This is a genomic window from Stappia sp. MMSF_3263, from assembly GCF_030733745.1.
In the GTDB taxonomy this organism is placed as follows: Bacteria; Pseudomonadota; Alphaproteobacteria; order Rhizobiales; family Stappiaceae; genus Stappia.
Genome location: NZ_JASHIK010000024.1, coordinates 1 through 55667, shown reverse-complemented (window position 1 = coordinate 55667; position 55667 = coordinate 1). Strand labels below are relative to the sequence as shown.

Annotated in this window: 52 protein-coding genes (1 of these 52 running past the window's edge); 21 read left to right on the top strand and 31 right to left on the bottom strand. The window is 67.6% G+C overall.

Features of this window, described 5'->3' with window-relative positions:
• A protein-coding gene (locus tag RBB46_RS20250) for a patatin-like phospholipase family protein (protein WP_306030854.1) crosses the window boundary here: on the top strand, nt 1-45 show its end. It extends 972 nt beyond the left edge of the window; only the last 45 of its 1017 coding nucleotides appear in the window; its start codon lies off the left edge, out of view; its stop codon occupies nt 43-45.
• Nucleotides 46-420: 375 nt separating this feature from the next.
• On the opposite strand, the gene RBB46_RS20245 is transcribed toward RBB46_RS20250, so the two are convergent.
• Entirely contained in the window at nt 421-918 is a 498-nt protein-coding gene (locus RBB46_RS20245) for a L,D-transpeptidase (RefSeq protein WP_336623186.1), read from the bottom strand.
• A 231-nt stretch (nt 919-1149) separates the two neighbouring features.
• Between RBB46_RS20245 and RBB46_RS20240 the strand changes: the two genes are divergently transcribed.
• Nucleotides 1150-2007, top strand: coding sequence for a pentapeptide repeat-containing protein (locus tag RBB46_RS20240; RefSeq protein ID WP_306030853.1), 858 nt, complete (start codon nt 1150-1152; stop codon nt 2005-2007).
• Between the two features lie 65 nt (nt 2008-2072).
• Nucleotides 2073-2948 (top strand): tRNA glutamyl-Q(34) synthetase GluQRS, encoded by an 876-nt coding sequence (gene gluQRS / locus RBB46_RS20235; RefSeq protein ID WP_306030867.1) that lies wholly within the window; start codon nt 2073-2075, stop codon nt 2946-2948.
• A gap of 26 nt (nt 2949-2974) precedes the next feature.
• On the opposite strand, the gene RBB46_RS20230 is transcribed toward gluQRS, so the two are convergent.
• Complete coding sequence (locus tag RBB46_RS20230) at nt 2975-3928, bottom strand: AEC family transporter (protein ID WP_306030852.1); 954 nt, start codon at nt 3926-3928, stop codon at nt 2975-2977.
• Nucleotides 3929-4052: 124 nt separating this feature from the next.
• Here RBB46_RS20230 and RBB46_RS20225 point away from each other — a divergent pair, with 124 nt between their 5' ends.
• Nucleotides 4053-5297 carry a response regulator gene (locus tag RBB46_RS20225; protein ID WP_306030851.1) on the top strand — a complete coding sequence of 415 codons (1245 nt, stop codon included), beginning with the start codon at nt 4053-4055 and terminating at the stop codon, nt 5295-5297.
• 23 nt (nt 5298-5320) lie between these two features.
• Here RBB46_RS20225 and RBB46_RS20220 read toward each other — a convergent pair whose 3' ends face one another.
• The 7 genes from RBB46_RS20220 to ccmA all read right to left on the bottom strand — a co-directional run bounded on the left by RBB46_RS20220 (nt 5321) and on the right by ccmA (nt 10328).
• Nucleotides 5321-6208 carry a cation diffusion facilitator family transporter gene (locus tag RBB46_RS20220; protein ID WP_306030850.1) on the bottom strand — a complete coding sequence of 296 codons (888 nt, stop codon included), beginning with the start codon at nt 6206-6208 and terminating at the stop codon, nt 5321-5323.
• A 142-nt stretch (nt 6209-6350) separates the two neighbouring features.
• Nucleotides 6351-7073: a thioredoxin family protein gene (locus RBB46_RS20215; protein ID WP_306030849.1), complete on the bottom strand. Its 723-nt coding sequence runs from the start codon at nt 7071-7073 to the stop codon at nt 6351-6353.
• A 190-nt stretch (nt 7074-7263) separates the two neighbouring features.
• Entirely contained in the window at nt 7264-7932 is a 669-nt protein-coding gene (locus RBB46_RS20210) for a DsbE family thiol:disulfide interchange protein (RefSeq protein ID WP_306030848.1), read from the bottom strand.
• Nucleotides 7929-8153 (bottom strand): heme exporter protein CcmD, encoded by a 225-nt coding sequence (ccmD, locus tag RBB46_RS20205; RefSeq protein WP_306030847.1) that lies wholly within the window; start codon nt 8151-8153, stop codon nt 7929-7931. The genes RBB46_RS20210 and ccmD overlap by 4 nt, the downstream gene beginning before the upstream one ends.
• Nucleotides 8150-8908, bottom strand: a complete 759-nt coding sequence (locus RBB46_RS20200) for a heme ABC transporter permease (protein WP_306030846.1) — start codon at nt 8906-8908, stop codon at nt 8150-8152. The genes ccmD and RBB46_RS20200 overlap by 4 nt, the downstream gene beginning before the upstream one ends.
• Nucleotides 8909-9009: 101 nt before the next feature.
• Nucleotides 9010-9699, bottom strand: coding sequence for a heme exporter protein CcmB (ccmB, locus tag RBB46_RS20195; RefSeq protein ID WP_306030845.1), 690 nt, complete (start codon nt 9697-9699; stop codon nt 9010-9012).
• On the bottom strand, nt 9696-10328 hold the full coding sequence (gene ccmA / locus RBB46_RS20190) for a heme ABC exporter ATP-binding protein CcmA (protein WP_306030844.1): 633 nt from the start codon (nt 10326-10328) through the stop codon (nt 9696-9698). Before ccmA ends, ccmB begins: the two co-directional genes overlap by 4 nt.
• A gap of 362 nt (nt 10329-10690) precedes the next feature.
• Between ccmA and acnA the strand changes: the two genes are divergently transcribed.
• The 4 genes from acnA (at nt 10691) to acs (ending at nt 16731) form a co-directional block, all read left to right on the top strand.
• The gene (acnA, locus tag RBB46_RS20185; protein WP_306030843.1) at nt 10691-13438 is read left to right on the top strand and encodes an aconitate hydratase AcnA; all 2748 of its coding nucleotides are present in this window, start codon (nt 10691-10693) and stop codon (nt 13436-13438) included.
• A 146-nt stretch (nt 13439-13584) separates the two neighbouring features.
• Nucleotides 13585-14163, top strand: a complete 579-nt coding sequence (locus RBB46_RS20180) for a hypothetical protein (protein WP_306030842.1) — start codon at nt 13585-13587, stop codon at nt 14161-14163.
• Between the two features lie 52 nt (nt 14164-14215).
• Nucleotides 14216-14614 carry a DUF1761 domain-containing protein gene (locus RBB46_RS20175; RefSeq protein ID WP_306030841.1) on the top strand — a complete coding sequence of 133 codons (399 nt, stop codon included), beginning with the start codon at nt 14216-14218 and terminating at the stop codon, nt 14612-14614.
• A 176-nt stretch (nt 14615-14790) separates the two neighbouring features.
• Complete coding sequence (gene acs, locus RBB46_RS20170; RefSeq protein WP_306030840.1) at nt 14791-16731, top strand: acetate--CoA ligase; 1941 nt, start codon at nt 14791-14793, stop codon at nt 16729-16731.
• 984 nt (nt 16732-17715) lie between these two features.
• On the opposite strand, the gene RBB46_RS20165 is transcribed toward acs, so the two are convergent.
• From RBB46_RS20165 to RBB46_RS20115, 11 genes are all read right to left on the bottom strand, one after another.
• A complete protein-coding gene (locus RBB46_RS20165) occupies nt 17716-19116 on the bottom strand; it encodes a TadE/TadG family type IV pilus assembly protein (RefSeq protein WP_306030839.1) in 1401 nt (466 codons plus the stop codon).
• A gap of 184 nt (nt 19117-19300) precedes the next feature.
• The gene (locus tag RBB46_RS20160) at nt 19301-19873 is read right to left on the bottom strand and encodes an HNH endonuclease (protein WP_306030838.1); all 573 of its coding nucleotides are present in this window, start codon (nt 19871-19873) and stop codon (nt 19301-19303) included.
• A gap of 176 nt (nt 19874-20049) precedes the next feature.
• Complete coding sequence (gene leuC, locus RBB46_RS20155; RefSeq protein WP_306030837.1) at nt 20050-21462, bottom strand: 3-isopropylmalate dehydratase large subunit; 1413 nt, start codon at nt 21460-21462, stop codon at nt 20050-20052.
• Between the two features lie 108 nt (nt 21463-21570).
• Nucleotides 21571-21705 carry a hypothetical protein gene (locus RBB46_RS20150; protein WP_306030836.1) on the bottom strand — a complete coding sequence of 45 codons (135 nt, stop codon included), beginning with the start codon at nt 21703-21705 and terminating at the stop codon, nt 21571-21573.
• 204 nt (nt 21706-21909) lie between these two features.
• Nucleotides 21910-23202: a TRAP transporter large permease gene (locus RBB46_RS20145; protein ID WP_306030835.1), complete on the bottom strand. Its 1293-nt coding sequence runs from the start codon at nt 23200-23202 to the stop codon at nt 21910-21912.
• 94 nt (nt 23203-23296) lie between these two features.
• Nucleotides 23297-23809 (bottom strand): TRAP transporter small permease, encoded by a 513-nt coding sequence (locus RBB46_RS20140; RefSeq protein WP_306030834.1) that lies wholly within the window; start codon nt 23807-23809, stop codon nt 23297-23299.
• The gene (locus RBB46_RS20135) at nt 23806-24819 is read right to left on the bottom strand and encodes a TRAP transporter substrate-binding protein (RefSeq protein WP_306030833.1); all 1014 of its coding nucleotides are present in this window, start codon (nt 24817-24819) and stop codon (nt 23806-23808) included. The genes RBB46_RS20140 and RBB46_RS20135 overlap by 4 nt, the downstream gene beginning before the upstream one ends.
• Before the next feature lie 32 nt (nt 24820-24851).
• Nucleotides 24852-26393, bottom strand: coding sequence for an AMP-binding protein (locus RBB46_RS20130; protein ID WP_306030832.1), 1542 nt, complete (start codon nt 26391-26393; stop codon nt 24852-24854).
• Nucleotides 26390-27676, bottom strand: coding sequence for an acyl-CoA dehydrogenase family protein (locus RBB46_RS20125; RefSeq protein ID WP_306030831.1), 1287 nt, complete (start codon nt 27674-27676; stop codon nt 26390-26392). The genes RBB46_RS20130 and RBB46_RS20125 overlap by 4 nt, the downstream gene beginning before the upstream one ends.
• Complete coding sequence (locus RBB46_RS20120; RefSeq protein ID WP_306030830.1) at nt 27673-28479, bottom strand: alpha/beta fold hydrolase; 807 nt, start codon at nt 28477-28479, stop codon at nt 27673-27675. The genes RBB46_RS20125 and RBB46_RS20120 overlap by 4 nt, the downstream gene beginning before the upstream one ends.
• Nucleotides 28476-29522 (bottom strand): peptidase M29, encoded by a 1047-nt coding sequence (locus RBB46_RS20115; RefSeq protein WP_306030829.1) that lies wholly within the window; start codon nt 29520-29522, stop codon nt 28476-28478. The genes RBB46_RS20120 and RBB46_RS20115 overlap by 4 nt, the downstream gene beginning before the upstream one ends.
• 223 nt (nt 29523-29745) lie before the next feature.
• Between RBB46_RS20115 and RBB46_RS20110 the strand changes: the two genes are divergently transcribed.
• The 3 genes from RBB46_RS20110 to RBB46_RS20100 all read left to right on the top strand — a co-directional run bounded on the left by RBB46_RS20110 (nt 29746) and on the right by RBB46_RS20100 (nt 31697).
• A complete protein-coding gene (locus RBB46_RS20110) occupies nt 29746-30237 on the top strand; it encodes a flavin reductase family protein (protein ID WP_306030828.1) in 492 nt (163 codons plus the stop codon).
• Nucleotides 30238-30263: 26 nt separating this feature from the next.
• Entirely contained in the window at nt 30264-30719 is a 456-nt protein-coding gene (locus RBB46_RS20105; protein ID WP_306030827.1) for a MarR family winged helix-turn-helix transcriptional regulator, read from the top strand.
• Between the two features lie 204 nt (nt 30720-30923).
• Nucleotides 30924-31697, top strand: coding sequence for a class I SAM-dependent methyltransferase (locus tag RBB46_RS20100; protein WP_306030826.1), 774 nt, complete (start codon nt 30924-30926; stop codon nt 31695-31697).
• Between the two features lie 11 nt (nt 31698-31708).
• Here the strand turns inward: RBB46_RS20100 and metW are convergent, their stop codons facing one another.
• Both metW and RBB46_RS20090 read right to left on the bottom strand, forming a co-directional pair.
• On the bottom strand, nt 31709-32338 hold the full coding sequence (metW, locus tag RBB46_RS20095; protein ID WP_306030825.1) for a methionine biosynthesis protein MetW: 630 nt from the start codon (nt 32336-32338) through the stop codon (nt 31709-31711).
• Nucleotides 32335-33558: a homoserine O-acetyltransferase gene (locus tag RBB46_RS20090; protein ID WP_306030824.1), complete on the bottom strand. Its 1224-nt coding sequence runs from the start codon at nt 33556-33558 to the stop codon at nt 32335-32337. The genes metW and RBB46_RS20090 overlap by 4 nt, the downstream gene beginning before the upstream one ends.
• Nucleotides 33559-33842: 284 nt before the next feature.
• Between RBB46_RS20090 and hisC the strand changes: the two genes are divergently transcribed.
• The gene (gene hisC, locus RBB46_RS20085) at nt 33843-34949 is read left to right on the top strand and encodes a histidinol-phosphate transaminase (RefSeq protein ID WP_306030823.1); all 1107 of its coding nucleotides are present in this window, start codon (nt 33843-33845) and stop codon (nt 34947-34949) included.
• 58 nt (nt 34950-35007) lie between these two features.
• Nucleotides 35008-35940, top strand: coding sequence for a prephenate/arogenate dehydrogenase family protein (locus RBB46_RS20080; protein WP_306030822.1), 933 nt, complete (start codon nt 35008-35010; stop codon nt 35938-35940).
• A 15-nt stretch (nt 35941-35955) separates the two neighbouring features.
• Here RBB46_RS20080 and folK read toward each other — a convergent pair whose 3' ends face one another.
• The 4 genes from folK to RBB46_RS20060 all read right to left on the bottom strand — a co-directional run bounded on the left by folK (nt 35956) and on the right by RBB46_RS20060 (nt 39282).
• On the bottom strand, nt 35956-36459 hold the full coding sequence (gene folK / locus RBB46_RS20075; RefSeq protein WP_306030821.1) for a 2-amino-4-hydroxy-6-hydroxymethyldihydropteridine diphosphokinase: 504 nt from the start codon (nt 36457-36459) through the stop codon (nt 35956-35958).
• Complete coding sequence (gene folP / locus RBB46_RS20070; protein WP_336623185.1) at nt 36456-37352, bottom strand: dihydropteroate synthase; 897 nt, start codon at nt 37350-37352, stop codon at nt 36456-36458. The genes folK and folP overlap by 4 nt, the downstream gene beginning before the upstream one ends.
• Before the next feature lie 119 nt (nt 37353-37471).
• Nucleotides 37472-38830 (bottom strand): multidrug effflux MFS transporter, encoded by a 1359-nt coding sequence (locus tag RBB46_RS20065; protein ID WP_306030820.1) that lies wholly within the window; start codon nt 38828-38830, stop codon nt 37472-37474.
• Nucleotides 38827-39282, bottom strand: a complete 456-nt coding sequence (locus RBB46_RS20060; protein WP_306030819.1) for a MarR family winged helix-turn-helix transcriptional regulator — start codon at nt 39280-39282, stop codon at nt 38827-38829. The genes RBB46_RS20065 and RBB46_RS20060 overlap by 4 nt, the downstream gene beginning before the upstream one ends.
• 167 nt (nt 39283-39449) lie before the next feature.
• Between RBB46_RS20060 and typA the strand changes: the two genes are divergently transcribed.
• Nucleotides 39450-41273 carry a translational GTPase TypA gene (gene typA / locus RBB46_RS20055; RefSeq protein ID WP_306030818.1) on the top strand — a complete coding sequence of 608 codons (1824 nt, stop codon included), beginning with the start codon at nt 39450-39452 and terminating at the stop codon, nt 41271-41273.
• Nucleotides 41274-41339: 66 nt separating this feature from the next.
• On the opposite strand, the gene RBB46_RS20050 is transcribed toward typA, so the two are convergent.
• Both RBB46_RS20050 and RBB46_RS20045 read right to left on the bottom strand, forming a co-directional pair.
• Complete coding sequence (locus RBB46_RS20050; protein WP_306030817.1) at nt 41340-42761, bottom strand: MFS transporter; 1422 nt, start codon at nt 42759-42761, stop codon at nt 41340-41342.
• Entirely contained in the window at nt 42758-47554 is a 4797-nt protein-coding gene (locus RBB46_RS20045) for an NAD-glutamate dehydrogenase (RefSeq protein ID WP_306030816.1), read from the bottom strand. Before RBB46_RS20045 ends, RBB46_RS20050 begins: the two co-directional genes overlap by 4 nt.
• A gap of 236 nt (nt 47555-47790) precedes the next feature.
• Between RBB46_RS20045 and RBB46_RS20040 the strand changes: the two genes are divergently transcribed.
• The 4 genes from RBB46_RS20040 to RBB46_RS20025 all read left to right on the top strand — a co-directional run bounded on the left by RBB46_RS20040 (nt 47791) and on the right by RBB46_RS20025 (nt 51185).
• Nucleotides 47791-48363, top strand: coding sequence for a peroxidase-related enzyme (locus RBB46_RS20040; RefSeq protein WP_306030815.1), 573 nt, complete (start codon nt 47791-47793; stop codon nt 48361-48363).
• A gap of 110 nt (nt 48364-48473) precedes the next feature.
• On the top strand, nt 48474-49424 hold the full coding sequence (argC, locus tag RBB46_RS20035) for an N-acetyl-gamma-glutamyl-phosphate reductase (protein ID WP_306030814.1): 951 nt from the start codon (nt 48474-48476) through the stop codon (nt 49422-49424).
• A 33-nt stretch (nt 49425-49457) separates the two neighbouring features.
• Nucleotides 49458-50063, top strand: coding sequence for a 3-isopropylmalate dehydratase small subunit (gene leuD / locus RBB46_RS20030; RefSeq protein ID WP_306030813.1), 606 nt, complete (start codon nt 49458-49460; stop codon nt 50061-50063).
• 225 nt (nt 50064-50288) lie between these two features.
• The gene (locus RBB46_RS20025; RefSeq protein ID WP_306030812.1) at nt 50289-51185 is read left to right on the top strand and encodes a sulfite oxidase heme-binding subunit YedZ; all 897 of its coding nucleotides are present in this window, start codon (nt 50289-50291) and stop codon (nt 51183-51185) included.
• Here the strand turns inward: RBB46_RS20025 and RBB46_RS20020 are convergent.
• Entirely contained in the window at nt 51145-51633 is a 489-nt protein-coding gene (locus RBB46_RS20020) for a MarR family winged helix-turn-helix transcriptional regulator (RefSeq protein ID WP_306030811.1), read from the bottom strand. The genes RBB46_RS20025 and RBB46_RS20020 overlap by 41 nt on opposite strands.
• Nucleotides 51634-51822: 189 nt before the next feature.
• Here RBB46_RS20020 and RBB46_RS20015 point away from each other — a divergent pair, with 189 nt between their 5' ends.
• Nucleotides 51823-52245, top strand: a complete 423-nt coding sequence (locus RBB46_RS20015) for an organic hydroperoxide resistance protein (RefSeq protein ID WP_306030810.1) — start codon at nt 51823-51825, stop codon at nt 52243-52245.
• A gap of 272 nt (nt 52246-52517) precedes the next feature.
• On the opposite strand, the gene RBB46_RS20010 is transcribed toward RBB46_RS20015, so the two are convergent.
• Together RBB46_RS20010 and RBB46_RS20005 are read right to left on the bottom strand one after the other, a co-directional pair.
• Nucleotides 52518-53039, bottom strand: coding sequence for a cyclic nucleotide-binding domain-containing protein (locus RBB46_RS20010; protein WP_306030809.1), 522 nt, complete (start codon nt 53037-53039; stop codon nt 52518-52520).
• Between the two features lie 75 nt (nt 53040-53114).
• Complete coding sequence (locus tag RBB46_RS20005) at nt 53115-53798, bottom strand: response regulator transcription factor (RefSeq protein ID WP_306030808.1); 684 nt, start codon at nt 53796-53798, stop codon at nt 53115-53117.
• 158 nt (nt 53799-53956) lie between these two features.
• Between RBB46_RS20005 and RBB46_RS20000 the strand changes: the two genes are divergently transcribed.
• Nucleotides 53957-54532: a L,D-transpeptidase gene (locus RBB46_RS20000; protein WP_306030807.1), complete on the top strand. Its 576-nt coding sequence runs from the start codon at nt 53957-53959 to the stop codon at nt 54530-54532.
• 159 nt (nt 54533-54691) lie between these two features.
• Nucleotides 54692-55609, top strand: coding sequence for a pirin family protein (locus tag RBB46_RS19995; RefSeq protein ID WP_306030806.1), 918 nt, complete (start codon nt 54692-54694; stop codon nt 55607-55609).
• Nucleotides 55610-55667 lie beyond the last annotated feature (58 nt).

Below are 55667 nucleotides of genomic sequence, written 5' to 3'. Positions count from 1 at the left end.
GTCGGCACCCGCTCCAGCGTCGATCTGCGCGAGGAATTCCTGTGATCGGGGTGGTTTTCCGGGTCTTCGTTAACGGTTCTTAACGCCGGTTCGCATCCCGCCTTGCGGAATGCCTCGCAGGAGAGGTTAGCGAACCCCTAATAGCCTCAACATGTTGTGGAAACGAGTAGTCGCGCGCGCAGATCCTGTGGGATCGGCGTGCCAACGATTTGGCAAGGGTTTTGCTCCATCATTGGCACGCTGATAGTAGGTAGTGCGTCGTCAGCGATTGGCGGACGAGGGAAGGCGGCAAATGCGACCCCGCTGTCTTCCTTCGTCCCGCCAGCCTCTCCCCGCTTGCGCGGCGGGAGACCGATCCCCTCACTTTATGCGTCATGCGCCGTTCCGCAAAGGGGCGTTGCGCGCGATCGCCGGTAAAGGTTACCGGGTGATAACGATTCGCGCATTGCGTTTTCCCGACTGGCGTATCATCGAGAACAGCTGCCTTGCATTGCCGGGATGCAGGCGGATGCAGCCATGCGAGGCCGGCTGGCCGAGCCGGCGGATCTGGTCGGTGCCATGGATGGCGTAGCCGCCATGGAAGAAAACCGAGTAGGGCATCGGCGCGCCATTGTATTTCTTCGAGAAATAGCGCTTGTGCATGCGCCCGGGCCGAAAGGTTCCGACAGGCGTGCGGTAGCCGCGCCGGGCGGTGGAAACCGGCCAGGAGTGCGCCCGCCGGCCGTTGACATAGACATTCATGCGCTGGTCGGACAGATCGATGCGCGCGACGATCTCCGCCGCCTGCGCCGGTGTCGGCCCCGCGCCGGCCGCGGCGAGTGCAATGAGGCCCGCGGCGAGCAGGACAACAACTTGCCGCACCGGTTTTCGCACCCGCCGCCGGCGCGTTTCCTTGAGGAATTTCAGAAGTCCCTTCATGGCGACCGCCCCCCGGTTCGCTTGGCAGAATCCACAGGATATTAACAAGTTGCCGAACGGGAGTCCTCAGCTTCTTTCACAGGGTCGCAACTGTACGGGCATTGCGCGGTTAAACCGATTTGCAATGCGCAGGCCCTTAAAATGGCCGTGGTCTTCGCCTACCTGAAAAGACATGTCGAGGGTGACGTGGTCCGGCTTGGGGAGGCCGGGCGCATGGGAGGAATATCCGGGATGGCTTTGGGTTCACGTGTTGGTCGTCTTGGCCGCCTCGCCTCGGCGATGGCGCTTGCCGGGTTCATGGGCACGATGCTTGCCGGCATGGCGGCGGCGGAGACCGATGTCGAGCGCCTGAAGCGCACGGGCGAATGCGTGCGCTGCGACTTGCGCCTGTCGGAGCTGCGCGGCGTCAAGCTGGAGCAGGCGAAGCTATCGCGGGTGATCCTGCGCGAGGCGGACCTGAAGGAGGCCGCGCTTGTCGGCGCCGACCTGAAGGACGCCGACCTGCGCCGCGCCGAGGTCGAGCGGACGGATCTTTCCGGTGCCGACCTGACGGGCGCCTCGATGCGCGGCGTCGACATGGAAAAGGCGGTTCTGATCAAGGCCAGGCTCGATGGCGCCGACCTGCGCAACGCCGACCTGATCGAGGCGAAGCTTGCCGGCGCAAGCCTTGCCGGCGCGGACATGCGGCTGGCGCTGCTGATCCGGACCCAGGCCGCCGGCGCGAGTTTTCGCGAAGCCAAGATGGACGGTGTAAACCTGGAACGCGCCGACCTGATGAATGCCGACCTGACGGGGGCCCGCCTTCCCTATGCCGATTTCGACCGGGTGAAGGCGGTCGGCGCGATCTTTCGCGGAGCGGATCTTTCCGGCGCGCATTTTTCCAGCGCCGACCTTACCGGAGCCGATCTGTCGGATGCCAATCTGGAAGGCGCATTGATGCGGCGGACGCGGCTGGTGGGGGCAAACCTTGCCGGCGCGCGCGGGCTCGACGCGGCGCGCATGGTCGGGGCTTGCGGCGATCCGACGACGAAGCTGCCGAAAGGCGTCTACCTGAAGACCTGCAGCGACATGGACGATGCCGATCGCTGAACCTGGGTTCTTGAGCCCGGGCGGCCATTGACCGGATCCCTCCGGTGCCGGACAACAGGGGCGACATGATACGCCCGGTCTTTCGTTTCGCGCCCTCGCCCAATGGCCGCCTGCATCTTGGCCATGCCTTGTCCGCCCTGCTCAACGCCGACATGGCGCGGCAGGCGGGCGGCCGCCTCCTCATCCGGATCGAAGACATCGACCGCGCACGTTGCACGCCGGAACTCGAGGCGGCGATGCTGGCCGATCTCGCCTGGCTCGGCCTCGTATGGGAGGAGCCCGTGCGCCGGCAGTCGGAGCATTTTTCCGACTACGCGGCGGCGCTTGACCGGCTTGAGGCTATGGGGGTGCTGTATCGCGGCTACCTGACGCGCGGCGAGATCCGCCAGGCGGTTGCCGATTTCGAAACGCGCGAGGGAACCCCCTTTCCCCGCGATCCCGACGGGGCGCCGCTCTATCCAGGTGACGCCGCCGTGCTGGCTGAGCAGGAGATCGGCATGCGTGCGGCGGCGGCCGCCCCTTTCGCGCTCCGGCTCGACATGGGCGCCGCGCTGGCGCGCCTTGCGACCCCGCTCACCTGGCGGGAGCTCGGCGAGGACGGACAGATCGCGCGGGTCGCCGCCGATCCGGCGCGCTGGGGCGATGTGGTGCTGGCGCGCAAGGACACGCCGACGAGCTATCATCTTTCCGTTGTCCTCGACGATGCGCTGCAGGGCATCACCCATGTGGTGCGCGGGCGCGATCTCTTCGAGGCGACCGCCGTCCACCGGGTGCTTCAGATGCTGCTGGGGCTGGACGAACCCGTCTACCGCCATCATCGCCTGGTGCTGGGCGAGGACGGGCGCAAGCTGTCGAAATCCCAGGGAGACACGGCGCTTTCGGTGCTCAGGGCGCAAGGGGCGGAGCCGAAGGACATTCGCGCCCTGGTCGGGCTTGCCTGATCGCGGTGCGCCGCGTTGCGCGGGCGTCAGAGCCCGAGAAAGGCCATCCAGGCGCCCGTGGCGACCACGGCGAGCGCCGTCGTCAGGGTGATCGAGTTGGCCGACATTGCATGGCCGGTGCCGTAGCGATTGGCGAAAAGGAAGGCGTTGATGCCGGTCGGGCAGGCCGCCGTCAGTGTCGCCACCGAGATCCACAGCGGCGGCAGGTGCACCACATGGGCGGCCATCACATAGACGACGGCCGGCATCACCACGATCTTCAGCGCGCCGAGGACGAGACCCGGGGCGAGATTGCCGCGAATGCCGTAGGCGACCATGCTCATGCCGAGCGAGAACAGGGCGATGGGGATCGCCGCGCCGGCGATGCGGCCGAGCACGTCGGCGAAGATGCCCTCGACCGGCAGTCCGGTGACGCGCCAGATGCCGCCGGCGAGGATGCCGATGACGATCGGGTTGGTCGCGAGATTGCGGGCGATGCCGGCGAGCAGCTCGCCCAGCGGCTTTGCCTCCTGGGTGCCGTCGAGAACGGCGGCCCGTTCCATCAATACGGCGCAGACGATGGTCAGCACCGGCAGGTGGATGGAGATCAGCACGAAGAGCGGCACCAGGCCGGCCTCGCCGTGCAGCGCGGTGATCAGCGGGATGCCGACCAGAACGGTGTTGGCGAAACCGGCATTGATGCCGCCGATGACACCGGCGCGTGCCTCGCGCTTGAAGACCTTGCGGATGATCAGCGTGCCGGCGGTCCACACGACGGCGACGCCGGTGAAGTAGGAAATCCAGAAGCCCCAGGGCGAGACGCCGTCGAGCGAACTCGTCGCCAGAGTCCGGAAGATCAGCACGGGGATCGCGATCACATAGACGAACTGGCCGAGCGCGTCGCCGATACGGGCGTCGAGCAGCTTGATTCGTGCGGCGATGTAGCCGATCGCGATCAGCGCGAAGACCGGCAGGACGATGGCAAGGATCTGGTCAACCATGTTGGCTCTTTCGCATGGGTCGGTCCGGGCGACAAGATGTAGGCTTGATTCGGCTGGCGGCTCGGTCACAGTGCGCAGCATACCGTGCGGACGCGAGCGTGCCCGCACCACGGAAGGAGACGGCATGTCCGCAACGACCGGAGGCGAGGACGAACGCCGCGCGGCAGGATCGCACGAGGGGCCTTCAGGATCCCCGGACGGCGTCGCGGACGGGCCGCCCGCCGGTGGCGGAGCGGCGGAGGACACGCGCATCTCGGTTCTGCTGCATGACCTGCGCACGCCGCTTTCGGCCATGCGCACGGCGGTCGAGATCATCGATACCGAGCCGACGACACCGCGCCAGACCTCCGCGATCCGCACGCTGGAGATGGCGATCGATGCCCTCTTGTCGATGACGGCGGAGGGGCTTTCGGGTGCGCAGGCCTCGCGCACGGACGATGCGCGCGACCTGGTCGGGATCATCCGGTCGGTCACCGACCTGTTTGCCGCCGATGCCCGCGCCAGGGGCCTTGCCAGCCGCTGCGAGATCGCCGGCGAGCTCGACGCCTATGGCGTTGCCGATCCGTTGGCGCTCAGGCGCATCCTGTCCGTGCTCTACGACAACGCGCTCAAATACACCGGTGAAGGAGGTATCGCGCTCACCGCCGCGCTCGTGCCGGGCGGCGCCCGGCCGGCCGTGGCGATCCGGCTGGCCGATACCGGGATCGGCATTCCGCCGGAGGAGCAGCCGCTTCTGTTCAGGGCGCGGCAGCGGGGCGATCTGGCGCGCGGCACCGCGTCCGGCACCGGGCTCGGCCTGTGGAGCGCGGCGCGGCTGGCGGCCGCGCAGGGCGGAGGGCTGACGCTTTTTGAAAGTTCTCCGCAGGGCAGCTGCTTCGAACTGTGCCTGCCGCTTCTCGCTCCGGCGGCGAACCTGCCCGGCCCTCGCGATCCGGAGGGCGGGGATGGTCCGGCGACCGGCTGGGCGGCGCGCGGGAATGTCCGTCCCGTCGCCCGGCGGCGGCTGCTCGTCGTCGATGACAACGAGGCCAACCGGCGGATGATGGAGGCGATTCTCGGCGCCTTCGGTTGCGACACGGTGCTGGCCGAGAGCGGCGAGGCGGCGCTTGAACGTCTTGCCGAGGAACCTTTCGACGCGGTGCTGCTCGACATCAACATGCCGGAAATGGACGGGGTCGCGACGCTTGCCGGGATCCGTGCCCGCCCTGCCACCGCCCGGCTTCCGGTGATCGGCATCACCGCGGCCACGCTTGCCGACCGTCCCGGCCTGGAGGCGGCGGGCTTCGACGCGCTTATGGAAAAGCCGGTGCTGCCGGCGATGCTGTTCTCCGCGCTCGACCGGGCGATCCTGGGCCGCGCCGCCGGCTGAGGGGCGGCCCTTGCGCCTGCCGTTCAGATGACGACGATGCCCGTGTGCTTGGCCTTGTGCTCGGGCTCCACATGGATGGTGCTGCGGGCGCCTGGCACGTCGGTGGAGATGGCCTCCTCGATCCGGTCGCAGATCTCGTGGGCGCGTTCGACCGTCATGTCGGCGGGCACCACCAGGTGGAAGTCCACGAAGATCACGTGTCCGGCCGAGCGGGTCCTGAGGTCATGCGCCTCGATGGCGCCGTCGCCGGCCGAGGAGATCACGTCCCGGATACGGTCCTGCAGGGCGGGAGCGACGGCCTCGTCCATCAGTCCGCCGAGCGATTCCTTCATCAATCCCCAGCCCGACCACAGGATGTTGAGGGCGACGAGCCCGGCAAGCAGCGAATCGAGCGCCTGTATCCCGGTCAGGAAGACCAGCAGCACGCCGAGGAGCACGGCGAGCGAAGAGACCACGTCCGTGGTCAGGTGCTTGCCGTCGGCGACAAGCGCCATCGACCGGTGGCTCCGGCCGACGCGGATCAGCACGAAGGCCCAGGCGCCGTTGATCACGCTGGCGAGCGCGTTCATGCCAAGGCCCTCCGGCGTGAAGGAGACCGGCGGCGGGTCCTGATAGGCGAGCCAGGCCTCGCGGGCGATCGACAGGGCGGCGAGCACGATCATCACGCCGACGAGCACGGCGGCCATGTACTCGGCCTTGTGATGGCCATAGGGGTGGTTGCTGTCGGCCGGCTTGGCGGCGAACCAGACCGCCAGGAAGGCGGCGATCGCGGAGGCCACGTTGACCACCGATTCGAGCGCGTCGGAGTAAAGCGCGACCGAGCCCGTCCACCAGTAGGCGAGGAATTTCAGCCCGAGCACGATCAGGCCGACAAGGATGCTGGCAAGCGCGACGCGCAGGCGAAGTGACATGGCGGGCGGCCTTCAGCACGAAACCGGGGACGCCGGCCTGCCGGAAGGCACGGGCGTCGGGAACAGCTCGCCGGCACGCCGGCGGCGGCAAAGGCCTACCCTGTTTTCCCGGGAATGACAAACCCGCGCGCGTCGGCGGAATTCAGTGGATCGCGGCGCCGAGGATCGTGCCCGGACGCCCGCCGTCCTCGATCTGGACGAGCACCGCGCAATGCCCGGCCTTCATCTTGGCCATCTCGCTTTTCGGCAACCGGTAGGTGGCCGACCCGCCTTCCCACATGCCAACGGCGCGAATGCCGCGCACGACATGGTGATAGGTTACCGCGCGGCCGCCATTCTCGCCGCGGCCGATATCGACGGTGACGGGATCGGCGACGAAGACGAAATAGACGGTGGCCATCTTGGCGCGCAGCGGCAGCGTCCCGTCGACCCGCGCTTCCAGCAGGTCCCCGGCCATGCGCAGGTCGACCGTGACCGGCAGCGACGGGCGGCGGGAGAGTTCGCGCTTCAGCGCGGCGCGGTCGCTTCCGATGACATGGGCGGCGCCGTTGACGACGATCTGCGGTGTGTAGACGGAGCGGTCGCCACGGGCCTCGGCATAGGCGCGCTGGCGGGCGCTGTTGTCGGGCGATGCGAGCGTGTCGCGCCAGCCCAGATAGTCCCAGTAGTCGACGGGATAGGAGAGCGCCACGAGGTCGCGGCGCCCGGCCAACTCGCCCATCAGCTTGTCGGCGGGCGGGCAGGAGGAGCAGCCCTGGCTGGTGAACAGCTCCACCACGGCACGCTGGTCGCCGGCATGAGCGGCGCCGGCCGCCATGGCCAGCGGCAGAAACACGAAAGCAAGGAACCGGGAGACTGTCCGCATTGGGCCTGTCGCACTGTTGTCCGGCGCCACGATGCCCGATAGGCCGTGTCGTCCGGTTGACCTTCGGCGCCGGCCCCGTGCCGGTGCGCCGCCCTCGATCCGGACAATAGGTTGCGTTGCCGACGAAGGCCACTCACGAGGACTTGAGATCACGCAAACGGGAAAATTTCGCACGGACCCGTTCGGGATGTCACCCTTGCGGGGTGGCGAGGACCTTTTCCAGCTCTGGCAGGAACGCGTCCTTGTAGGACTGCGGCGAAAGCGGGCCTATGAACTTGAAGCGGATCGTGCCGCGTGCATCGACGATGAAGGTTTCCGGCACGCCGTAGACACCCCAGTCGATGGCGGCGCGGCCGTTCTCGTCGGCGCCGACCAGGTCGTACGGGTTGCCGAGCGTGCCGAGGAAGCGGCGGGCGTTCTCCGCCTTGTCCTTGTAGTTGATGCCGATCATCTGCGCCTTGCCGGAGCGGGCCAGTTCCTCCAGCAGGGGGTGCTCCTGCCGGCAGGGCACGCACCAGGAGGCGAAGATGTTGACGATGCTGACCTTGCCCAGAAGGTCGGCGCGCGACACGCCGGCCACGGCCGCGCCGTCCCTTGTGAGCCCGTCGACGGGCGGCAGCGTGAATTCGGGCGAGGGCTTGTCGATCAACGCGGACGGCACCTGGGACGTGTCCTTGCCGCTGAGCAGCTGCACCAGAAAGAGGGCTGCCAGCAGCGAGAAGACGATCAGCGGCAGCAGCGCCAGCAGCGGGATGCGGCGGCGGGGCGCGGCCTGCCCGTCATCCCGGGCGCCGCCTCGCGCCGAAGAGCCGGTCTGTGCCGTGTCGGTCTCCGTCCTGCCGGTTTCCGTCTCGCTCATCGTCCGGATCCCGTCGCTGTTCTGGGGCCTGCGCCATTGCCGGTCGCGGAGCGCCCCGACCGCCGGCGCACGCCCTGCGCCTCCAGCCGTTCAAGGGCGGTGACAAGCCGGGCCCGGTCCATGCGCAGCCAGAGGAACAGGCCGGCGATCGTCGCCAGCGTGATCGCGTAGCTGGAGAGGATGAAGCCGGCATGGGGGCCGAGATCGAGAAGTGCGGTCATTCGGCTGCCTGCGGGCGGGCTGTGGCGGTGCGGGCGCTGGCCGCGCCCAGCTGCAGGGTGCGCAGCCTGCGGCGCAGCACCTCGTTGCGCATCGCCATCATGTGCAAGGTGAAGAACAGAAGGGTGAAGGCGAGCGCCATGACCAGCAGCGGCCACAGGATCGTCGGATGGATGGCCGGTCCGTCGAGGCGCACGACGCTTGCCGGCTGGTGCAGCGTGTTCCACCAGTCGACGGAGAACTTGATGATCGGCAGGTTGATGGCGCCAACCAGGGTCAGCACGGCGGTCGCCTTGCCGGCGCGGATCGGGTCCTCGACCGTGCGCCACAGCGCGATCAGGCCGAGATACATGATGAACAGCACCAGAACCGAGGTCAGCCGCGCGTCCCATACCCAGTAAGTGCCCCACATCGGCTTGCCCCAGAGCGAGCCGGTGATCAGCGACAGGAACGTGAAGGCTGCTCCGATCGGCGCCGCCGCGCGGGCCGAGACGTCGGCGAGCGGATGCTTCCAGATCAATGTGCCGAGCGCGGAGACCGCCATGACCGAATAGCACATCATGGCAAGCCAGGCGGCCGGCACATGCAGGAACATGATCTTGACCGTGGCGCCTTGCTGGTAGTCGTCGGGAGCGACGAAGAAGGTCATGTAGAGGCCGGCGGCGAAGGCGAGCGCGCAGGCGATGCCCAGCCACGGCAGCAGCCTGCCCGAAAGGGCCATGAAACGGGTCGGATTGGCGAGGTCTGCGATTGCCATGGAACTGTTCTAATGTCGGGGCGGCCTGCTTTCAATGCGGCATGCGGCGCGCATGCGCGCTGATCTCGATCAAACCGGCGCGAGGCCCTGGATAGCGCCGGTCAGTCGGAGGAAAACCGCAACGCCATCGCCGCGGCAAACGGTCCGACGACCGATGCGACCAGCGTCAGCGCGCAGAGGAAGAGGAACGGCGTCAGGAACGGTGTCGGATCGGTGATCGCCGCGTCGGCGGCGCTGACGCCGAAAATCAGCACCGGAATGCTGAACGGAATGACGAGCACCGCGAGCAGCAGCCCGCCGCGGCGCAGGGAAACGGTCAGCGCCGCGCCGATCGCGCCGATCAGCGTCAGTGCGGGGGTGCCGACGGCGAGCGTCAGTGTGACGGCACCGGTGGCCAGCGGCTCCAGGTTGAGGAAGATGGCGAGAACCGGGGCGGCGATCACCAGCGGCAGCCCGGTGCCGGCCCAGTGGGCCAGGCACTTGACCAGCACGACGAGTTCCAGCGGCCGGCCGGCCATCAGCATCAGGTCGAGCGAGCCGTCGTCGCGGTCGGCCTGGAACAGCCTGTCGAGGCCGAGCAGGGTGGCGAGCAGCGCGCCGATCCAAAGCACCGCCGGACCGATGCGCGCCAAAAGGTTGAGGTCCGGGCCGACGCCGAAGGGGATGACCGTGATCACCGCGAGAAAGAACAGCACGCCGATCAGCGCGCCGCCGCCGACGCGGACGGAAAGGCGCAGCTCGCGCGCGAACAGCGCCCCGACCCAGGTGCCGGCAGGTGTCGGGCCGCTCACGTCGCGGCCTCCAGACGGAGCGTCGAGACCGGGTCGAGATCAAGCGGCTGGTGGGTGGCGGCGATAACCATGCCGCCGGCGTTCACATGGGCGCGCATCAGCTCCGTCAGGGCCTCCTCGGAGGCCGCATCGAGGGCGGCGGTCGGTTCGTCGAGCAGCCAGACCGGGCGGGCGGTGACGAGAAGGCGGGCCAGCGCCAGCCGCCGGCGCTGGCCGGCGGACAGATAGGCGGCCGGCAGGTCGGCGACATGGCCGATGCCGACGCGTTCCAGCGCCGCCTCCGGATCGCACGGGGCAAGGCCGAAGCAGGCCGGTTCGTCGGGAGCCGACAGGAAGGCGCGCCAGAAGAGGAGGTTCTCGGCAACGCTCAAGGCCGGCTTCAGCGCGTCGAGATGGCCGGAATAGTGGCAGTGTTCGCCCGGCGTCGCCTCGTCGTCGCCGCCTTCGATGGCGACATGTCCCTCCGCCGGCTGAACGAGGCCGGCCAGCACGCGCAGCAGGCTCGACTTGCCGACGCCGTTGGGGCCGGTGACGACGAGGGCCGCGCCGCTTTCCAGGGACAGCCGGACGCCGGCGAAGACACGGCGGCCGCCCCGGTCGCAGGCAAGGTTTTCGGCGATCAGACGCATGACGTTCCGGTTTCAAGGGCGCTGGGCGATGCGAAAGCTCCGCCCCGCCTGCCTCGAGCCATCGCATGGGGATGCAGGCCGATCAAGGCGCAAAGCGCCGCGGCCGGCCCTGGATTTCCCCACGAGGCGGCCTAACCTTATTGCGAATGCCCGTCGTGGCGCTATCCGCTGGCCCCCGGCGCTGAAATTCGCTATACGGGCGCCGACCCGTGCTCGGATGCCCAAGTCCGCGCGCGCGAGACGGCGAGCCCGGCTTGCGGCGTTTTCCAAGACGACGACCGTAAGGCGGGCGAACGCATTCGTTGGGCGCGACGCGGCCATGGGGTCAGCCGCGCCCGAGACAACTAAGGGGACCGCCAGCCGTGACCAAATCGCTCGACAGTTTCAAGGCCAGGAAGACGCTTCAGGTCGGGGACAAGACCTATACCTATTTCTCCATCCCCGAGGCGGAGAAGAACGGGCTGGAAGGCGTTTCCAGGCTGCCCTACTCGCTCAAGGTCGTGCTGGAGAACCTGCTGCGATTCGAGGACGGGCGGACGGTCACCAAGCAGGACATCCTTGCCTGTGCCGAATGGCTGAAGACCCGCAAGTCCAGCCACGAGATCTCCTACCGCCCGGCGCGCGTGCTGATGCAGGACTTCACCGGCGTCCCGGCCGTGGTCGACCTCGCCGCCATGCGCGATGCCGCCGTCAAGCTTGGCGGCGACCCGAAGAAGGTCAACCCGCTGGTGCCGGTCGACCTGGTCATCGATCACTCGGTGATGGTCGACTATTTCGGCACCGCGGCCGCGTTCAAGCGCAATGTCGAGCTTGAATACGAGCGCAACGGCGAGCGTTACGAGTTCCTGCGCTGGGGCCAGTCCGCCTTCGACAATTTCCGCGCCGTGCCGCCGGGAACCGGCATCTGCCACCAGGTCAACCTGGAATATCTCGCCCAGACCGTGTGGACCAAGGACGAGGACGGCGAGACGGTCGCCTATCCCGACACGCTGGTGGGCACCGACAGCCACACGACCATGGTCAACGGCCTTGCCGTCCTGGGCTGGGGCGTCGGCGGCATCGAGGCGGAGGCCGCGATGCTCGGCCAGCCGATCTCCATGCTCATTCCCGAGGTCGTCGGCTTCAAGCTGACCGGCGAGCTGAACGAGGGCATCACCGCCACCGACCTGGTGCTGCGCGTCGTCGAGATGCTGCGCAAGAAGGGCGTGGTCGGCAAGTTCGTCGAGTTCTTCGGCCCCGGTCTCGACAACCTGAGCCTGGAAGACGCGGCGACGATCGCCAACATGGCGCCGGAATACGGCGCCACCTGTGGCTTCTTCCCGGTCGATGGCGACACGCTCGAATACCTGCGCTCCACCGGCCGCGATCCGGAGCGGGTGGCGCTGGTCGAGGCTTACTCCAAGGCACAGGGCATGTATCGCTCGGGCGGCGAGGAGCCGGTGTTCACCGACACGCTCGAGCTCGACATCTCCACCGTCGTTCCCTCGCTTGCCGGCCCCAAGCGTCCGCAGGACCGCGTCGCGCTGGACGAGGCGGCCGTGAAGTTCGCCGAGGCACTGAAGGAGATCAAGGGCGGCGGCAAGGACCCGGCGGCGACGCCGGAATCGCGCGGCGAATCGCGTTTCGTCGGTGAAGGCGCCACCGGCGTCCTCGACAAGGCGCGCCAGCGCTACGACGTCAATGGCCGCGACCACGGTCTCGCCGACGGCGACGTGGTGATTGCCGCGATCACGTCCTGTACCAACACCTCGAACCCGAGCGTGCTGATCGGCGCGGGGCTCGTCGCCCGCAACGCGCTGAAGAAGGGCCTCAAGGTCAAGCCGTGGGTGAAGACCTCGTTGGCTCCGGGCTCGCAGGTGGTCACCGACTATCTGGAGAAGGCCGGCGTGCAGGGCGACCTCGACGCGCTGGGCTTCAACCTGACCGGCTATGGCTGCACCACCTGTATCGGCAATTCCGGCCCGCTCGATCCGGCGATTTCCCAGACCATCAACGACAACGACCTGGTCGCCTGTTCGGTGCTGTCTGGCAACCGCAATTTCGAGGGCCGCGTCAATCCGGACGTGCGGGCGAACTACCTCGCCTCGCCGCCGCTGGTCGTCGCCTACGCGCTTGCCGGTTCGATGCACATCAACGTCGCCGAGGACCCGCTTGGCGAGGACCAGGACGGCAACCCGGTCTACCTCAAAGACATCTGGCCGACCAACGAGGAGATCACCGACCTGATCCGCTCGTCGATCACCGAGGAGATGTTCCGCACCCGCTATTCCGACGTCTTCAAGGGCGACGAGCACTGGCAGGGGATCAAGGTCGAGGGCGGCATGACCTACGGCTGGCCGGGCGGCTCGACCTATGTGCAGAACCCGCCCTATTTCGAGGGCATGACCATGGAGCCGAAGCCGCTCGAGGATATCGAGGGCGCCGCGGTTCTGGGCCTCTTCCTGGATTCGATCACCACCGACCACATCTCCCCGGCCGGTTCGATCAAGGCGGAGGCGCCGGCGGGCACCTACCTGCAGGAGCACCAGGTCGCGCGGAAGGACTTCAACTCCTACGGCGCAAGGCGCGGCAACCACCAGGTCATGATGCGCGGCACCTTCGCCAATATCCGCATCAAGAACCAGATGGTGCCGGGCGTCGAGGGCGGCGTCACCATGAAGGACGGCGAGCAGAAGTGGATCTATGACGCGGCGATGGAGTACCAGGAGGCGGGCACGCCGCTGGTCATCTTCGCGGGCAAGGAATACGGCACCGGTTCGTCGCGCGACTGGGCGGCGAAGGGCACGCGCCTGCTGGGCGTGCGCGCGGTGATCGCGCAGTCCTTCGAGCGCATCCACCGCTCCAACCTGGTCGGCATGGGCGTGCTGCCCTTCACCTTCAAGGACGGGGAAAGCTGGCAGTCGCACAACATCGCCGGCACCGAGAAGGTGACGATCAAGGGCGTCACCGACCTGAAGCCGCGCCAGATGGTCGATGTCGAGGTGGAATATGCCGACGGCACGAAGAAGACCATCGAGCTGCTCTGCCGCATCGATACCGAGGACGAGCTGGAATATGTCCGCGCCGGCGGCATCCTGCACTACGTGCTGAGGAACCTCGTCAACTCCTGATCCGCCCTGCGGGCAGGATTGCACTGATCGACAGGCCGCCGACGGAGTTCCGCCGGCGGCCTTTTCGTGCCGGACGGGGACGGCCAGGGGCGGCCCTGCGATTTTTTGCACTGGCGAGGGTTCACGATACGTTCTAGATTGTCGGCATGAAACAACCGGCCTCACCGGTGCGGCAGGCTCCCGGCGAAGGCGGGGCGCTACGCGCCGCCGACGCGCTGCATTCCTCCGACCTGCCAGTCCCGGCGGGGATGCCGGCGCCCGCTGACAGTCTGCCCGCCGGCAGTCTGCCTGCCGACGGGGCGCCTGCGGCCGGGCGGAGCAATGCCGCCGAGGCGCCGCGGGCGGCGGAAGATCTCGGGCTTGGCGACCGCTACCGCTATCTGGCCGGCGCCTCGGGCGCCCGTTACCTGTTTTCCCTTGTTGCGGCCGACACGCTGGAGGATTTCCGCAATGCGGTCGTGCTGATCGAGCTGGGCACCCGCCGCCGGGGCAAGGCGGACGGACAGGGGGAAGACGGGCGGGGCGGCGAGGACGCGTCCGGCCCGCCGCGCACCTTGTGGATCGGCGAGGTCGACCGCTACGGGACGCGGCGCGGGCCACCCCTGTCGGGCGCCGAACTGCGCGGGCGCGAGGCGCTGGTGCATCTGCTTGCCGGGCGCCGACAGGTGCTGGAGGACCTTGTCGCCGCGTTCGGGGGCGGCACCACGCGGATCCTCTTCGGCTGAAGGGGCGGGTGAGCTACCGCGTGAACAGGCTTTTCAACGGGAGGTGTCGGGGATGATGTTCGACGGGATCAATCTGGTGGCGGTGCTGGTCGCTGCCGTTGCGTCCTTCGCGGTCGGGGCGTTGTGGTACGGGGTCCTGGGCAAGGCCTGGATGCGCGCGGCCCGGCTCGGCGAAGACGATGTCCGACCGAACCCGCTGCTTTTCGCCGGTGCCTTCGCCTGCCAGCTCGTGATGGCCTTCGTCTTTGCCGGGATCATCTATCACGCCGGTCCGGTGACGCTGGGCAACGGCATCCTGTCGGCGGTGCTCGTCTGGGTCGGCTTTCTGGCCACCAGCCTCATCGTCAACCATCGCTTCCAGGGCCAGTCCTGGGCGCTGACGGTGATCGACGGCGGCCACTGGCTTGCCGTGCTCGTCGTCCAGGGCTGCGTGATCGGCCTGTTCGGCTGAGGTCATCGGCTGCGCGCCCTGCTGCCTTCCGCCGGGGCGCGCGCGGTTTGCCGCGAGCCTACGAAAGAACGATTTCAGCGAAGTGGACGGCCCGGGCCGCGATCCTCATAATGCGCGGCGATCATCAGGGCGCGGATGGCCAGCCAGCGCCCGGAAAACACCTCGGGAGGGTCCGTATGTCCGAAAGTCTCTATCCGGTCCCGGCGGAAGTCGCCGCCGCCGCCTATGCCGACAATGACAAGTACCAGGAGATGTACGCGGCGTCCGTCTCGGATCCGGACGCGTTCTGGGGCGAGCATGGCAAGCGGATCGACTGGATCAAGCCCTATTCCAGGGTCAAGAACACCTCCTACGATCCGCACAATGTCTCGATCAAATGGTTCGAGGACGGCACGCTCAACGTCTCGGCCAACTGTGTCGACCGGCATGTGGCGAACCGCGGCGACAAGCCGGCGATCATCTGGGAGGGCGACGACCCGTCCGAGCACAAGGTCATCACCTATCGCCAGCTCCATGACGAGGTGAACCGCTTCGCCAACGTGCTCAAGGATCTCGGGGTTGCCAAGGGCGACCGGGTGACGCTGTACCTGCCGATGATCCCGGAAGCGGCCTATGCGATGCTCGCCTGCGCCCGGCTCGGGGCGGTCCATTCCATCGTCTTCGGCGGCTTTTCGCCCGACAGCCTGGCGCAGCGCATCACCGGCTGCGACAGCAAGGTGGTGATCACCGCCGACGAGGGCCTGCGCGGCGGCCGCAAGGTGCCGCTGAAGGCCAATGTCGACAAGGCGGTGGAAAAACTCGCCGTCGACAAGGTGCTGGTGGTGCGCCGCACCGGTGGCTCGGTCTCCATGAAGGAAGGCCGGGACGTTTGGTATCACGAGGCGGCGGCCGGGGCCGCGGCCCATTGCGAGCCGGTCGAGGTGAATGCGGAGGACCCGCTCTTCATCCTCTACACCTCCGGTTCCACCGGCCAGCCCAAGGGCGTGCTGCACACGTCGGGGGGCTATCTGGTCTACGCCTCGATGACGCATCAGTATGTCTTCGACTGCAAGGACGAGGACATCTACTGGTGCACCGCCGATGTCGGCTGGGTGACGGGCCATTCCTATATCGTCTACGGACCGCTCGCCAACGGCGCCACGACGCTGATGTTCGAGGGCATCCCGACCTATCCCTCCCCGGCGCGGTTCTGGGAAGTCGTCGACAAGCACAAGGTGACGATCTTCTACACCGCACCGACGGCGATCCGCTCGCTGATGGGGGCCGGCACCGAGCATGTGAAATCGACCGACCGCTCCTCTCTGAGGATCCTCGGATCGGTTGGCGAGCCGATCAATCCGGAAGCCTGGATCTGGTATCACGAGCAGGTCGGCGACAAGCGCTGCCCGATCGTCGACACCTGGTGGCAGACCGAGACCGGCGGCATCCTGATCACGCCGCTGCCCGGCGCGACGGCGCTGAAGCCGGGATCGGCGACGCGGCCCTTCTTCGGCGTGCAGCCGGCGCTGGTCGATGCCGAAGGCACCATCCTTGAAGGGGCGGGCGAGGGCAACCTGGTGATCACCGACAGCTGGCCGGGGCAGATGCGCACGGTCTATGGCGATCACGAGCGGTTCGTGCAGACCTATTTCTCCACCTACAAGGGCATGTATTTCACCGGCGACGGCTGCCGGCGCGACGAGGACGGCTATTACTGGATCACCGGCCGCGTCGACGATGTCCTCAACGTTTCCGGCCACCGCATGGGCACGGCCGAGGTGGAATCGGCGCTGGTCGCCCATCCCAAGGTCTCGGAGGCCGCCGTGGTCGGCTATCCGCACGACCTCAAGGGGCAGGGCATCTATGTCTATGTGACGCTGATGGCGGGCGAGGAGCCGAGCGAGGAACTGGCCAAGGAGTTGCGCACTTGGGTGCGTCAGGAGATCGGTCCGATCGCCTCGCCGGACCTGATCCAGTTCGCGCCGGGCCTGCCGAAGACCCGCTCGGGCAAGATCATGCGCCGCATCCTGCGCAAGATCGCCGAGGACAGCTTCGACAATCTGGGCGACACCTCGACGCTCGCCGATCCGGCCGTCGTCGACGACCTGATCCAGAACCGTCAGAATCGCGGCGCCTGAACCGGCCGACGCGCGCTCCTTCCCTGACTGGGGGAGGGGCGCGCCCAGGCGCAAGGTGAAGGACTGCCGTGCACGGACCATGCTCGCGGGCCGTCACCCGGGGCGGCTGTCGCGCCGGCCTTGCCTCCCCACGGAGGTCATCCCCGCCTCCGAGCGGGGATCCATCGGCAATCCCGATGGATGTTTCGGCGCGGACGGTTGCGGCAGGCAGGTGCCGAGACCTTCTCAAGCAGATGCCCACCCGCCACGCGGCGTCAGCGGAACGGAATGCGTCACTGTCGCCATCGCTCTGGAAGCCAATGGGCCCCCGCTCTGCGCTGCGCTCCGGCGGGGGTGACGCCCTGTGTGTGGGGCAACTGCCGAGTGTTGGTCGGCTGAATTCAGGTTGACGGATTGAGGGTGGAGCGACCACAGAGGGCCGCCTCCCTGCACCGGCAGGAGAGAAGCGCAGGGTGCTCCGCGGACCCCGGCATCATCCCTCCGTGCTGCCGGCCACAACCAGCCTTGCCCCCCTCTCCGGCGTCACCGCCGGCTTGACCGGGGGTCCATTGGCAACCCCGATGGATGTGACAGGTACCGCCGGTCGCGGCAGGCACGGAGCCCTTCGCCATCGGTGGTGAATGCGGCCACCGCCGCTTGCGCGCCGGTCGGTCACGCTGCCACCGCGATCTTATCGCCGCCTCTCTGGCAACCAATGGGCCCCCGCTCTGCGCTTCGCCCCGGCGGGGGTGACGACCCGAGGGTGGGCTGGCGGTTGAGTGCCGGTCTCGCTGTTGGAGAGGACTGCTTGGGGTGGGGGTGGCGGCCGATCGTCGACCCTTGCCCCCTCTCCGGCGTCACCCCCGGCTTGACCGGGGGTCCATTGGCAACCCCGGCGGATGTTTTCGGCGCGGACGGTCGCGGCAGGTAGGTGCCGAGACCTTTTCAAGCAGGTGCCCACCCGCCACGCGGCGTCCGGTGCCAGCGGGTCGTCACACGGCCGCCTCAACGCGACAGGTAGGTGGTCTTGATCTGGTTGGCGATGGCCGAGAAGCGCGCGTTTAGTTCCGCATCGTCCTCTGCGAGATAATAATCCGCGGACGAGGAGGCGCACTGGCTCATCACCTTCTTGGCATTGGCCAGGCTGCCGATCTGGAAGCCGACGGTGATGATCTTGATGCCGGTCTTCTTGATGGCGCTGCACAGGCTGATGGCCCGGTTCGTGGACTCCGTTCCGTTCAACTCGGCAATCCAGTCGTAGGTCGTGCCCCTGACCTTGGTCGGCCCGTCGAAATAGGTGTTGAAGTCGCCATCCGTCATCAGCAGCATGTATTTCAGCACGCGCTCGTCGGTATAGGGCGCCGGCTTCGAGTTCGCCGGCCACAGGCCCGACCAGGCATTCGAGAGCGTGTACCAGCCCCAGGCGACACCGGTCTGGCCGGCGGTGTTGCCGCTCGCCGACAGCCTGGCGATCGTGTAGAGCGGCGTGCCGGCCTTGGAAGAAGATCCCGGATCAAGCGTCAGCGGCACCAGTTCGGCATTCGGACAGACGAAGCCGCTGCTGCTGTAGACGTTGTTGCCGCTCCTGTAATAGCCGCTGTTGTAGCCGGCCTGCTGGGCGCCGGGACCGATGGAAGCCGTGACATAGCTGGCATCTGTATAGGCCTGCGCGCCGTCGCGCTCGGTGACGCAATCCGTGTAGGACGTCCGGCTGGCATTGGCGCCCTTGGTGGCAAGCGTTGCCCGCGCCGTGCCGACATTGACGCCGGAGGCATAGGGCACGACCGCGATCTTGACCTTCTCGTTGGTCGCGACCGCATCCGGGGGAACCAGTGTGTTGACGAAGGTTGCCGCGGCGTTGCGCAGGGCCTGGATCTTGCTGCCGCCCATCGAGCCGGTGACGTCGAGGACGAGCGTTGCCTCGACGCTCTTGGGGTAGACCGCTTGTGCGTCGACGCTGACATTGAGCGCATCCGGACCGAAACCGGCGAGATGGATGAAATAGGTCGGCACCCGTGAGCTTGCCGAGACCTCGATCTTGCGCGTCTCCGTATCGATCTTGGGCTCGTCGATGACGATCGTCGCGCCCTTGATGCCGGAGCCTTCCGAGTTGGCACCGAAATAGGCCTCGTAGTTGCTGTCGAGAAAGGCCTTGATCTCGCTGGACGACATGTTGCGGACGGAAAGCTCGCGCGCCACCGCAAGCATCGCCGCGTCGAGACCGCGCGAGATCGCCTGGCGCTGGTTGACGGCGCGGCCGAAATCGAGACCAGCTCCGGCCGCGACGATGACAACGATGATGACGATCGCGAGAAACGGCAGGATCGCGCCACGGCGATCGTGCCGGAAGGCGTTGAAAAGGCGTGAGGCCCGCTTTGAGGCCGAATGCATGTCGCGCGCGTTCATTTGTCGTCCCACTCCCGCTGCCGGCTTCCGGCGACGTCCTGACGGGGATGAAAATGGCAGCAAGAAACAACCGGTTGGTTAAACCGATTGCGGAAATCCGGGCCTTTCGGCGACTGGGTTGAGAAAGCGTAAACGGGATCCGGGAAAGTGACGCGGAGGGGCGGTGCAGCCGGGGAGCTTGTCCCTAGGGCTCCAGCTCGGTGTCCCAGTAGAGAAAGTCGAGCCAGCTGTCGTGCAGGTAGTTTGGCGGGAACATGCGGCCGTTGTTGTGCAGGTCCTGGACCGACGGCTGGAAGGGCATGTGCATCGGCCACATTCCGATGTCGGAGCACGCCTTGTTGGCCTTGCGCAGGTTGCAGGGCGAGCAGGCGGTGATGACGTTGTCCCAGGTGGTCTGCCCGCCGCGGGAGCGGGGGACGAGATGGTCGAAGGTGAGTTCCTCGCGGGAGCCGCAATACTGGCACTGGAACCGGTCGCGAAGGAAGACGTTGAAACGGGTGAAGGCGGGATGGCGGCTCGGCTTGATGTAGCTTTTCAGCGAAACGACGCTGGGAAGACGGAACTCGCTGCTCGGACTTCGGACCGTAACGTCGTATTCGGAGACGATGTTGACCCGGTCGAGGAAAACGGCCTTCACGGCGTCCTGCCACGCCCATAGCGACAGGGGGTAGTAGGCCAGCGGTCGATAGTCAGCGTTAAGCACCAGGGCCGGGTGAGCACCTGGAGAGATGGCGACATTCACACCTTCGCTCCTCATGCCTGTTCGCCGGAATCACCTGGATCAGGCAATCCGGACGCGGCGATAGTGTAGAGCGACAGTGACAGTCTTGTGAAGCCCGGCAAACGGCGTGAAACGGCCGTGCCATGCGGAAAGGGCGCAGCTCGCGCCGCGCCCTTCGCTCAAAGCATGCCGGAGGCCGCGGGCGGCGCGGCTCAGGCCTTCGGCCACTCGCGGATGTCGACGAAGTGGCCGGCGATCGCGGCAGCCGCGGCCATGGCCGGGGAGACGAGATGGGTGCGGCCCTTGAAGCCCTGGCGTCCCTCGAAATTGCGGTTCGAGGTGGAAGCACAGCGCTCGCCCGGCGACAGCTTGTCGGCATTCATGGCAAGGCACATCGAACAGCCGGGCTCGCGCCAGTCGAAGCCGGCTGCCTTGAACACCTTGTCGAGACCTTCGGCTTCCGCCTGCGCCTTGACCAGGCCCGAGCCGGGCACGACCATGGCGCTGACGCTGCCGGCGACCTGGCGCCCGCCGATAACGGCGGCGGCGGCGCGGAGGTCCTCGATGCGCCCGTTGGTGCAGGAGCCGATGAAGACGCGGTCGACGGCGATCTCGGTGATCGGCGTCCCGGCGGTCAGGCCCATATACTGCAGCGCGCGGCGCTTGGAGGCGCGGCGGTTCTCGTCGGCGATCTCTTCCGGATCGGGCACGCGGCCGGTGACGGCGATGACGTCTTCCGGGCTCGAGCCCCAGGTGACGATCGGGGGCAGGTTGGCCGCGTCGAGGCGGATTTCCTTGTCGAAATGCGCGCCCTCGTCGGTGAACAGCGTCTTCCAGTAGGCGACGGCCTGGTCCCAGGCGGCGCCTTTGGGGGCCTTCGGGGTGTCCTTGATATAGGCGAAGGTCTTCTCGTCCGGCGCGATCAGGCCGGCGCGCGCGCCACCCTCGATCGACATGTTGCAGACGGTCATGCGGCCTTCCATCGACAGGGCGCGGATCGCCTCGCCGGCATATTCGATGACATGTCCGGTGCCGCCGGCAGTGCCGATCTCGCCGATGATGGCAAGGATGATGTCCTTGGCCGTGACGCCCTCGGGCAGGACGCCGTCGACCGTCACCCGCATGTTCTTCGCCTTCTTCTGGATCAGCGTCTGGGTGGCGAGCACGTGCTCGACCTCCGAGGTGCCGATGCCGTGGGCGAGCGCGCCGAAGGCGCCATGGGTGGAGGTGTGGCTGTCGCCGCAGACGATGGTCATGCCCGGCAGGGTGAAGCCCTGTTCGGGGCCGACGATGTGGACGATGCCCTGGCGGGCGTCGGTCTCGCTGTAATACTCGACGCCGAACTCGGCCGCGTTGTTGGCCAGAGTGTTCACCTGCAGGGCCGATTCCGGGTCGTCGATGCCGTGGCTGCGGTCCGTGGTCGGCACGTTGTGGTCGACGACGGCGAGCGTCTTGCCGGGCTGGCGCACCTGGCGACCGGTCATGCGCAGGCCCTCGAAGGCCTGCGGGCTCGTCACCTCATGGACGAGGTGGCGGTCGATATAGAGCAGCGAGGTGCCGTCCTCCTGCGTCTCGACCACATGGTCGTCCCAGATCTTGTCGTAAAGGCTGCGCGGGCTGCTCATCTGTCTCTCCTGAAGGACGTGTCGGGGGGCTTGCTGGAGCCTTGGCCCCGGATGCCGCCGTGGCGCTGAAGCGGTCGGGCGGCGAAACGGTCGGATGCGGGCGTGCGGCTAGGCGCGCGCGAGGCCGTAGACGGCGGCGAAGCGGGCATGGAAGCGCGCGGGAAGCCGGTGGCGGTCGCAGATCTCGACGCGCCGCCAGCGGCGCGCGCGGCGGCGGGTCGCCGTCGCGGTGCGAACAGTCATCGGGGATGTTGCCGTGGCGACCTGCATGGGCTCCAGCTTCCGGCCGTTCTGCCCCGTCCGACACTGGCGGGCGGGCCGGCCCTTTCTCCGAAACGGACACAAGCATCGTGCCCGCGCCCGGAAAGGGTGCGGAGAGTGCCCGTTTCCTTTCATTTGCGCGCAATGACGGCCCGGGTCAAGACCGGAATCGCCGCGCGGGCCGCTTCAGCGCATCAGGTTCGGCAGGGCGAGGACCAGCGCCGGGAAGGCGACGATCACCGCCAGGCGGACGATGTCGGCGAGGATGAAGGGCACGATGCCGCGGAAGATCCGGCCGAGCGGAACGTCCGGCATCACCGTCTTCAGCACGAAGACGTTGAGGCCGACGGGCGGGGTGATCAGGCTGATTTCGGTCACCACCACGACGACGATGCCGAACCAGACGAGGTCGTAGCCGAGGGCTGCCATCATCGGGGCGAAGATCGGCACGGTGAGGAGCACCATGGACAGGCTTTCCAGCACCATGCCGAGGCAGAGATAGACGCCGAGCACGGCGAGCAGGATGGCCCAGGCCGGCAGGTCGGAGGCATTGGCCATGCCGGACAGGGCGGCGGGCAGGCCGGCGATGTTGACGAAATTGGAGAAGATCAGCGCGCCGATCAGCACCATGAACATCATCGTCGTCGTGGCGGCCGTGTCGGAAAGCGTCTCCAGCAGGGTCGCCCAGGTCAACCTGCGTCGGAAAAGGGCGATGACGAAGGCGCCGCTGGCGCCGATGCCGGCCGCCTCCGTCGCGGTGAAGATGCCGGCATAGATGCCGCCGATGACGAGGACGAAGAGCGCGGTGATGCCGGCGACGCCGGAGAGCGCGCGGAAACGCTCGCGATAGGGCAGGCGTTCGGCCGGCGGGCCGGCCTGCGGGCGGTACCAGCATACGAGGCGCACGGCGGCCATGTAGCCGAGAATGCCGAGAATGCCGGGCACGATGCCGGCGATGAACAGCCTGGCGATGTCCTGCTGGGCGGTGACGCCGTAGAGCACCAGGATGACGGAGGGCGGAATGAGAATTCCCAGCGTGCCGCCGGCGGCGATGACGCCGCTGGCCAGCCCGTCGTCATACTTGTAGCGGCGCATCTGCGGCAGCGCGACCTTGCCCATCGTCGCGGCGGTGGCCAGCGAGGAGCCGCAAACGGCGGAAAATCCACCGCAGGCGACGGCGGTGGCCATGGCGAGCCCGCCCCTGCGGTGGCCGAGCCAGGCATGGCAGGCGGCGTAGAGCTCGTCGGAAAGGCCCGCCCGGGTGACAAGGTTGCCCATCAGGACGAACAGCGGCACCACGGAGAGCGAATAGGACAGGCCGGTGTCGAACGTGGTCTGGCCGACGATCGCCATGGCGGGGGTGAAGCCGAGGATCATGGTCAGGCCGAGACCGCCGACGGCGGCCATGGCGACGGCGATCGGCACGCCGGCGAACATGACGACGACGAGTATGACGAGGCCGGGAAGCCAGGTTTCCATGGTCTTGCAAGTTCCGGTCGCGCGAGGTGTGGGAGAAGGGGGCGATGCCGCCCCCCGGAACGCATGCGTTGAACGGGGCCGGTCCGGGCCGGTGCTAGCGTCGCCGGACCAGAAGCATGGCGGCGGCCAGCGCCGCGAGCGCGGTGAGGCCGGCCATGATGCCGGCCACCGGCCCGAGCGGAATGCCGAGATAGACCGTGGCATCGCCATAGGCGGAGAAGTCGCGGGCGCTCAAGGCCAGTCGCCAGGCCAGCAGCGCCAGCACCGCGCCGGTCGCCAGCGTCGCCAGCCAGGCCAGCGCCGCCCGCGCCCCGTCCGGCAGCTTGCCGGTCAGAAGATCGACCGTGACGTGCTCGCGCCGCGCTGTGACGATCGGCAGGCCGACAAAGACGATGAGCGCCAGCAGCACCTCGGTCAGCTCGAAGGCGCCGGGGAGCGGGGCGTTGAACAGGTAGCGGCCGATGACGTCGACGAAGGTCACCGCCATCATCACCAGCAGCAGGACGGCTGCCACCAGTTGCAACGCGCGCGTTCCCGCACCAAGCAGCCGGGCGGGGAGGGAGGCCTCCCGCCCGGCCGTGGCGCTGTCGGGGGTCTCCCGGCTCATTTCGCCGCGGCGATCTCGGCCTTGAGCATGTCCATCGCGGCCTTGCCGTCGATGCCGCCGGCCGTGGCAGCCTCGAGGAAGCCGTTCTCGACGCCGGCGAGCTTCTCGGTGATCGCCGCGGTCATCGCCGCGTCGGCCTGCGTGAGGGCGACGCCCTTGTCGGTCATCACCTTGGTGCCGGCCGCGTCCGCCGCGTCCCATGCCTTGCCGGCCATGCGGGCCATCGCCTCGCCGGAGACCCCGTCGATCGCCGCCTTGTCGGCGTCGGAAAGCTTGTCCCAGCTGGCCTGGTTCATGACGACGAAGAAGGAGGTGTTGTAGAGCCCGCCGGGCACGGAGACGCCGTTGCGGATGACCTCGTCGATGCGGAAGAAGGGCACGGATTCCGCCGGGAACAGGATGCCGTCGGCAACCCCGTTGGAGAGGATCTCGTAGACCTGCGGCGAGGGCGCCTGGACGCCGACCATGCCGAGGCGCGAGGCGATCTCGGCGACGATGCCGCCGCCGATGCGCATCTTCAGACCCGAAAGGTCGTCAACCGTCGCGACCTTCTTGTCCGTCGTGTAGATCATGCCGGGGCCGTGGGTGAAGACGGTCAGGAGCTTGACGCCGTCATGCTCGTTGGCCTTGCCGAGCATCGCGTCCTGTACCTTCCAGTAGGCGACGGACAAGGCTTCTGCGCTGTCGGACAGGAACGGCCCCTCGACCAGCGGCGTCAGCTTGAAGCGGCCGGGGGTGTAGCCATGCACGCCATAGCCGACATCGGCCGCGCCGGAGCGGACGAGGTCGAACTGCGCCGGCGGCTTGCCGATCGGCGAGGCCATGATCTCGACCTTGACACGGCCGTCGGTTGCCGTGGCCACCTGTTCGCCCCAGGGCACGAGGATGTCCTTGACGATCGGATGGGAGGGCGGCAGCCAGTTGGAGACCCGAAGCGTGGTCTCTGCGGATGCGGCGCCGGCAAGTCCCAGCGCCGCGACGGCGGTCAGCATCCCGATGAATTTGCGCATGCTAGTCCCCTCTGTCTTCTGGTTCGGTTCGGTCAGGCTCGTTGTTTTTTACTATCCTTGCCGAGGGCATCCTCAGCCATTTTCCTGACCTTATCCAGTTGGATCTTGCCGAGCGCGTTGCGCGGCAAGGCCTCCACGAATACGACGGATTTCGGGTGCTTGTAGCGCGCCAGATGTCCGTCGAAGCCTTTCAGCACCGTTTCCGCGCTGATTTTCCCCTGTTCCTGCGGCACCACCACCGCGACCGGGCTCTCGCCCCAGCGCAGGTCGGCGACGCCGACGACGGCGGCCTCCTTCAGGCCCGAGATCTCGCCCAGCACCCGCTCCAGCTCGGCCGGATAGATGTTCTCGCCGCCGGAAATGATGACGTTCTTCAGCCGGTCCTTGAACCAGAAGACGCCGGCCTCGTCGGCCAGCGCCAGGTCGCCGGTGCGGAACCAGCCGTCCTGGAAGGTGCCGGCATCGGCCTCGGGCCTGTTCCAGTAGCCTGTCGTGATGTTGCCGCCCCTGAGCTCGATCTCGCCGATCTCTCCCGGCTCCGCCCGGCGGTCGCCGACCATGATGCGGGCGCGCGTGTGCAGGCCGGCACGGCCGATCGCGCCGAACTCCTCCTCGCTGTCGCCGCGCCGCTGGTAGATGGCGACGGGGCCTGTCTCGGTCGCGCCATAGATCTGGAGGACCGGCACGCCGCGGCGGATGAAGGCGCGCATCAGCATGTGCGGCACGTCGGAGGAGCCGGTCGCCACGGCGCGCAGGGACGACAGGTCGGTCCTCTCCCAGTCGGGGTGGGCGATCATCGCCGACAGGGTGGCGGGCACCAGCACGGTGAGGTCGGGTCGTTCGTCGCGGATCGCGGCCAGCGTTGCCGCGGGCGTGAAGCGGTCATGCAGGATGACGCGGGCTCCGGTATAGAGCGCAGGCGTCGTCTGGATGTTGAGCCCGCCGACATGGAACATCGGCAGCACCGTCAGGATCGTGTCGGTGGCGGCGATCTCCTGCATGTGCACCGCGTTGAGCGCATTGGTCTCGAGCGCCTTTTGCGTCAGCACCGCGCCTTTCGGCAGGCCCGTCGTGCCGGAGGTGTAGACGATCAGCAGCGGATCGCTCGCGCAGCCGCCGCCGGCGGCCCCGGCAGCGACCGGGAGCCTGTCGGCGGTGCTTGCGGCGAGCCCGCCGGTCGCGGGGTCGGCGAGATGGGCCGGCGGCATCGCTTCGATTGCGCCCATTGCCGACAACGTGGCGGCGAAGGCCGGCTGGTGGACGATCAGCGACGCGCCGCTGTCGGTGACCGCATGGGCGAGTTCCGGCGGGGCAAGGCGCCAGTTGAGCGGCACCAGAACCGCGCCGATCCGGGCGGCGGCGAAGAGCAGCAGCAGCTGGTCCGGCGCATTCAGGCCCAGATACGCGATCCGCTCGCCATGGCCGATGCCGCGCGTGTGCCTCAGCCATGCGGCGACCCGGCCGATCGCGCCGGCCATGTCGCCATAGGTCAGTGTCGCGCCTTCGAAGACCAGCGCCGGCCTGTTCGGCGTGAAGCGCGCATGCGCCTCGATCCAATGGTCGATCGACGTCACTCGTCCGTCTCTCCGGGCAGGTAGAGGCTCTCCCGGCCGATCCTGTCGAGACAGATCTCGGCTGTCCAGGGCAACATCAGCGCGCCGCAACGGCTGTCGCGGAACAGTCGCTCCAGCGGCAGCGATTTCAGCATCGACTGGCCGCCGCAGGTGCGGATGGCAAGCTGGCAGATCTCGTTGGCGTTTTCCATCACCGTGTAGTGCGCCGCCCAGGCACGCAGCATCTGCTCGCGCGTGGGGTCGGGGCCGGCCTCGGTGATCGCCTGGAACCACAGCGCCTTTGTCTGTTCCAGCATCAGGTGCATCTGGGCAACGCCCATCTGCTTGGTCGGGAACATGCGGCGCTTGACCGGCGGCAGGCCGGGCCATTCGCCGCGCAGGTATTTCACCGTGAAGTCGAAGGCGGCCTGGGCGATGCCCATATAGGTCGGCGACAGGGTCATGAACATGTGCGGCCAGCGGCTGGCGGCCTGGTAGTAGACGCCGCGCGGCATCAGTTCCTCGTCGTCGGGAACGAAGACATCCTTGAACAGCAGCGTGCGCGAGACCGTGCCGCGCATGCCGAGCGGGTCCCAGGGGCCGACGACCTCGACGCCCTCGGCCGTTGCCGGCACGGCGATATACATCGTGTCCCGGCGCGAGGGCCGCTCCCCCTCTTTCATCTCGCCGCACAGGATGCCGTAATAGTCGGCATGGCCGGAGAGCGAGGCGAAGATCTTCTTGCCGTTGATCAGCCAGCCGCCGTCGACCTTGCGCGCCGCGGTCGAGAACGGCGCCGCGCCGGCCGCCGCCGCGCCGCCTTCGGAGAAGGGCTGCGAGTAGATCGCGCCGTCCTTGAGGATGCGCTGATAGTGCTTCGAGCGGCGCTCCAGATGAATTTTCCGGTCGTCCCCGCTCATGTCCAGGTCGTCGGTCAGCGCGCCGGTCCACAGGCAGGAACACACATGCATGTTCCAGGTCAGGGCGGTGGCGCCGCAATAGCGGCCGATCTCGGCCGCCGTCATCATGTAGGCGCGGAACGACGCGCCGTGGCCGCCATCTTCCCTGGGCACGCAGATGCCGAGCAGGCCGGCCTCGTGCATGTCGCGGTAGTTCTGCGTGGGGAACACCGCGTCGCGGTCGATCGCCTCGGCGCGGGGCGCGAAGCGCGACTTCGCCACCTGGCGGGCCAGCGCGGTCAGCTCCGCTTCCTGATCGGTCAGGCGAAATGCGGCCGGATCGAAGATCGGGCGGTCGGCATCGAGCCCGTCGGGGTCGGGCTTGTCCAGTGCGGCGATGGTCATCGGTCGGCTCCCCTTTCGGACGCGTTCGCGTCTCCGGTTTCCTGAAGAAAGGCCCTGATCTCGGCCGTGTAGGCGTCGGCGCATTCGAGCGGCGCCAGATGGCCGATGCCGGCCAGCTCGACGAGGCGCGCCCCGGCGATCTTTTCCGCCATCCGGCGCATGGTGGGGGCGGGCGCGTTGCGGTCCTCCTCGCCGGCGACCAGCAATGTCGGCACGGCGATCTGGCCAAGCGTCTCGCGGGCGTCGAACGTGGCCAGGCAGCGGATCGCCTCGCGATAGGTTGCCTCGGGCACCTCGCTCATCGCGGCGATGGCGGCGGGAACGGCATTCGGGGCGGTGGCCGAGCCGACCAGGTCGGGGACGAATTCGCGGGCAAGCTCGGGCACGGTGCGCCCGGCATCGAGCGGGGCCAGTCGCTCGGCGACGAAGCGCTTCTGGAATTCGCCGTCGCGGCTGCCGAAGGCGGCGGTTGTGGCGGACAGCACCAGGGTGCGCACGCGCTCCGGATGGCGGGCGATGAAGTCCTGCGCCAGCATGCCGCCGATGGAATGGCCGAGCAGGTCGACCTTTTCCAGCCCGAGTCCGTCGAGAAAGGCAAGGAGCGCCGCCGAAAGACCGGGGAAGGTCATCGGCGCGAGAAGTTCCGTTCCGCCATAGCCGGGCAGGTTCCAGCCGATGACGTCATGGTCGCGGCCGAGCGCGTCGATCAAGGGAGCGAACATTTCCGCGCCGGCGCCGATGCCGTGCAGCAGGAGAAGCGCGCGAGGACCGCCGGTCTTGCGGATGTGCCCGGGCCGGCTCATCGCAGCGCCTCGATCAGTTCGCCGTCGACCACCACGGGCTCGCCGTCGAGCGCGATGGTACAGCCGCGTACGGGTATGTCGAAATGGCCCTTGGTGAAGCGGCCGGCGAATTCGTTGGCGCCGGTGGAGAAGAGGAAATTGCCGGAATAGGCCCTTACTTCCGTGCCGTTGGTCTCGCGCTGGTCATACATGGCCAGTGCCTCGTAGCGCGCGGCCTGGTTCATGCCGAAGCCGACATGGGCGACCGCATAGGCCTCGCGCTCGCCCCAGGCGGCAAGGTAGCGCCGGGTCAGTTCGGCGTCGGTTCCCTCGCCCCCGATCTCCGTCACGTAGTCGTCGACGATGGTCAGGCGCACCGGGCGCTCGAGATAGCGCTTGAAGGTCAGGTTGATGTCGCCGGCATCGAGCACGAGCGTGCCGTTTACGCTGTGGGCGGCGGGGAAGGAGACGACGAGACCGGCGGGCCAGTGGGCGACCGAGCCGGGCCGGTCGCACCAGCCCCAGACGCCGACGGTGGAGGCGCCGGCCATCGCGACCGTCAGGTCGGTGCCGGCGGCGGAAGTCACCGTCATCTCACTGGCGGCGCGGATCCGTGCGACCGCGTCCCGCACCCGGGTCTTGTCGCGCTCGACCGGCAGCAGCCGTTCGAGCGCATCCGGGTGCTCGTTGGAAATCATCAGCACGCGCGCGCCATTGCCGATGACGCGCGGCAGCTCGGGGGCGTGCAGCAGGCCTTCAACCGTCAGGTCGACAACCAGGCCGCTGGCGGCCAGCGCCGCGATCGCCGCGTCCTGGCCGGTCAGCGCGGCACTGGCCCCGGTGGAGCGCACCGGCACCGGCGCGTCCTGGCGGGGCGTCGGCACCACCACGTGGAATGCCCTGGCGCCAAGGCGCAGCAGGGCGAGCTCGGCGATATGGACATTGAGCGGACGGGACTGGGTTTCGGAGAGGATCGCGACGGTTTCGCCCGGCGTCACCTTGCACATGGAAAAGACCTCCGCGAAGGCGTCGATCCATTTTCCCTCGATCCTGTCGGCGAGCATGCGATCCCTCCTGATCCCGTGTCGGCCTGGACCCTTCCGGGTCCGTCCTGTTGCCTGCCGGATCGCGCCCGGCAGGCGAATGTTGCGCCCGAAGCCGGTTTTTCGCAGCAAGCGAAAAGAACTTGGAGGAGCGTAGCAATTTCGTTATTATATGAAAAGGAATATTTTTAGGCATGAACTTGATTGCCGGCATCCGGCCGGAGCCCTAACGCGAGGACGAGCCATGATGAGCGATCACCGCAGCTTCAGGAACGCGCTGGGGCGTTTCGTCACCGGCGTCACCATCGTCACGACGCTGGACGCGGCGGGACGTCCGGTCGGGCTCACCGCCAATTCCTTCAATTCGGTCTCGCTCGATCCGCCGATGGTGTTGTGGAGCCTTTCGCTGCGCTCGCAGAACCGGCCGGTGTTCGAGGCGGCCCGGCATTATGCGGTCAACATCCTGGCCTCCGACCAGCAGGCGCTGTCCGATCGCTTCGCCCGGCCCGTCGCCGACCGCTTCGCCGGCGTTTCCTGGCGGGCCGGCCGGTGCGGGGTGCCGGTTCTCGATGGCGTCACCGCCGTCTTCGAATGCATGAACGACACGAGGATGGAAGGGGGCGACCATCTGGTCTTCCTGGGCCGGGTCGAGGCCTTCGACCATTCCGACAAGGAACCGCTGATCTATCATTCCGGCCGCTACGCGACGCCGGACTACCTGCCCGTGCCGCGATGAGCGGGGCGCCGGGACAGGGGGCGCCTGTGGATGCGGGCGCTGCGGGCGAGACGCGGTTCGTCGACACCTATTTGCTCTACCTGCTGGCCCGGGCCTCGAGCGTTGCCAGCGCCGAGTTCCACGAGGAGGTCCGCGCCCGGGGCGTTCCCGTCACGGTGTGGCGCATCCTCGCCTCGCTGAAGGGGACGGCCGGGCTGACGGTCGGCGACCTGGCCAGGAGCTGCCTTGCCAACCAGCCGGCGATCTCCAAGATGGTCGACAAGCTGGTCATCCGGGGATTGCTGTCGCGCCAGACCGATGGCGACGACCGCCGCCGGGTCTGGGTGCGGCTGACGGAAACGGGGGAGGCGGAGGTGGACGGGCTGATCGCCGCCGCCGAGCGGCATCAGGCGCGGTTGCTGGAGGCGATCGGTCCGGGCGAGGCCGAGGTGCTGAAACGGGCGCTGACGCTCTTGATCGAGCATGCCGCTCCCGACCCTTGAATCCCGATAATGCATGCGACAATTTCGATCAGAAATTCGACAATATCGCGCAGATTCTGCGCAGAACTTGTCGAAATTGATTCCGTGTGGACGATCCGCAAACGCGCGCCTGCGCGGGCCTTGCGCGCGTGCCTGTTGCATCTCGCCCGCGCAGCGGGTTCAATTGATCCGCAAACCCCGTCGGGGCGGTCGCAGCGGATCTTCATGTATCTCGACGTCCAACATCAGCGCACCTTCTACGACCTGCCTCTGGGCCGCATGCTGCGGGTGCTGGTCGGCGCGCGGATCCGCGCCCGCTGGCCGGAATTGACCGGGCGCCGGCTGCTCGGCGTCGGCTATGCCGCGCCCTACATGCGGCCCTATCTGGAAGAGGTGGAGCGCTCCGTCGCGGCGATGCCGGCGGCCCAGGGCGTCGTTGCCTGGCCGCGCGGGGGGCGCAATTCGGCGACGCTGGTGGAAGAGACCGACCTGCCGTTTCCCGACCATGTTTTCGACAATGCCCTGATCGTCCACTGCCTCGACCATTGCGGCGATGCGGAGGCCCTGCTGCGCGAGGTCTGGCGCGTGCTTGTCCCCGGCGGGCGGATGATCGTCGTGGTGGCGAACCGGCGCGGATTGTGGGCCCGCTCGGAACTGTCCCCCTTCGGCTATGGCCGGCCGTTCTCGCGCGGCCAGATCGAGGGGCTGCTCAGGGCCTGCCAGTTCCGGCTGACGGCGAGCGACGAGGCGCTGTGCCTGCCGCCGACGCGCTCGCGGCTGTTGCTGCGCGGTGCCCCGGCCTGGGAGCGGATCGGCCGGCGGGCCTGGCCGGCCTTCGCGGGGCTTCTTGTCATCGAGGCGGAAAAGCAGGTGTTTCGCGGCGTGCCCGCGGGCGAGAAGCGCCTGATCAAGGCGCTGCGGCCGATGTTCGTGCCCGAGGGAGCGGCCCCGGGATTGAACAGGAGCCGGGTGATCCGGCGGGCCGGCTCGGGTCTTTGACCCCTCCGCTTTCAGGAGCGTTTCAGCAGGAACAGCGCCTGTTCGCCGATCAGGTTCCACACCCACCACGGCGCGGTGAAGCCGACCGGCTCGCCGCGCGCGTTCAGCGCCATCGAGCGGACCATGCGGGCATCGACCTCGTCGCACATCGAGACGAAGTCGCGGATCGTGCAGAAATGGATGTTCGGCGTGTCGTACCATGAGTAGGGCAGGTAGTCCGTGACCGGCATGCTGCCCTTGAACATGAGCTGCAAGCGGTTGCGCCAGAAGCCGAAATTCGGGAACGAGACGATCACGTTGGAGCCGATGCGCAGCAGCTCCTGCAAGACCTGGCGCGGGGCATAGGTTGCCTGCAGCGTCTGGCTGAGAATGACGAAATCGAAGGCATCGTCCGGATAGTCGGACAGATCGCGGTCGGCATCGCCCTGGACCACGGACAGGCCCCTTGCGACGCAGGCGTTGACGCCGGCCTGCGACAGTTCGATGCCGCGCCCGTCCACCTGCTTCTCGCGCACCAGAAGGTCCAGCAGTTCGCCGTCGCCGCAGCCGATGTCGAGGACGCGGGCGCGGGGCGTGACGAGATCGGCGACGAGGCGGTGATCGCCGCGCACGGTTCCCGAGGGAGCAGGTTGCAGGTTCATGCGAGGCCTCCCGCCGGCGGCGGGGCGATGCCGCGCGCATGCGCCGCGCCGGTCAGGAAGCCGGTCACGGTGCGGAACATTTCCGGCTCGTCGAGCAGGAAGGCGTCATGGCCCCGGTCGCTCTCCACCTCGACGAAGGAGACGTTGGCGGCGGCCGCGTTCAGCGCGCGCACCACCGCCTTGCTCTCGGCCGTGGGGAACAGCCAGTCGGAGGTGAAGGACATCACGCAGAACCGGGTCGGCGAATGCAGGAAGGCCCGGGCGAGCGATCCGCCATAGTCGGCGCCGAGGTCGAAGTAGTCCATAGCCCGGGTGACATAGAGATAGGAGTTGGGATCGAAGCGGTCGACGAAGGTCATGCCCTGATGGCGCAGATAGCTCTCGATCTGGAAGTCCGCGTCGAAGCCGAAGGTGATGGCATCGCGGTCCTGCAGGTTGCGACCGAACTTGCGGTGCAGCGCCGGGTCCGACAGATAGGTGATATGGGCGGCCATGCGTGCCACCGCGAGCCCCTTGGAGGGGCGCACGCCGCGCTCGAAATAGCGCCCGCCGCACCAGTTCGGATCGGCCATCACCGCCTGGCGCCCGACCTCGTGGAAGGCGATGTTCTGCGAGGAATGGCGCGCGGCGGCGGCAATCGGCAGGGCCGAGAACACCCGCTCGGGATAGCTCACCGCCCATTGCAGCACCTGCATGCCGCCCATCGAGCCGCCGACGACGGCGAACAGCGTCTCGATGCCGAGATGGTCGAGCAGCACCGCCTGGGCGCGGACCATGTCGCGGATGGTGACCAGCGGCAGGTCGAGGCCCCATCGGCGGCCGGTCTGCGGATTGGTCGAGGCCGGCCCGGTGGTGCCGAGACAGCCGCCGAGCACATTGGCGCAGATGACGAAATAGCGATCCGTATCGACCGGCCGGCCGGGGCCGACCAGCATCGACCACCAACCGGGCTTGCCTGTCAGCGGATTGGGGGAGGCGACATACTGGTCGCCGGTCAGGGCGTGGCACACAAGCACCGCGTTGCTGCGCTCGGCATTGAGCGTGCCATAGGTCTCGTAAGCGATCTGCCAGGGATCGAGCAGGGTGCCGCAATCGAGCTGCAGGGCCTTGTCGCCACCGAACCGCTCGACCTTGCTGGACGGGGTGTCGGCCTCGTTGGCCGGCGCGGAAAGCGGCTCGCTCGTGCCCGCGCCCGGGTCGACGGTCGTCTCGTTCGTCATGATGCGCCGGGTTTCCTCCTGACCGCGCGGTCCCGTCCCGCCATCGCCCGCGGTCGCCGGCCGAGGGCCGGTGTCGGGCTTCGGAGCCAACGAGAGGTAGGAGCCCGTCCGGGCGCCGTCAATGTTTTCTTTTGCCTTCCCATTCCGCTCTGCCTATGAGTAGGCGCGGGTGCGCGACGCGTCTATTGTCCGGTTTTCCGGGCTGCAGCCCGCGCTTGGCGGCCCAATGGACAATACGTCTTTTCCGGGAAGTGGAAAAGAACATGCAACCAGAGAGTTCATCGATGCTCCAGTCTGCCGAGAGCCGTCCCGTTCCCCGTCCCGGCGTCCTCGACATTGCCCCCTATGTGCCCGGTCGGACCAAGTCGACCGGCGGGGGCAAGCTGCACAAGCTGTCTTCCAACGAGACGCCGCTGGGGGCGAGCCCCCGCGCGATCGAGGCTTACGGCGCGTGCAGCGGGCATCTGGAGCTCTATCCCGACGGCGGATCGGCGGCCCTGCGCGAGGCGATTGCCGACGTCTACGGCCTCAATGCCGAGCGGATGATCTGCGGCAACGGCTCGGACGAGATCCTGGAACTGGTGGCGCGGGCCTATATCGGGCCGGGCGACGAGGGGCTGTTCACCGAGCACGGTTTCCTCGTCTACAAGATCGCGGTGCTGGCCGCCGGCGGCACGCCGGTGATCGCGCCCGAGCGCGACCTGACCACCGATGTCGATGCCCTGCTGGAGCGCGTCACGCCGCGCACCAAGGTGGTCTTCCTCGCCAATCCGAACAATCCGACCGGCACCTACATCTCCTTTGACGAGATCCGCCGGCTGCATGCGGGCCTGCCGCCGCATGTGCTGCTGGTGCTCGATGCGGCCTATGCCGAATATGTGCGTCGCAACGACTACGAGGCCGGCGTGGAACTGGCCGCGACGGCCGAGAACGTGCTGATGACGCGTACCTTCTCCAAGATCTACGGGCTTGCCGCGCTGCGCATCGGCTGGGGCTACGGGCCGGCGCATGTCATCGACGCGCTGAACCGGATCCGCGGGCCGTTCAATGTCTCGGCGGCGGCCCAGGCCGCAGGCATTGCCGCCGTGCGCGACCGCGCCTTTCTGGAAACGGCGGTGGCGCACAACGAGACCTGGCTGCCCTGGGTGACGCGCGAGCTCGAGGCGCTGGGCCTGACCGTGACGCCGAGCGTGGGCAATTTCGTGCTGGTGCATTTCCCGCAAGTGCCGGGCAAGACGGCCGCCGATGCCGACGGCTATCTGAGCGATCGGGGATGCGTGCTGCGCGCGGTGAACGCCTACGGGCTGCCGGACGCCCTGCGCATGTCGATCGGCTCGGAAGAAGCCAATCGCGAGGTCGTTGCCGTGCTGAAGGAATTCCTCGCGGCCTGATTGCCAGACCTGACGGGCGGCCTCAGCGTTGCGCCGCCCGCAACAGCAAGCCTGTTTCATGCCCGAACCGAAGTTTCGTCGTCTCGCCCTGATCGGCATCGGCCTGATCGGCTCCTCCCTCGCCCATGTGGCGCGGCGCAAGGGGCTTGTCGGGGAAATCGCCATTTCCTCCCGCTCGGCGCAGACCCTGCGGCGGGCGGAGGAACTCGGCCTGGGCGACAGCTATCACCTCGATGCAGCCGATGCGGCGAGCGGCGCCGACCTGGTCATTCTCTGCGTTCCGGTGGGAGCCAGCGAGGCCGTGGCGAAATGGATCGCGCCGGTGCTGACGCCGGGCGCCATCGTCACCGATGTGGGGTCGACCAAGGCCTCGGTCGTGCGCCAGATGGCGCCCCACCTGCCCGCCCACGCGCATTTCATTCCCGGACACCCGATCGCGGGCACGGAGGAATCCGGTCCCGATGCGGGCTTTGCGGAGCTGTTCCAAAATCGCTGGTGCATCCTGACGCCACAGCCGGACACCGATCCGCAGGCGCTTGACCGGCTGACCGCCTTCTGGACCGCCTGCGGGTCGATGGTCGACACGATGGATGCAGAACATCACGACCTGGTGTTGGCCATCGTCTCGCACCTGCCGCATATCATCGCCTACAACATCGTCGGCACGGCCGACGACCTGGAGACGGTGACCAAGTCCGAGGTGATCAAGTATTCGGCTTCCGGCTTCCGCGATTTCACGCGCCTTGCCGCTTCCGATCCGACCATGTGGCGGGACGTGTGCCTGCACAACAAGGACGCGATCCTGGAAATGCTGGCCCGGTTTTCCGAGGACCTCGCCGCCCTGCAGCGGGCGGTGCGTTGGGGCGACGGCGAGGCGCTGTTCGAGCTCTTCACCCGCACGCGCGGCATTCGCCGTTCGATCGTCGAGGCGGGGCAGGACACCGACAGTCCGAATTTCGGCCGCGACGCGGCCAAGTCGGGCGCGGACTGAGCGGCGGCAGCCGGCTCAGATCTCGCGGATCTCGTCCTGTCCCGGACAGGTGGCCAGCGCCTGGCTTGCCGTGCGCCCGTCGCCGAGCGGTGCGCTTGGCCAGATCTCGGCCAGCGGCACGAGCACGAAGGCGCGCTCGCCCATGCGCGGATGGGGGATCGTCAGCCCCTCCTCCTCGACCGTCTCCTTGCCATAGACCAGCACGTCGATGTCGATGACGCGCGGTCCCCAGCGGATGTCGCGGACGCGGCCGAGCTCGCGTTCCACCGCAAGGCAGCGGTCGAGCAGGGCCCGGGGCGAAAGCCGGGTCTCGATGACCACGCAGGCATTGCGGTAGTCGTCCTGCGGCACCGGCCCCCAGGGCGGGGTGCGGTAATCGGACGAGCGGGCGACGACGACGATGCCGGGCGTTGCGGCGAGCGCGGCCAGCGCGGCATCGAGATGGGCGCGGGTGTCGCCGATGTTCGAGCCGAGGCCCAGGGCGGCGCGGACGAGCTCTCCGTTCCCGGTTTCGGTCATCCGACATGCTCGCGCAAGGTGGCATGGGCGATGCGCGCGGCATCGACATGCGGCTGGACATTGTGCACGCGGACCATGGCCGCTCCCTTTACAAATGCGATCGTGTGCAAGGCGAGCGAACCATACAGCCGGTCGTCCGTGTCGACGTCGAGAACGGCGCCGATCAGCCGCTTGCGCGAGGCGCCGACAAGCAGCGGCAAGCCGTGGCGGGCGAAATGGTCGAGCCGGTTGATGACCATGTAGTTCTGGTCGAGCGTCTTGCCGAAGCCGATGCCCGGGTCGAGCATCTGCCGTTCGGGAGGAATGCCGGCGCGCGCGGCAAGTTCCATCGAGCGCTCGAAGGAGCGGTCGATCTCGGCGAGAATGTCGATGTTGGGATCGGCGCCCTTGCGGTTGTGCATCATGATCACCGCGGCGCCGGCCGCGGCCACCGTGTCGGCCATGGCAGGGTCCTTCTGCAGGCCCCAGACATCATTGACGATGACGGCGCCGGCCGCGCAGGCACGCGCGGCGATCTCCGCCTTGTAGGTGTCGATGGAAACAGGGGCGCCAAGGGCGACGAGTTCGCCGATCGCCGGCTCGAGCCGGCGCCATTCCTCGTCTAACTCCACGGGGACCGCGTCGGGGCGGGTGCTTTCGGCACCGACGTCGATGACGTCGACGCCGTGGGCGATCATCTTGCGAGCGCTGGCGAGCGCGTCCTCGCGGGCCATGAAGCGGCCGCCGTCCGAAAAGGAGTCCGGGGTGACGTTGAGAATGCCCATGACGCGCGGCCGGTCGAGCGGCACTGCGCCGCCATGCCATGCAAGATGCGCCGGAGTGCCGGCCGGACGCGCGCCCGGTTCTCCTTCGGGCTTGTGCGGCCCGGCGTCGTTCGTGCTGGATGAAGTCATGCGCTTGCCCCGGCGCTGGAATCCGGTTCCCGGGCTCGATCGGCCCGGGTTGTCCGTATGCCGGGTCTTGCGACGTTCCCGCCGCCGCGTCAAGGCAGAAACACGACCCCGTCCATGTCTCAGGCGACGCCGGAGGCGCCTGCCCGGCGGGCGTTGATCCGGCCGAGCCAGAGATAGGCCCCGACGCCGGAGAACAGCATCGCGGGCGGTACCAGGACGATGCCGGTGAGCGGATCGCCGATCGCCGCGATCACGAGACTGCCGAGCAGGCCCGCCCCGAACTGCAGGAAGCCCATCATCGCCGAGGCCGCGCCGGCCATGCGGGGAAAGCCCTGAAGGGCGGCGGTCGAGACGGCCGGCAGCGATAGGGCGAGACTGAAGGCGAAAATGCCGACGGGCAGCATGGTGCCGAGGAAGCTCGGCGGAAACAGGGAGAGCGCGCACAGCATGGCAAGGCCGGCAACGACCATGCCGCCCATGCCGAAGGGGAGCAGGCGTTCGGCGTCCATGCGGCGCATCATCTGTCCGGTGACGATGGTGCCGGAAATGAAGGAGCCGGACTGGATCATCATGCCGAAGCCGAACTGGGTCGCCGTCAGGCCGACCCGGTCGATGAGCACGAAAGGCAGCACCGAGGCGAGCGTGTAGATGGTGCCGATGCCGAGGCCCACAAGCAGGCTGGGCTGCATGTAGCGCGGATCGGCGAGCAGGGTGGCATAGTTCCTCAGCAGCGTGCGCGGGCGCAGATTGGCGCGGTCGATATAGGCGTTCGTCTCCTTCAGGCCGATCACCATGGCAACCGACAGGACAAGGCCGTAGACCAGCATCGCCCAGAAGATTTCGCGCCAGCCGAACAGCTCCAGCGTCACGCCGCCGATGGTGGGGGCGATCGCTGGGCCGATGGCCAGCATCATGGCGATGGTGTTCATGATCCGCGCCGAGGTCTGGCCGGTGAACTGGTCACGGACGATGGCGCGCGACACGGCGACGCCGACGGAGGCGCCGATCCCTTGCAGGGTGCGTGCGACCAGCATCCACTCGATGGTGGGGGCATAGGTGGCGACGACGGTCGAGGCCAGATAGAGCACCAGGAAGGCGATCGTCACCGGCCGTCGGCCGAATGCGTCGGTGAGCGGGCCGCAGACAAGCTGGGTCAGCGCGAAACCGGCGAAATAGGCGGTCAGCGTCAGCTTCACCATCGATTGCGAGGTGCCGAAGACATCCGCCAGGACCGGCATGGCGGGCGTGTAGAGCGCCATGGTGATCGGTCCGATCGCAACGAGCGCGGCGCCAAGGGCGGCGGTGCGCAGTTCGCTCATCGGATTGGACGCCGCGGGCGGCGTGCCGCCGGCTGCGAGCGTCATGGCGGATGCGGAGGCGGGCGAGGAGGTCATGGTGCGTGCGGTGTCCGATGCGGACTGTTCTTGAGACGCAGAGGACTGGACGGGGGATGCCGTGCCGGCGGTCGTGTCGGTCATCGCTCTGCCTCCGCCGGCAGGCCCAGATTGGCGCGCATGCGCTCGAGCAGGCCGTAGGCGGCCTCCATCTCCGCCCGGTTCATCCCCTGCAGGGCGGCGCGGCGGATGGCGATTGCCTCGTCATGGATGCGCTCGAGAACCGGCTGGGCGGTCGGCGACAACGCCACCAGCTTGGCGCGGCGGTCGCTGGGATCCGGGCGTCGCTCGATCAGGCCGGCGGTCTCGAGACGGTCGAGAAACCCGCACAGCGTCATCGGTTCGACGCCGAGGCGTTCGGCGAGCGCGCCCTGGCGTTGGTCGGGATAGTGCTCGATGAAGGCGAGCGCGCGGGCTTCGGCGGCGGTCAGCCCGGTGTCGGCGGCGGCAAGCGCCCGCTCGAAGCGGCGGCGCAGCAGACGCGCGATATCGCCGACCAGAAAGCCGAGCGGCCGCGTGGGGAGATCGGTATCCATAAGTCTTCCATATAATATGGTATCCTTATCAAATGCGCCTGCCCCGCCCGCATGTCAAGGCTGACCTGCGTTTGCTGCGTTGCAAGAATCGGGTCCGGGGTTTATAGAGGGCGCGAAAATGCGCGGGTCCGAGGGGCCCGCGTTCTCATTTCCGGAGCACCTTACACATGGACCTGCGTAATATCGCCATTATTGCCCACGTCGATCATGGCAAGACGACGCTGATCGACGTGCTCCTGAAGCAGTCAGGCTCCTTCCGCGACAACCAGCGCACGGAAGAGCGGATGATGGATTCCAACGACCTGGAGCGCGAGCGCGGCATCACCATCCTCGCCAAGGTCACCTCGCTGAACCACGGCGACACGCGGATCAACATCGTCGACACGCCCGGCCACGCCGATTTCGGCGGCGAGGTGGAGCGCATCCTGCACATGGTCGATGGCGTCGTGCTGCTGGTCGACGCGGCGGAAGGCCCGATGCCGCAGACCAAGTTCGTGCTCGGCAAGGCGCTGAAGCTCGGCCTGCGCCCGATCGTGGCGATCAACAAGATCGACAAGCCCGACCAGCGCGCCGAGGAAGTGCTCGACGAGGTGTTCGACCTGTTCGCCGCACTCGACGCCAACGAGGAGCAGCTCGACTTCCCGGTTCTCTACGGTTCGGCCAAGCAGGGCTGGATGGCCTCCGATCCGTCCGGCCCGCAGGACTCCATGGACCCGCTGTTCGAACTGGTGCGCGCCCATGTGCGTGCACCGGAGGCGGAGCCGGGCGCGTTCCGCATGCTGGCGACGACGGTCCAGGCCAATCCGTTCCTCGGCCGCATTCTCACCGGGCGCATCGTTTCGGGCGAAGCGGTGCCGAACATGGCAGTCAAGGCCCTGTCGCGTGACGGCAAGGTGGTCGAGACCGGCCGCATCTCCAAGGTGCTCGCCTTCCGCGGGCTCGAGCGCCAGCCGATCGACAAGGCCGTGGCGGGCGACATCATCTCCATCGCCGGCCTGTCCGAGGCGACCGTTTCCGACACGATCTGCTCCCCCGAAGTGCCGGATGCGCTGCCGGCCCAGCCGATCGATCCGCCGACCCTGTCGATGACGTTCCGGGTCAATGACGGGCCGCTCGCGGGCACGGAAGGCGACAAGGTGCAGTCGCGCGTCATCCGCAAGCGGCTGATGGACGAGGCCGAGGGCAATGTCGCGCTGCAGATCGAGGACAGCGCCGAGGCCGATGCCTTCGTCGTGGCGGGCCGCGGAGAGCTGCAGCTTGCCATCCTGATCGAGAACATGCGCCGCGAGGGTTTCGAGCTGTGCGTCGGCCGTCCGCGCGTCGTCTTCCAGACCGGCGAAAACGGCGAGCGGCTGGAGCCGATCGAGGAAGTCATCATCGACGTCGACGAGGAGCATTCCGGCATCGTCGTGCAGAAGCTTTCCGAGCGGAAGGCCGACCTTCTGGAGATGCGCCCGTCGGGTGCCGGCCGCACGCGGCTCGTTTTCCACGCGCCGACGCGCGGGCTCATCGGCTACCAGTCGGAGCTCTTGTCGGACACGCGCGGCACGGCGATCTTCAACCGCCTGTTCCATGCCTATGCGCCCTACAAGGGTGAGATCCCGGGCCGCCACACCGGCGTGCTGATCTCCAATGGCGACGGCGAGGCGGCAGCCTACGCGCTGTTCAACCTGGAAGACCGGGGTCCGATGCTGATCGATCCGGGCGTCAAGGTCTATCGCGGCATGCTGATCGGCGAGCACATGCGCGGCAACGACCTCGAGGTCAACGTGCTGAAGGGCAAGCAGCTCACCAACGTGCGCGCGTCCGGCAAGGACGAGGCGGTGCGCCTGACGACGCCGATCCGGCTGTCGCTGGAGGCCGCGCTCTCCTACATCAACGACGACGAGCTGGTCGAGGTGACGCCGAAGAACATCCGCCTGCGCAAGGCGCTGCTCGATCCGAACGACCGCAAGCGGGCCGAGCGCGCCTCGACCAAGCAGAGCGCCTGACGCCTTCGGCGCGTTGCCGCATCATGACATTCGCACGGGCGGGGGAAACCCCGCCCGTTTCGCGTTTCAGGGGCGGATGCGGGTGCCGTCGACGCGGGAGAGCAGCATCAGGCCGGCAGAGAAGAAGACAAGGATCACCGCCATTCCTGCCGCCTGGCTGGCGGTGGCGGCGGTGACGAGGCCGACGCTCAGCGGCGCGAGGAAGCTCGTCACCTTTCCCGAGAGGGCGAAAAGGCCGAAATACTGGGTCAGCCCGGCCGGCGGCGACAGGTGCACGAGCAGGGTGCGCGAGGCCGCCTGCAGGGGTCCGGCGGCGGCGCCGAGAAAGCCACCGAGGACCAGGAACACCTGTTCTGGCAGGGTCGAGAACAGCCCCGCACCAGCGGCCGGCGGCGCCACGTCGATGACGAAGAACACCGTGTCGCGGTCGACGGAGACAAGACCTAGGCCGCACAGGATCAACACGACGAGGGCGCCGGAGATCACCGGTTTCGGCCCCAGCCGGTCGTCGAGCCGCCCGCCGACGACCGCGCCGAACGTGCCGGTGACGGTGAGCAGGATGCCGAAGATGCCGATCTCGATCGACGACCAGCCGAGCACGCCGCCGGCATAGATGCCGCCAAAGGCGAAGAGCGCCACAAGGCCGTCCTTGTAGACCATGTTGGCGATCAGGAAAGTCATCACCTGCCGGTTGGCCCGCGCCTGGCGAAGGGTGGCGGCAAGGTCGCGCAGGCCCTGGCGAACCGCCCCGGCGAGAGGGACGGCCCGGCGCGGCACGTCCGGCACGAAGAAGAACAGCGGCAGCACGAAGACGAGATACCAGAGCGCGGAAAAGGGCCCGGAGGCCCGGTCGCCGGCCCGTGTCGCGGGATCGAGGCCGAAGACGGGTTCGAGGCCCAGAAGCGTGAGCCCGGTGGCCGGGCTGGCCGCCATCAGGCCGAGGGCAATGACCAGCGAGACAAGCCCGCCGGCGTAGCCGAGCGCCCAGCCGTTGCCCGACAGGCGGCCGAGGCGCGCGCGGGGTACCAGGTCCGGCATCATCGCGTTGGTGAAGACGGTGGCGAACTCGACGCCGAGCGTGGCGAGGGCGAAACCGGCAAGCGCGATGGCGATGCTCCAGGGTTCGCCGGGAACGGCGAGCCAGAGGACGGCGGAACCGGCCAGAAGCGGCAGCGAGAAGGCGGCGATCCAGGGTTTGCGCGCGCCGGTGCGGTCGGCGATTGCCCCCAGGACGGGAGCCAGCAGGGCGATGGCGAGGCCGGCGGCGGCCGTCGCATAGCCCCACAGCGCCTGTCCTTCGGCGGGTGTTGCGGCCAGCGCCGAGGCGAAATAGGGGGCGAAGACGAAGGTCGTCACCAGCGTGAAGAAGGGCTGGGCGGCCCAGTCGAAGAACAGCCAGCTTGCGACCGCGCGGCCCCTGACCGGCGCCGGTTGCCCGGCGCCGTCATCCTGTCCTGTCCGCCTTGCGGCGGCCACCGTGTCGTTCATCGCGCGAGTTCGGCGAGGAGGCCGGCCGCGACGGAGAACTTCGACACGGACAGGTCACCCTCGAGGATCTCGCCGGCGGCGCGTGCCGTGCGGCCGACCCGCGTCTCGTTGGCCGACAGCCAGGCGTCGAAGCCGCCCGCAGCCAGCGCCTCGGCGGTGACATCGCGATGGGCGCCGGCCAGCGTTGCCCTGGCGCGGTCGAGCGCCAGACCGTCGTAATAGTCCGAGATGCGCAGGCCGCGGGCCTTGGCGTCCATCGCACCGAGCCGGAAATGGCCGGCGACCTTGAAGAACACCTCGGCCACCTCGGCAAGGTCGCGGTCCGTCTGCTCGGCAATCAGGATGATGTCGGGCAGCTCGGCCTCCACGGGCAGCCGGGCGATGCGCGCGGCCAGTGGTTCGGGTGCATCCGCCTCGCAAAGGCGGGTGGCCTCGGCCTCGATCTCCGCCTTGAGCGAAGGCTGGACGAGATTGGGCAGCGCGGGGGCAAGTGTGTCGATGCCGGCGCCGAACCGCGCGATAACGGCCTCCAGGCCGGTCTCGAAGGTGACGTTGCGCAGGAACCAGACGGTCTGTTCGAGCACGAGGTCCTGCACGGCACGGTAGAGGGCGAGCTGCAACTGGCCGTCAATCCGCGTATCGAGCGCGTCGATCTCGCTGTTGAGGGCGGTCAGCCCGTAGGCATCGCGCACGGCGGCGAAGGCCTGGGCGATCTGGGCGGGATCGGCGCCGGTCTGATCGGCGATGCGGGTCAGGAAGGTCGGGCCGCCGCGGTTGATCATCGAGTTGGCGAGCATGGTCGAGATGATCTCGCGCCGCAGCCGGTGCCCTTCGATCTCCCCGGCATAGCCTTCCTGCATCTGCACGGGGAAATAGCGAAACAGTTCCCGGGCCAGATAGGCGTCGTCGGGCACCGTGCTGCCGAGCAGCCGGTCGAACAGGGTGATCTTGGCATAGGCGAGCAACACGCCGATCTCGGCACGGGTGAGACCCGTGTCCGCCGCCGCCAGTTCGTCGAGCGCCGCCTCGTCGGGCAGCTGCTCGACTGTGCGATCGAGCAGGCCTTCCTGCTCGAGCTGGCGCATCATGCGGCGCTGATAGCCGAAATCCTCCATGGCGCGCGCTTCGGTCAGGCTGATTGACAGCGTCTGCAGGTAGTTGTTTCGCAGGACGAGAGCGGCGACCTCGTCGGTCATCTCGGCAAGCAGGATGTTGCGGTCGGCGAGCGACAGGCGATTGCCGCGCACGGCCGCGCCGAGCGCGATCTTGATGTTGACCTCCATGTCGGAGGAGTTGACGCCTGCCGAATTGTCGATGGCGTCCGAGTTGCTGCGGCCGCCGCGCCGGCTGAAGGCGATGCGCGCCAGCTGGGTCATGCCCAGGTTGGCGCCTTCGCCAATCACCTTGGCGCCAACCTCGCCTGCGGTGACGCGGATCGCGTCATTGGCGCGGTCGCCGACATCGGCGTCGCTTTCCGAGGCGGCGCGGATATAGGTGCCGATGCCGCCGAACCACAGCAGGTCGACCTGCATCTTGAGGATGGCGTTCATGACCTCCTGGGGGGTCGCTTTCGCCTTGGTCAGGTTGAGCAGGGTCTGCATCTGCGGGCTCAGCGGGATCGACTTGGACTGGCGCGAGAAGATGCCGCCGCCTTCAGAGATCAGTGCGGTGTTGTAGTCGTTCCAGGACGAGCGGCCGAGATCGAAGACACGCTTGCGCTCCTCCCAGGTCGTTTCCGGATCCGGATCCGGGTCGATGAAGATGTCGCGATGATCGAAGGCGGCAACAAGGCGGATCGCCTTGGACAGCAGCATGCCGTTGCCGAAGACGTCGCCGGACATGTCGCCGACGCCGGCGACCGTGAACGGCTCGCTCTGGATGTCGCGGTTCATCTCGCGGAAGTGGCGCTTGACCGCCTCCCAGCCGCCACGCGCGGTGATGCCCATCTTCTTGTGGTCGTAGCCGGCGGAGCCGCCGGAGGCGAAGGCATCGCCGAGCCAGAAGTTGCGGCTTTCGGAAATGCCGTTGGCGGTGTCGGAGAAGGTCGCGGTGCCCTTGTCGGCGGCGACGACCAGATAGGGATCGTCATCGTCGTGGCGCACGACCCGTTCGGGCGGCCAGACGTCGTCGCCGGACAGGTTGTCGGTGACGTCGAGCAGCGAGGAGATGAAGATCTTGTAGGCCTTCGTGCCTTCCGCGAAGATTTCGTCCCGGCTGCCGCCGGCCGGCAGGTGCTTGGGCACGAAGCCGCCCTTGGCGCCGACCGGCACGATGACGGCGTTCTTCACCTGCTGGGCCTTGACCAGGCCCAGCACCTCGGTGCGGAAGTCCTGGGCACGGTCCGACCAGCGCAGCCCGCCGCGCGCGACCTTGCCGAAGCGCAGGTGCACGCCCTCGACCCGCGGGCTGTAGACGAAGATCTCGCGGAAGGGACGGGGCAGCGGCAGCTCTTCCACGCGGTGCGGGTCGAGCTTGAAGGCGAAGGTCTGCTTGGGCAGGCCATGGGCGTCGAGCTGGAAGAAATTGGTCCTCAGCATCGCCGCGATGATGTTGCCGAAGCGGCGCAGGATGCGGTCGTCGTCGAGGCTGTCGACGTGGTCGAGCGCGTCGGAGATCTCCTGCTCGACGCGGGCCGCGCCGAGCGAGCGGTCGGCCCCTTCCAGCGAAGGGTCGAAGCGCAGGTGGAAAAGCTCGACGAGCTTGGCGGCGATGTCGCTGTAGCGGTTGAGCGTCCGCCACATGTAGTCCTCGGAAAAGCGGATGCCGGCCTGGCGCAGGTAGCGCGACAGGGCCCTGAGCATGGCGATGTCGCGCCAGGCAAGGCCCGCGTTGAGCACCAGGGCGTTGTAGCCGTCGGACTCGGCGCGGCCGCGCCAGATCGCCAGGAACAGGCTCTCCAGCCGGCCCTTCAGGTCGTCCGTCAGGTCGATATCGTTGGCGCCGGCCGGCTCCAGCGACAGTTCGTGCAGATAGGCGAGCGGCCGGTCGGCCGGAGTGATGCGGTAGGTGCGCTCGTTGATCACCCGGAAGCCCATGTTCTCCAGGATCGGAACGCGGGCGGACAACGGGATCGGCACCAGATGGTGATAGACCTTGAGAACGACGCGGTTGGGCGCGTCCTGCTGGCGCCTGGAGAAGGTGAGGGCGGTGTCGGCGCTGTCGTCGAGCTTCTCGACGATGCGGATATCCTCCAGCGCGGTCTCGCCGGCATAGACCTCGCGGTAGCCGGCCTGGAAGGCGTCGCCATAGCGGGTCGCCTGCTCCAGCGCCTTGTTGCCGCCATAGGCGGCGCGCAGCGCCTCGCGCAGGCCGTCGGCCCAGGTGCGCACGATGCCGGCGACGGACTGTTCCAGGTCTTCCTGCGCCGGATCGGGCGTCTCGCCCTGGTCGCGACCGACGATGAAATGAACGCGGGCGAGCGGTCCTTCCGGATAGGACACGTACCAGGCCGACAGGCGGCCGTCATAGACCTTGGCCAGATAGGCGCCGATCCTCAGGCGCACCTCGGTCGTGTAACGGTCGCGCGGCACGTAGCACAGGATCGAGACGAAGCGGTCGAAGCGGTCGCGGCGGGCAAGCACGCGGATGCGCGGACGTTCGTCGAGCTGCAGGATCGCGGTGGAGAAATGGTAGAGCAGGTCCGGATCGATCTGGAACAGCTCGTCGCGCGGATAGCTCTCCAGCACGTTGGTCAGCGCCCGGCCGGAATGGCTCTCGGGATCGTAGCCGGCGCGGGCCAGTACGCTGTCGACCTTGCGCCGCAGGAAGGGGATGCTGCGTGTCGACAGGGTGTAGGCGGTTGCCGTCAGCAGGCCGACAACGCGCAGCTCGCCGGCCAGCTCGCCATTGTCGTCGAACAGCTTGATGCCGACATAGTCCATGTGGACGCGGCGGTGGACGCGGCTCTTGACGTTGGCCTTGGAGACGATCAGCGGCTCCGGCTTCATCAGGAACTCGCGGATTTCCGGCGTGATCACCACGAATTCCGAGCCCCGGCGCAGCACCCGCACGTCCGGATCGGCGAGCAGGCCCAGGCCCGTGCCCTTGCGGTGCGAGAGCTCGCCCTTGGCGACGCCGCCCTCGAAGTAATACTCGCGCATGCCGAGCAGGATGAAGTTGTCGGCGGCGATCCATTCCAGGAACTGGATCGCCTCGCCGAGTTCGTCGACCGGCACCGGCGGCGGCGTGTCCTTGTAGGTGCCGATGGCGGCGGCGAGGCGGTCGCGCATCGGCTCCCAGTCGCGCACGGCCGAGCCGACATCCTTCATCACCAGCTCAAGCCGCTCGGCCAGCTGCTCGCGCTCGAGGCTGGTGTCGATGCGCGCCACGTGGATGTGGATGAGGCTCTCGCGGCGGATGCCGGCCTCGCGCGCCTTGCTGGTGCCGTGGAAGGTCGTGAGCTTGCCGGCCTCGTCGCGCTCGACGGCCAGGATCGGGTGCAGCACCAGACGGGCCTCGAAGCCGCTCGCCTGCAGCTCGCCCATCACGGAATCGACCAGGAAGGGCATGTTGTCGTTGACGATCTCGACGACCGTGACGTCATCGGCGCGGCTGCCCTCGCCCGTCGGTTGCGGATTGTAGATGTGGACCCGGTGCGTGCCGAGCGGATGGTTCGCCATTTCCGACCAGGCGGTGCGCGCGATCGCGGCGAGGTCGGCTTCCGTATAGCTGACAATGTCTTCCGCCGCGCCACGGGCGAACAGGTCTCGCGCGAAGGCGCCGATGTCGGGCTCGAGCCCCGCGACCACCGTTTCGATCAGTCGGGCTTTTGCGTGCTCACGTGCTTCGGGCATTTGTCCCCCATCATCCGGGTCTGTCGATACGCGATCGTTCTCAAGCGCATCCGCCCGGTTCCGTTGTCTTCGCCGCGCTTTTTTCCCGCGAACCGTCTCGCGGTCGCCGCCGGTAACACGGCATGCTAGAGCGAGATGGCACGGGATGGAATCATTTCCGAGGCGGGATACACGGTATTCGGGTTGGTCCGTGCGGGAGTGATGCGCGCCGGCAACCCTTAAGGGAGGAGCATGACATGAGCGATACGAAACGGCCGATTGCGCTCGACATCGCGGACGAGACGCCGCTTGGCGATGCCACGCTCGCCTATTTCGACAAGTGTCGGGAAAAGCTCGGCATGGTGCCGAACGTGCTGTCCGCCTATGCCTTCAACGAGGCGAAGCTGTCCGCCTTCACGCAGATGTACAACGACCTGATGCTGGCCGACAGCGGGCTTTCCAAGCTGGAGCGCGAGATGATCGCGGTGGCGGTGTCGGCGGTGAACCGCTGCTATTACTGCCTGACCGCCCATGGCGCGGCCGTGCGCCAGATTTCCGGCGATCCCGAGCTCGGCGAGCTGATGGTGATGAACTACCGCGTCGCCGACCTGTCGGACCGCCACCGGGCGATGCTCGACTTTTCCGTCAAGCTGACGGAGGCACCGCAGGAGATCGTCGAGGCCGACCGGCAGGGACTGCGCGATGCCGGGTTCACGGATCGCGACATCTGGGACATTGCCTCGGTCGCGGCCTTCTTCAACATGTCGAACCGGGTGGCGGCGGCGACCGACATGCGCCCCAATCCCGAATATCACGCGATGGCGCGCTGAGCGGCCCGCGCCGCCCTCCCGAGGGGCATGACAAGAGGGCCTGACGTGGTGTAGAAAGCCCCCCTTGCCGGGGGATTTCCCCGGCCGTCATCCTATCTGGAGTTGGAGCCATGGTCGCGAAAGTGTTCATCGACGGCGAAGCCGGCACGACGGGTCTGCAGATCCGCGAGCGCCTCGCCCGTCGTCGCGACATCGAACTCCTGTCGATCGCGCCCGAGCGGCGCAAGGACCTTGGCGCGCGCGCCGAGCTGCTCAACAGCGCCGACGTCGCGATCCTGTGCCTGCCGGACGATGCGGCGCGCGAGAGCGTGGCGCTGATCGAGAACGGCACGACACGGGTGATCGACGCCTCCACCGCGCATCGCGTCGCCGAGGGCTGGGACTACGGCTTTGCCGAGATGACGGCCGCGCAGGGCGCGGCGATCGCCGCCTCGAAACGCGTCGCCAATCCCGGCTGCTATCCGCAAGGGGTGATCGCGGTTTTGCGTCCGCTGATCGATGCCGGCCTGCTGCCGGCGGACTATTCGGTGACGGTAAACGCCATTTCCGGCTATTCCGGCGGCGGCCGGCAGATGATCGAGACCTATGAGGCGGCCGGCGCGCAGAAGCCGCCCTTCCTGCCTTATGCGCTCACGCTCAACCACAAGCACCTGCCGGAGATGACCCGCTATGCGGGGCTTGCCTCGACGCCGATTTTCGTGCCGGCGGTGGGCAATTTCGCGCAAGGCATGGTGACGGCGGTGCCGCTCCGGCTCGAGGGGCTCGCCCGGGTTCCCGCCAGCGCCGAGATCCATGCGGTCCTCGACGAGCACTTCCGCTCGCTTTCGGGCTCCTTCGTCGACGTGGCGCCGCTGTCGGGCGCCGACAAGGCGCCGGATCTCGACCCGGAGACCTTCAACGGCAGCAATCACATGCGCCTGCATGTCTTCGGCAGCGACGCGCGCGCCCAGGTGGTGCTGATGGCCGTCTACGACAATCTCGGCAAGGGCGCGTCCGGCGCCGCCGTGCAGAATCTCAACCTGATGATCGGCGTCGACGCTGCCACCAGCCTCGCCGCCTGATCGCGCCCGTTTTCGCAGGAGACCGAAGAGACCATGGAAAAATTCGACAAGCTGACGGGTGTCGCCGCACCGCTGCCGATCATCAATATCGACACGGACATGATCATCCCCAAGCAGTTCCTGAAGACGATCAAGCGCACGGGCCTCGGCTCGGCCCTTTTCCACGAGATGCGCACCAATGACGACGGGTCGGAGAACCCGGATTTCGTGCTCAACCAGCCGGCCTACAAGGGTGCCAGCATTCTCGTGGCCGGCGACAATTTCGGCTGCGGCTCGAGCCGCGAGCATGCGCCCTGGGCCTTGCTCGACTTCGGCGTCCGCTGTGTCATCTCGACGAGCTTCGCCGACATTTTCTACAATAACTGCTTCAAGAACGGCATCCTGCCGATCGTCGTTTCCGAGGACAACCTGGAGAAGCTGATGGACGACGCGCGGCGTGGCGCCAACGCGACGCTGACGGTCGATCTCGAGGCCCAGGAAATCCGCGGACCCGATGGCGGCACGATCACCTTCGACATCGATCCGTTCCGCAAGCACTGCCTGCTGAACGGCCTCGACGATATCGGCCTGACCATGGAAAAGGCCCCGTCGATCGACCGTTTCGAGAAAGTCACGGCGGAAAGCCGTCCCTGGGCGTAACACCCTGGAGCGAGACAAAAAGGCCGGCGGTTTCGCCGGCTTTTTCTTTGGGCCGCGCCGTTTGCCCGCCTGTGCGGGGCGAGAAGCGGAAGGGCAGCCGGCCACGCGCACGTTCGCCTCACCAAGGCTTGAACAGGTGTGCTGCGACCTGCAGCTCGCGAAAGACTATCTGTCCGGTGACAGGCGCCCGCCACATGCGCGGACGAGAAGCGAATGGACAGGCAGATGCAGGCATCCGGATTCCAGGCGAGACAATACAAGGCCCATATCCCCTGGCGGGAACGCAACGGCCGCTTCTCGCCGCTCGGGCTGGCGGTCTTCGTTGCCGTCATGGCGCCCGGTTTCTGGCTGGGCGGCGGGTTTCTTCTCGATACGCTTGGGGCGAAGCCCGTGACGGTGCTGCTGCACGAGAGCGGCACCTGGGCGATCCGTTTTCTCTTTCTGTCGCTGCTGGTGACGCCGCTGCGCCGGGTCGCGGGCTGGAACCGCCTGATCGGCATCCGCCGGATGCTCGGCCTCGCGGCGCTCGCCTATGCCTTGCTGCATCTCGGGTTCTATGCGGCCGACCAGGCGTTCGACCTTGCCAAAGTGGCACTCGAGATCGTGCTGCGCGTCTACCTGACCATCGGCTTCGTGGCGCTCCTGGGGCTTGTCGCCCTCGGCCTCACCTCGACCGACGGGGCCATCCGCGCCATGGGGCGGAACTGGCATCGGCTGCACGGGATCACTTATGGCCTGGCGCTTCTCGCCACGGTGCATTTCTTCCTGCAATCGAAGGCGGATGTCACCGAGGCAACGCTGATGGCGGGGTTCTACGTGGCGCTGATGGCGTACCGGGTCGCGCAGAAGCGGGGTCTGGCGCTTGCCTCGCCGCTTGTTGTCGCGGCGATCGCGGTTCTGGCGGGCCTTGCCACGGCGGGGATCGAGTATCTCTGGTATGCGCTGGCAACGGGGATCCCGGCGGAGCGGGTGCTGGCCGCCAATCTCGACTTCCGCTTTTCCGTGCGGCCGGCCTGGTGGGTATTCGGCTGCGGGCTCGCGCTTGCGCTGGTGCCGCTTGTGCAGCGGTTGCCGGAGCGGATCAGGCGGGCTCTTCCCCGCTCGTCGTCAGCGCGGACCTGAGGGCTTCCAGATCCGCCTTGAACCGGTCGAGGGCAACGCCCGACCCGTTGCAGGCGGCGAAAATGCGCGCTGGAATGCCGGCCGCCTCCTCGCGCAAGGCAAGGCCTGAAGGTGTCGGTTCCACCAGTACCCGCCGCTCGTCGCGCCGATCGCGCGCGCGGCGGACATGGCCGGCCTGTTCCAGCCGCTTGAGCAGCGGGGTCAGCGTGCCGCTGTCGAGGGCAAGCGCCTCGCCGAGTTCCTTCACCGACAGGCGGCCGCGTTCCCAAAGGACCAGCATGACCAGATACTGCGTGTAGGTGAGACCGAGCGGGGCGAGCACCTTCTGGTAGACGCGGCCGAGCGCCAGCGTGGTCGAATGCAGCGCGAAGCAGAGCTGGCTCGACAGGAGCAGGTCCTGCGCCGCTTCCTTGCCGGTTCGGTCGTGCGTGGCCAGGATCTCGTCCATGAGCAGTCCGTTCGTCTCTTGCGCGGGTGCCAGCCTGCTTTGCCGGCAGGGTAGGATCTGTCAAGAACTATCGCTCAAAAATGAATTGCACACAATTTAATTTTGCACTATTTAAATTGAACGGCGATGTGCCGCGACATTCAACGAAGCGGAGGCCTCAAGGCCCCGTCATCAAGGAAGGATGCAGCAATGCCCATTCTCTACACCGCACACGGATCGGCGACCGGCGGACGCACCGGCGCGGCGAAGTCCGACGACGGCCGCCTGGAAGTGACCCTGTCGACACCCAAGGAGCTCGGCGGCGACGGCGGCCAGGGCACCAATCCCGAGCAGCTTTTCGCCGCCGGCTATTCGGCCTGTTTCCTGGGCGCGATGAAGTTCGTCGCCGGCCAGCAGAAGCTGAAACTGTCCGAAGACACCCGGGTCGCCGCCGATGTCGGTATCGGTCCGCGTGACGATGGTACGGGTTTCGGAATTGCGGTGACGCTCAACATCACCGTTCCGGGACTGGATGAGGCCGAGGCGCGGGACCTGGTCGACAAGGCCCATGTCGTGTGCCCCTACTCGCATGCGACGCGGGGCAATATTCCGGTGACGCTGAACCTCGCCTGAGGTGGGCTTAGGACGTGAACTCATAATTCTGGCGAGAAACGGTATGAGGGAACGGGACTGGATACCAGGAGCAAACCCGCAGGAAACCGACCGGTTTTCAAGGGGGTGCGACGCCGTTGCCAGCCCGTTCTCTCATACCCGGAGGGCGCCCGTCCGGCTTCGATCCGCGGCGTCAGGCCGCTTGACCGGGGTCCCGCCCCGGCCATCGCGGCCTTTCTGGCGGATCATTGCCGGACCGGACGCCGTTTCCGGCACAATTATGAGTCCACGTCCTAGTTGCCCTCGTCGCCGATGCCGCCGGCGCGGCGGCGGTCCTCGCGAAAGGCCTGGTGCTCGCGCTCGATCTGCTCGAGCACCGTGCCCACCCGGGCAAGCGCCCCGGCGGTTGCCCGGAAATGCGCGGCCCGTGCCTCGAACAGGCGCCGGGCGATGTCGGGGAATTCCTGAAGCATGCGCTTGAACAGGGCCCGGCGGATGCGGATCACTTCCGTCGGGCCGACGGCCACCGCGCGGGCCGGCCGGCGGGTCTCCACCAGCAGCGCGGTCTCGCCGATCAGGCTGCCGGGACCATAGGTGCCAAGGTCCGCGCGTTCCTCGCCGTCGCCTTCAAGCGCGACCGAGCCGGAGGCAATCACCAGCCCGGCATCGGCGCGTTCGCCGGAGATGAACAGCACCTCTCCGTCGCGATAGGAGACGTTCTCCGCGGAGAAGGCGAGCAGGCGCATCTGCTCGTCCGGGAATTCGGAGAGCAGCGGCACCTGTCGCAGGAGATCCATGTCCCGGGCAAGACTCATGTCTTGAGCATTACGCCGAAGCCGCCGATTTGCACAAGTCCCGAAACGACCTCAGGTCCCGGGCGGTTGCGCTGGTCAGGGGACAAGCTTGTAGCCACCGGCCTCCGTCACCAGCAATTCGGCGTTGGACGGGTCGCGCTCCACCTTCTGCCGCAGGCGGTAGATATGGGTTTCGAGCGTGTGGGTCGTGACCCCGGAATTGTAGCCCCAGACCTTGGTCAGCAGCACGTCGCGGGTGACCGGCTTCTCGCCAGCGCGGTAGAGAAACTTGAGGATCGAGGTTTCCTTCTCGGTCAGGCGGATCTTGCCGCCCTTGTCGTCGGTCATCAGCTTCTGCGCCGGACGGAAGGAGAAGCGGCCGATGGTGAAGACCGCATCCTCGCTCTGCTCGTGGCTGCGCAGATGGGCGCGCAAGCGGGCCAGCAGAACCGCGAACTTGAACGGCTTGGCGACATAGTCGTTGGCGCCGGCCTCCAGCCCGAGGATCGTGTCGCTGTCCGTGTCATGCCCGGTCAGCATGATGATCGGCGCCTTGAAGCCCTTCTTGCGCAGCAGCTTGACGGCCTCTCGCCCGTCGATGTCGGGCAGGCCGACATCCATCAGAAGCAGGTCGACATGTCCGCCTTCGGCCGCCTGGATGCCGCTTGCCGCGGTCGCCGCCTGCTGGGTCTCGAACTCGTCATAGAGCGAAAGCTGCTCCACCAGGGCCTCCCGCAGATCGTCGTCATCGTCCACGATCAGGATCTTGCGTGCGCTCATGGCCGGGTCCTTTCCTCTACACTGCTTCGGAATCAAAGCTATTTTTCCTCACTTAAGCAAGCGGACACGATTGCGCGAGCACGGATTGACGAGTTCACGCCAATCCGACAACACATCTGCTCACGCGCACTTGATGCGCCGGTGATGGAGAGTCTCAGATGTCCGCGGAACTTTTCGCCCCCCGTCTTGCCGCTCTGTCGGGTCAGGGCCGCGAAAGGGCACCGGAACTGGAAGTCGGCGCCCTTTCCGCATGCCGGACCGCCGGCTGGCTGCGATCCGGGGCGCTCACGTTTGCGTGCGCGCTGGGCCGCGGCGGAATCTCGTACGCCAAGAGCGAGGGAGACGGCGCGACGCCGGCGGGAACGTTTCGCCTGCTGCATGTCTACTATCGCCCCGACCGGGTCGGGAGGCCGCGCACCGCCCTTCCTGTCTCGCCATTGCCCCGGGATGCGGGCTGGTGCGACGATCCCGGCCATGCACGCTACAACCGCATGGTGCCGCTGCCTTTCGGCGCTTCGCACGAGCGCCTGTGGCGGGAGGATCCACTCTACGACATCGTCGTCGTGCTCGACTGCAACCTGTTTCCAGCGGTGCGGGGGAAGGGCAGCGCCATCTTCTTTCACCTGGCGCGTCCCGGCTACACACCGACGGAGGGCTGTGTGGCGCTGGCGCGGCGCGACATGGAAAGCGTGCTGGCCCGCTGCCGCCCGGGCAGCGCGATGCGGATCAGCTGAGCCAGACTGTTCGCCCGGCGGAAACCTGCGATCCGATTGTTCATCATTGACTGAACACTGCGTCCAATGCGCGGTGTCTGGTCCGCCGCGCGAACGCACTTATCTTGGGAGCAGGATGTTCAAGGAAGCTCGCGCCCTGCGCGAGAGAAAGGCAGACAGATGTCCGTCAGACCCGTCACCCATCTCGAGACCGCCAAGCCGACGCTGGAAGGCGCCGGCGTGCATCTGCACCGCGCCTTCGGGTTCGGCGACCCGACCGCGCTCGACCCGTTCCTGCTGTTCGACGATTTCCGCAACGAGCGGCCAGAGGACTACGAGGCAGGCTTTCCCTGGCACCCGCATCGCGGCATCGAGACGATCACCTATGTGCTCGCCGGTACCGTCGATCACGGCGACAGCCTCGGCAACCGGGGGTCGCTCGGCGCCGGCGACATCCAGTGGATGACGGCCGGCAGCGGCATCATGCACCAGGAGATGCCGCAGGGCGATGCGAAGGGACGCATGCACGGCTTCCAGCTTTGGGCCAACCTGCCGTCCTCGCTGAAGATGACCAGCCCGCGCTACCAGGACGTGCCGTCGGCCGAGATCCCGGAGATCACCGACGATGACGGCACCCATGTGCGGGTCGTGTGCGGCGAGTTCTGGGGCAGGCGCGGCCCCGTCGACGGCATCGCCGCCGACCCGAGCTATCTCGACATCTTCGTGCCGGCCGGGCGCACAAAGCGCTTCAAGGTCGACACCTATCGCAAGGCCTTTGCCTATATCTTCGAGGGATCGGGAACGTTCCGCGATGCCTCGCAGCCCTTCGGCGTGCTGCTGGAGAAGGAGGTCGACGGCGAGGAGGTGCATATCCGCGATCAGAGCGGCGACCGGACGCTGGTGCGGTTCGGCAGCGGCGACGAGGTGACGGTGACCGCCGGACCGCTCGGCATGCGCTTCCTGCTGATTTCCGGCGCGCCGATCCGCGAACCCGTGGCCTGGCACGGACCGATCGTGATGAACACCCGGCAGGAGCTGATCCAGGCGGTGAGCGAGCTGCAGAACGGCACGTTCATTCGCGAGGGCGCCGCCCGCTGAGGCGTCCTGGGGCGGTTCCGTCCGCTCCCGGCTGACGGCATTGCGCGCGCGGCACTGG

Excerpts from the sequence above, each read along its gene's own strand:
- RBB46_RS20245 (WP_336623186.1), bottom strand. The coding sequence starts at position 918 with ATGAAGGGACTTCTGAAATTCCTCAAGGAAACGCGCCGGCGGCGGGTG.
- RBB46_RS20240 (WP_306030853.1), top strand. The coding sequence starts at position 1,150 with ATGGCTTTGGGTTCACGTGTTGGTCGTCTTGGCCGCCTCGCCTCGGCG.
- gluQRS (WP_306030867.1), top strand. The coding sequence starts at position 2,073 with ATGATACGCCCGGTCTTTCGTTTCGCGCCCTCGCCCAATGGCCGCCTG.
- RBB46_RS20230 (WP_306030852.1), bottom strand. The coding sequence starts at position 3,928 with ATGGTTGACCAGATCCTTGCCATCGTCCTGCCGGTCTTCGCGCTGATC.
- RBB46_RS20225 (WP_306030851.1), top strand. The coding sequence starts at position 4,053 with ATGTCCGCAACGACCGGAGGCGAGGACGAACGCCGCGCGGCAGGATCG.
- RBB46_RS20220 (WP_306030850.1), bottom strand. The coding sequence starts at position 6,208 with ATGTCACTTCGCCTGCGCGTCGCGCTTGCCAGCATCCTTGTCGGCCTG.
- RBB46_RS20215 (WP_306030849.1), bottom strand. The coding sequence starts at position 7,073 with ATGCGGACAGTCTCCCGGTTCCTTGCTTTCGTGTTTCTGCCGCTGGCC.
- RBB46_RS20210 (WP_306030848.1), bottom strand. The coding sequence starts at position 7,932 with ATGAGCGAGACGGAAACCGGCAGGACGGAGACCGACACGGCACAGACC.
- ccmD (WP_306030847.1), bottom strand. The coding sequence starts at position 8,153 with ATGACCGCACTTCTCGATCTCGGCCCCCATGCCGGCTTCATCCTCTCC.
- RBB46_RS20200 (WP_306030846.1), bottom strand. The coding sequence starts at position 8,908 with ATGGCAATCGCAGACCTCGCCAATCCGACCCGTTTCATGGCCCTTTCG.
- ccmA (WP_306030844.1), bottom strand. The coding sequence starts at position 10,328 with ATGCGTCTGATCGCCGAAAACCTTGCCTGCGACCGGGGCGGCCGCCGT.
- RBB46_RS20180 (WP_306030842.1), top strand. The coding sequence starts at position 13,585 with ATGAAACAACCGGCCTCACCGGTGCGGCAGGCTCCCGGCGAAGGCGGG.
- RBB46_RS20175 (WP_306030841.1), top strand. The coding sequence starts at position 14,216 with ATGATGTTCGACGGGATCAATCTGGTGGCGGTGCTGGTCGCTGCCGTT.
- acs (WP_306030840.1), top strand. The coding sequence starts at position 14,791 with ATGTCCGAAAGTCTCTATCCGGTCCCGGCGGAAGTCGCCGCCGCCGCC.
- RBB46_RS20165 (WP_306030839.1), bottom strand. The coding sequence starts at position 19,116 with ATGAACGCGCGCGACATGCATTCGGCCTCAAAGCGGGCCTCACGCCTT.
- RBB46_RS20160 (WP_306030838.1), bottom strand. The coding sequence starts at position 19,873 with ATGAGGAGCGAAGGTGTGAATGTCGCCATCTCTCCAGGTGCTCACCCG.
- leuC (WP_306030837.1), bottom strand. The coding sequence starts at position 21,462 with ATGAGCAGCCCGCGCAGCCTTTACGACAAGATCTGGGACGACCATGTG.
- RBB46_RS20150 (WP_306030836.1), bottom strand. The coding sequence starts at position 21,705 with ATGACTGTTCGCACCGCGACGGCGACCCGCCGCCGCGCGCGCCGCTGG.
- RBB46_RS20145 (WP_306030835.1), bottom strand. The coding sequence starts at position 23,202 with ATGGAAACCTGGCTTCCCGGCCTCGTCATACTCGTCGTCGTCATGTTC.
- RBB46_RS20140 (WP_306030834.1), bottom strand. The coding sequence starts at position 23,809 with ATGAGCCGGGAGACCCCCGACAGCGCCACGGCCGGGCGGGAGGCCTCC.
- RBB46_RS20135 (WP_306030833.1), bottom strand. The coding sequence starts at position 24,819 with ATGCGCAAATTCATCGGGATGCTGACCGCCGTCGCGGCGCTGGGACTT.
- RBB46_RS20125 (WP_306030831.1), bottom strand. The coding sequence starts at position 27,676 with ATGACCATCGCCGCACTGGACAAGCCCGACCCCGACGGGCTCGATGCC.
- RBB46_RS20120 (WP_306030830.1), bottom strand. The coding sequence starts at position 28,479 with ATGAGCCGGCCCGGGCACATCCGCAAGACCGGCGGTCCTCGCGCGCTT.
- RBB46_RS20115 (WP_306030829.1), bottom strand. The coding sequence starts at position 29,522 with ATGCTCGCCGACAGGATCGAGGGAAAATGGATCGACGCCTTCGCGGAG.
- RBB46_RS20110 (WP_306030828.1), top strand. The coding sequence starts at position 29,746 with ATGATGAGCGATCACCGCAGCTTCAGGAACGCGCTGGGGCGTTTCGTC.
- RBB46_RS20100 (WP_306030826.1), top strand. The coding sequence starts at position 30,924 with ATGTATCTCGACGTCCAACATCAGCGCACCTTCTACGACCTGCCTCTG.
- metW (WP_306030825.1), bottom strand. The coding sequence starts at position 32,338 with ATGAACCTGCAACCTGCTCCCTCGGGAACCGTGCGCGGCGATCACCGC.
- RBB46_RS20090 (WP_306030824.1), bottom strand. The coding sequence starts at position 33,558 with ATGACGAACGAGACGACCGTCGACCCGGGCGCGGGCACGAGCGAGCCG.
- hisC (WP_306030823.1), top strand. The coding sequence starts at position 33,843 with ATGCTCCAGTCTGCCGAGAGCCGTCCCGTTCCCCGTCCCGGCGTCCTC.
- RBB46_RS20080 (WP_306030822.1), top strand. The coding sequence starts at position 35,008 with ATGCCCGAACCGAAGTTTCGTCGTCTCGCCCTGATCGGCATCGGCCTG.
- folK (WP_306030821.1), bottom strand. The coding sequence starts at position 36,459 with ATGACCGAAACCGGGAACGGAGAGCTCGTCCGCGCCGCCCTGGGCCTC.
- folP (WP_336623185.1), bottom strand. The coding sequence starts at position 37,352 with ATGACTTCATCCAGCACGAACGACGCCGGGCCGCACAAGCCCGAAGGA.
- RBB46_RS20065 (WP_306030820.1), bottom strand. The coding sequence starts at position 38,830 with ATGACCGACACGACCGCCGGCACGGCATCCCCCGTCCAGTCCTCTGCG.
- RBB46_RS20060 (WP_306030819.1), bottom strand. The coding sequence starts at position 39,282 with ATGGATACCGATCTCCCCACGCGGCCGCTCGGCTTTCTGGTCGGCGAT.
- typA (WP_306030818.1), top strand. The coding sequence starts at position 39,450 with ATGGACCTGCGTAATATCGCCATTATTGCCCACGTCGATCATGGCAAG.
- RBB46_RS20050 (WP_306030817.1), bottom strand. The coding sequence starts at position 42,761 with ATGAACGACACGGTGGCCGCCGCAAGGCGGACAGGACAGGATGACGGC.
- RBB46_RS20045 (WP_306030816.1), bottom strand. The coding sequence starts at position 47,554 with ATGCCCGAAGCACGTGAGCACGCAAAAGCCCGACTGATCGAAACGGTG.
- RBB46_RS20040 (WP_306030815.1), top strand. The coding sequence starts at position 47,791 with ATGAGCGATACGAAACGGCCGATTGCGCTCGACATCGCGGACGAGACG.
- argC (WP_306030814.1), top strand. The coding sequence starts at position 48,474 with ATGGTCGCGAAAGTGTTCATCGACGGCGAAGCCGGCACGACGGGTCTG.
- leuD (WP_306030813.1), top strand. The coding sequence starts at position 49,458 with ATGGAAAAATTCGACAAGCTGACGGGTGTCGCCGCACCGCTGCCGATC.
- RBB46_RS20025 (WP_306030812.1), top strand. The coding sequence starts at position 50,289 with ATGCAGGCATCCGGATTCCAGGCGAGACAATACAAGGCCCATATCCCC.
- RBB46_RS20020 (WP_306030811.1), bottom strand. The coding sequence starts at position 51,633 with ATGGACGAGATCCTGGCCACGCACGACCGAACCGGCAAGGAAGCGGCG.
- RBB46_RS20015 (WP_306030810.1), top strand. The coding sequence starts at position 51,823 with ATGCCCATTCTCTACACCGCACACGGATCGGCGACCGGCGGACGCACC.
- RBB46_RS20010 (WP_306030809.1), bottom strand. The coding sequence starts at position 53,039 with ATGAGTCTTGCCCGGGACATGGATCTCCTGCGACAGGTGCCGCTGCTC.
- RBB46_RS20005 (WP_306030808.1), bottom strand. The coding sequence starts at position 53,798 with ATGAGCGCACGCAAGATCCTGATCGTGGACGATGACGACGATCTGCGG.
- RBB46_RS20000 (WP_306030807.1), top strand. The coding sequence starts at position 53,957 with ATGTCCGCGGAACTTTTCGCCCCCCGTCTTGCCGCTCTGTCGGGTCAG.
- RBB46_RS19995 (WP_306030806.1), top strand. The coding sequence starts at position 54,692 with ATGTCCGTCAGACCCGTCACCCATCTCGAGACCGCCAAGCCGACGCTG.